The organism is Mycobacteroides abscessus ATCC 19977 (assembly GCF_000069185.1).
GTDB lineage: Bacteria > Actinomycetota > Actinomycetes > Mycobacteriales > Mycobacteriaceae > Mycobacterium > Mycobacterium abscessus.
Window position 1 is genome coordinate 3198495 of record NC_010397.1, and the last position, 55465, is coordinate 3253959.

At 64.2% G+C, this 55465-nt stretch carries 62 protein-coding genes (2 of these 62 only partly in view); 17 read left to right on the plus strand and 45 right to left on the minus strand.

Going from position 1 to position 55465, the window contains the following annotated elements:
- On the plus strand, positions 1-283 hold the 3' portion of the coding sequence (locus tag MAB_RS15970) for an MMPL/RND family transporter (protein ID WP_005081693.1). Its footprint begins 2543 nt before the window's first position; 283 of the gene's 2826 nt are visible here — the last part of the coding sequence; its start codon lies beyond the left edge, outside the window; it ends in the stop codon at positions 281-283.
- Positions 283-906 (plus strand): TetR/AcrR family transcriptional regulator, encoded by a 624-nt coding sequence (locus MAB_RS15975; protein WP_005081691.1) that lies wholly within the window; start codon positions 283-285, stop codon positions 904-906. Before MAB_RS15970 ends, MAB_RS15975 begins: the two co-directional genes overlap by 1 nt.
- Before the next feature lie 12 nt (positions 907-918).
- Here the strand turns inward: MAB_RS15975 and MAB_RS15980 are convergent, their stop codons facing one another.
- From MAB_RS15980 to mqo, 9 genes are all read right to left on the minus strand, one after another.
- On the minus strand, positions 919-1182 hold the full coding sequence (locus MAB_RS15980) for a hypothetical protein (protein ID WP_005081688.1): 264 nt from the start codon (positions 1180-1182) through the stop codon (positions 919-921).
- Positions 1179-1484, minus strand: a complete 306-nt coding sequence (locus tag MAB_RS15985; RefSeq protein WP_005081686.1) for a hypothetical protein — start codon at positions 1482-1484, stop codon at positions 1179-1181. Before MAB_RS15985 ends, MAB_RS15980 begins: the two co-directional genes overlap by 4 nt.
- Before the next feature lie 2 nt (positions 1485-1486).
- Positions 1487-2125 (minus strand): MspA family porin, encoded by a 639-nt coding sequence (locus tag MAB_RS15990; protein ID WP_005057066.1) that lies wholly within the window; start codon positions 2123-2125, stop codon positions 1487-1489.
- 188 nt (positions 2126-2313) lie between these two features.
- The gene (locus MAB_RS15995) at positions 2314-2601 is read right to left on the minus strand and encodes a hypothetical protein (RefSeq protein ID WP_005111625.1); all 288 of its coding nucleotides are present in this window, start codon (positions 2599-2601) and stop codon (positions 2314-2316) included.
- 185 nt (positions 2602-2786) lie between these two features.
- Positions 2787-4148, minus strand: coding sequence for a cobyrinic acid a,c-diamide synthase CobB (locus MAB_RS16000; protein ID WP_005111626.1), 1362 nt, complete (start codon positions 4146-4148; stop codon positions 2787-2789).
- Positions 4149-4193: 45 nt separating this feature from the next.
- Positions 4194-4808 carry a cob(I)yrinic acid a,c-diamide adenosyltransferase gene (gene cobO, locus MAB_RS16005; RefSeq protein ID WP_005076763.1) on the minus strand — a complete coding sequence of 205 codons (615 nt, stop codon included), beginning with the start codon at positions 4806-4808 and terminating at the stop codon, positions 4194-4196.
- A gap of 19 nt (positions 4809-4827) precedes the next feature.
- Positions 4828-6696: a magnesium chelatase subunit D family protein gene (locus MAB_RS16010; protein WP_005081679.1), complete on the minus strand. Its 1869-nt coding sequence runs from the start codon at positions 6694-6696 to the stop codon at positions 4828-4830.
- On the minus strand, positions 6689-7135 hold the full coding sequence (locus MAB_RS16015) for a GNAT family N-acetyltransferase (RefSeq protein WP_005081676.1): 447 nt from the start codon (positions 7133-7135) through the stop codon (positions 6689-6691). The genes MAB_RS16010 and MAB_RS16015 overlap by 8 nt, the downstream gene beginning before the upstream one ends.
- Positions 7132-8616 (minus strand): malate dehydrogenase (quinone), encoded by a 1485-nt coding sequence (gene mqo, locus MAB_RS16020; RefSeq protein WP_005093849.1) that lies wholly within the window; start codon positions 8614-8616, stop codon positions 7132-7134. Before mqo ends, MAB_RS16015 begins: the two co-directional genes overlap by 4 nt.
- 107 nt (positions 8617-8723) lie before the next feature.
- On the opposite strand from mqo, the gene MAB_RS16025 reads away from it, so the two are divergent.
- Positions 8724-9713, plus strand: a complete 990-nt coding sequence (locus tag MAB_RS16025) for an alpha/beta hydrolase (protein WP_005081672.1) — start codon at positions 8724-8726, stop codon at positions 9711-9713.
- Between the two features lie 10 nt (positions 9714-9723).
- Here the strand turns inward: MAB_RS16025 and MAB_RS16030 are convergent, their stop codons facing one another.
- From MAB_RS16030 to MAB_RS16050, 5 genes are all read right to left on the minus strand, one after another.
- Positions 9724-10350, minus strand: coding sequence for an alpha/beta fold hydrolase (locus MAB_RS16030; protein WP_005081670.1), 627 nt, complete (start codon positions 10348-10350; stop codon positions 9724-9726).
- A gap of 123 nt (positions 10351-10473) precedes the next feature.
- Positions 10474-11103, minus strand: coding sequence for a hypothetical protein (locus tag MAB_RS16035; RefSeq protein ID WP_005081667.1), 630 nt, complete (start codon positions 11101-11103; stop codon positions 10474-10476).
- Positions 11104-11157: 54 nt separating this feature from the next.
- A complete protein-coding gene (locus MAB_RS16040; RefSeq protein WP_005093851.1) occupies positions 11158-12681 on the minus strand; it encodes a cobyric acid synthase in 1524 nt (507 codons plus the stop codon).
- Positions 12678-13571, minus strand: coding sequence for a type I methionyl aminopeptidase (gene map, locus MAB_RS16045; RefSeq protein ID WP_049233497.1), 894 nt, complete (start codon positions 13569-13571; stop codon positions 12678-12680). The genes MAB_RS16040 and map overlap by 4 nt, the downstream gene beginning before the upstream one ends.
- A 43-nt stretch (positions 13572-13614) precedes the next feature.
- Complete coding sequence (locus tag MAB_RS16050) at positions 13615-14355, minus strand: L,D-transpeptidase (RefSeq protein ID WP_005093853.1); 741 nt, start codon at positions 14353-14355, stop codon at positions 13615-13617.
- Positions 14356-14470: 115 nt separating this feature from the next.
- Between MAB_RS16050 and MAB_RS16055 the strand changes: the two genes are divergently transcribed.
- The gene (locus tag MAB_RS16055; protein WP_005081659.1) at positions 14471-14845 is read left to right on the plus strand and encodes a VOC family protein; all 375 of its coding nucleotides are present in this window, start codon (positions 14471-14473) and stop codon (positions 14843-14845) included.
- Here the strand turns inward: MAB_RS16055 and MAB_RS16060 are convergent.
- The 7 genes from MAB_RS16060 to MAB_RS16090 all read right to left on the minus strand — a co-directional run bounded on the left by MAB_RS16060 (position 14833) and on the right by MAB_RS16090 (position 22573).
- Positions 14833-16650, minus strand: coding sequence for a penicillin-binding transpeptidase domain-containing protein (locus tag MAB_RS16060; protein WP_005081656.1), 1818 nt, complete (start codon positions 16648-16650; stop codon positions 14833-14835). The two genes, MAB_RS16055 and MAB_RS16060, sit on opposite strands and share 13 nt — an antisense overlap.
- A gap of 73 nt (positions 16651-16723) precedes the next feature.
- On the minus strand, positions 16724-17536 hold the full coding sequence (locus MAB_RS16065; RefSeq protein ID WP_005081654.1) for a GNAT family N-acetyltransferase: 813 nt from the start codon (positions 17534-17536) through the stop codon (positions 16724-16726).
- Between the two features lie 132 nt (positions 17537-17668).
- Entirely contained in the window at positions 17669-18856 is a 1188-nt protein-coding gene (gene ispG, locus MAB_RS16070) for a flavodoxin-dependent (E)-4-hydroxy-3-methylbut-2-enyl-diphosphate synthase (RefSeq protein WP_005081652.1), read from the minus strand.
- Positions 18857-18862: 6 nt separating this feature from the next.
- Entirely contained in the window at positions 18863-20110 is a 1248-nt protein-coding gene (locus tag MAB_RS16075) for a M50 family metallopeptidase (RefSeq protein ID WP_005088304.1), read from the minus strand.
- Positions 20110-21279 (minus strand): 1-deoxy-D-xylulose-5-phosphate reductoisomerase, encoded by a 1170-nt coding sequence (gene dxr, locus MAB_RS16080; protein WP_005111635.1) that lies wholly within the window; start codon positions 21277-21279, stop codon positions 20110-20112. The genes MAB_RS16075 and dxr overlap by 1 nt, the downstream gene beginning before the upstream one ends.
- A gap of 38 nt (positions 21280-21317) precedes the next feature.
- Positions 21318-22070, minus strand: a complete 753-nt coding sequence (locus tag MAB_RS16085; protein WP_005088307.1) for a DUF4097 family beta strand repeat-containing protein — start codon at positions 22068-22070, stop codon at positions 21318-21320.
- Positions 22071-22102: 32 nt separating this feature from the next.
- Positions 22103-22573, minus strand: coding sequence for a toxin-antitoxin system HicB family antitoxin (locus MAB_RS16090; protein ID WP_005111636.1), 471 nt, complete (start codon positions 22571-22573; stop codon positions 22103-22105).
- 156 nt (positions 22574-22729) lie between these two features.
- Between MAB_RS16090 and MAB_RS16095 the strand changes: the two genes are divergently transcribed.
- A complete protein-coding gene (locus MAB_RS16095) occupies positions 22730-22990 on the plus strand; it encodes a DUF2631 domain-containing protein (protein ID WP_005057042.1) in 261 nt (86 codons plus the stop codon).
- A 2-nt stretch (positions 22991-22992) separates the two neighbouring features.
- Here the strand turns inward: MAB_RS16095 and rlmN are convergent, their stop codons facing one another.
- Positions 22993-24114, minus strand: a complete 1122-nt coding sequence (gene rlmN, locus MAB_RS16100; RefSeq protein ID WP_005076798.1) for a dual-specificity RNA methyltransferase RlmN — start codon at positions 24112-24114, stop codon at positions 22993-22995.
- Between the two features lie 26 nt (positions 24115-24140).
- Positions 24141-24716 carry a helix-turn-helix domain-containing protein gene (locus MAB_RS16105; protein ID WP_005093863.1) on the minus strand — a complete coding sequence of 192 codons (576 nt, stop codon included), beginning with the start codon at positions 24714-24716 and terminating at the stop codon, positions 24141-24143.
- A gap of 99 nt (positions 24717-24815) precedes the next feature.
- Between MAB_RS16105 and MAB_RS16110 the strand changes: the two genes are divergently transcribed.
- Together MAB_RS16110 and MAB_RS16115 are read left to right on the plus strand one after the other, a co-directional pair.
- Positions 24816-25754 carry an NAD(P)/FAD-dependent oxidoreductase gene (locus tag MAB_RS16110; RefSeq protein ID WP_005111640.1) on the plus strand — a complete coding sequence of 313 codons (939 nt, stop codon included), beginning with the start codon at positions 24816-24818 and terminating at the stop codon, positions 25752-25754.
- Positions 25747-26400 carry a class I SAM-dependent methyltransferase gene (locus MAB_RS16115; protein WP_005081641.1) on the plus strand — a complete coding sequence of 218 codons (654 nt, stop codon included), beginning with the start codon at positions 25747-25749 and terminating at the stop codon, positions 26398-26400. Before MAB_RS16110 ends, MAB_RS16115 begins: the two co-directional genes overlap by 8 nt.
- On the opposite strand, the gene MAB_RS16120 is transcribed toward MAB_RS16115, so the two are convergent.
- Positions 26397-27263, minus strand: a complete 867-nt coding sequence (locus MAB_RS16120) for a LysR family transcriptional regulator (RefSeq protein ID WP_005088317.1) — start codon at positions 27261-27263, stop codon at positions 26397-26399. The two genes, MAB_RS16115 and MAB_RS16120, sit on opposite strands and share 4 nt — an antisense overlap.
- Positions 27264-27429: 166 nt before the next feature.
- On the opposite strand from MAB_RS16120, the gene MAB_RS16125 reads away from it, so the two are divergent.
- Both MAB_RS16125 and MAB_RS16130 read left to right on the plus strand, forming a co-directional pair.
- On the plus strand, positions 27430-28386 hold the full coding sequence (locus MAB_RS16125; RefSeq protein ID WP_005114500.1) for a DMT family transporter: 957 nt from the start codon (positions 27430-27432) through the stop codon (positions 28384-28386).
- 9 nt (positions 28387-28395) lie between these two features.
- Positions 28396-29103 carry a hypothetical protein gene (locus MAB_RS16130; RefSeq protein ID WP_012296642.1) on the plus strand — a complete coding sequence of 236 codons (708 nt, stop codon included), beginning with the start codon at positions 28396-28398 and terminating at the stop codon, positions 29101-29103.
- Here MAB_RS16130 and MAB_RS16135 read toward each other — a convergent pair.
- Positions 29100-29717, minus strand: a complete 618-nt coding sequence (locus MAB_RS16135) for an ASCH domain-containing protein (RefSeq protein ID WP_005081632.1) — start codon at positions 29715-29717, stop codon at positions 29100-29102. The genes MAB_RS16130 and MAB_RS16135 overlap by 4 nt on opposite strands.
- Entirely contained in the window at positions 29717-30454 is a 738-nt protein-coding gene (locus MAB_RS16140; RefSeq protein WP_005088322.1) for a dienelactone hydrolase family protein, read from the minus strand. The genes MAB_RS16135 and MAB_RS16140 overlap by 1 nt, the downstream gene beginning before the upstream one ends.
- A 69-nt stretch (positions 30455-30523) precedes the next feature.
- On the opposite strand from MAB_RS16140, the gene MAB_RS16145 reads away from it, so the two are divergent.
- Together MAB_RS16145 and MAB_RS16150 are read left to right on the plus strand one after the other, a co-directional pair.
- Positions 30524-31360 (plus strand): DUF6159 family protein, encoded by an 837-nt coding sequence (locus MAB_RS16145; protein ID WP_005057029.1) that lies wholly within the window; start codon positions 30524-30526, stop codon positions 31358-31360.
- Positions 31361-31473: 113 nt separating this feature from the next.
- A complete protein-coding gene (locus MAB_RS16150) occupies positions 31474-32283 on the plus strand; it encodes a DUF6159 family protein (RefSeq protein WP_005111648.1) in 810 nt (269 codons plus the stop codon).
- An 11-nt stretch (positions 32284-32294) separates the two neighbouring features.
- On the opposite strand, the gene MAB_RS16155 is transcribed toward MAB_RS16150, so the two are convergent.
- The 5 genes from MAB_RS16155 to pnuC all read right to left on the minus strand — a co-directional run bounded on the left by MAB_RS16155 (position 32295) and on the right by pnuC (position 37606).
- Positions 32295-33173: a phosphatidate cytidylyltransferase gene (locus MAB_RS16155; RefSeq protein WP_005088336.1), complete on the minus strand. Its 879-nt coding sequence runs from the start codon at positions 33171-33173 to the stop codon at positions 32295-32297.
- Positions 33174-33193: 20 nt separating this feature from the next.
- Positions 33194-33751 carry a ribosome recycling factor gene (frr, locus tag MAB_RS16160; protein WP_005081622.1) on the minus strand — a complete coding sequence of 186 codons (558 nt, stop codon included), beginning with the start codon at positions 33749-33751 and terminating at the stop codon, positions 33194-33196.
- A gap of 69 nt (positions 33752-33820) precedes the next feature.
- Complete coding sequence (gene pyrH / locus MAB_RS16165) at positions 33821-34546, minus strand: UMP kinase (RefSeq protein WP_005057025.1); 726 nt, start codon at positions 34544-34546, stop codon at positions 33821-33823.
- 109 nt (positions 34547-34655) lie between these two features.
- The gene (gene helR, locus MAB_RS16170) at positions 34656-36917 is read right to left on the minus strand and encodes an RNA polymerase recycling motor ATPase HelR (RefSeq protein WP_005081619.1); all 2262 of its coding nucleotides are present in this window, start codon (positions 36915-36917) and stop codon (positions 34656-34658) included.
- Positions 36918-37027: 110 nt separating this feature from the next.
- Positions 37028-37606, minus strand: a complete 579-nt coding sequence (gene pnuC / locus MAB_RS16175; protein WP_005088340.1) for a nicotinamide riboside transporter PnuC — start codon at positions 37604-37606, stop codon at positions 37028-37030.
- A gap of 36 nt (positions 37607-37642) precedes the next feature.
- Between pnuC and MAB_RS16180 the strand changes: the two genes are divergently transcribed.
- Complete coding sequence (locus MAB_RS16180) at positions 37643-38362, plus strand: uridine kinase family protein (protein ID WP_012296643.1); 720 nt, start codon at positions 37643-37645, stop codon at positions 38360-38362.
- Here MAB_RS16180 and MAB_RS16185 read toward each other — a convergent pair.
- The 5 genes from MAB_RS16185 to rpsB form a co-directional block, all read right to left on the minus strand.
- Positions 38274-39659 (minus strand): family 1 glycosylhydrolase, encoded by a 1386-nt coding sequence (locus MAB_RS16185; RefSeq protein WP_005115973.1) that lies wholly within the window; start codon positions 39657-39659, stop codon positions 38274-38276. The genes MAB_RS16180 and MAB_RS16185 overlap by 89 nt on opposite strands.
- Positions 39660-39685: 26 nt before the next feature.
- Positions 39686-40279 (minus strand): TetR/AcrR family transcriptional regulator, encoded by a 594-nt coding sequence (locus MAB_RS16190; RefSeq protein ID WP_005098313.1) that lies wholly within the window; start codon positions 40277-40279, stop codon positions 39686-39688.
- Between the two features lie 33 nt (positions 40280-40312).
- Entirely contained in the window at positions 40313-40642 is a 330-nt protein-coding gene (locus MAB_RS16195) for a hypothetical protein (protein ID WP_005088346.1), read from the minus strand.
- 153 nt (positions 40643-40795) lie between these two features.
- The gene (gene tsf / locus MAB_RS16200; RefSeq protein WP_005081606.1) at positions 40796-41629 is read right to left on the minus strand and encodes a translation elongation factor Ts; all 834 of its coding nucleotides are present in this window, start codon (positions 41627-41629) and stop codon (positions 40796-40798) included.
- The gene (rpsB, locus tag MAB_RS16205) at positions 41630-42463 is read right to left on the minus strand and encodes a 30S ribosomal protein S2 (RefSeq protein ID WP_005076880.1); all 834 of its coding nucleotides are present in this window, start codon (positions 42461-42463) and stop codon (positions 41630-41632) included.
- A gap of 351 nt (positions 42464-42814) precedes the next feature.
- Between rpsB and MAB_RS16210 the strand changes: the two genes are divergently transcribed.
- Entirely contained in the window at positions 42815-43264 is a 450-nt protein-coding gene (locus MAB_RS16210; RefSeq protein ID WP_005115974.1) for a M23 family metallopeptidase, read from the plus strand.
- On the opposite strand, the gene MAB_RS16215 is transcribed toward MAB_RS16210, so the two are convergent.
- Both MAB_RS16215 and MAB_RS16220 read right to left on the minus strand, forming a co-directional pair.
- Positions 43261-43494 carry a hypothetical protein gene (locus MAB_RS16215; RefSeq protein ID WP_005081602.1) on the minus strand — a complete coding sequence of 78 codons (234 nt, stop codon included), beginning with the start codon at positions 43492-43494 and terminating at the stop codon, positions 43261-43263. The two genes, MAB_RS16210 and MAB_RS16215, sit on opposite strands and share 4 nt — an antisense overlap.
- 35 nt (positions 43495-43529) lie before the next feature.
- Positions 43530-44486 (minus strand): TetR family transcriptional regulator, encoded by a 957-nt coding sequence (locus MAB_RS16220; protein ID WP_005111656.1) that lies wholly within the window; start codon positions 44484-44486, stop codon positions 43530-43532.
- A gap of 158 nt (positions 44487-44644) precedes the next feature.
- Here MAB_RS16220 and MAB_RS16225 point away from each other — a divergent pair, with 158 nt between their 5' ends.
- The 3 genes from MAB_RS16225 to MAB_RS16235 all read left to right on the plus strand — a co-directional run bounded on the left by MAB_RS16225 (position 44645) and on the right by MAB_RS16235 (position 48367).
- Positions 44645-45052 carry an MmpS family transport accessory protein gene (locus tag MAB_RS16225; RefSeq protein ID WP_005111658.1) on the plus strand — a complete coding sequence of 136 codons (408 nt, stop codon included), beginning with the start codon at positions 44645-44647 and terminating at the stop codon, positions 45050-45052.
- Positions 45049-47988 carry an MMPL/RND family transporter gene (locus MAB_RS16230; RefSeq protein ID WP_005111661.1) on the plus strand — a complete coding sequence of 980 codons (2940 nt, stop codon included), beginning with the start codon at positions 45049-45051 and terminating at the stop codon, positions 47986-47988. The genes MAB_RS16225 and MAB_RS16230 overlap by 4 nt, the downstream gene beginning before the upstream one ends.
- Positions 47989-48130: 142 nt before the next feature.
- Positions 48131-48367: a hypothetical protein gene (locus MAB_RS16235; protein WP_005104242.1), complete on the plus strand. Its 237-nt coding sequence runs from the start codon at positions 48131-48133 to the stop codon at positions 48365-48367.
- Between the two features lie 3 nt (positions 48368-48370).
- Here MAB_RS16235 and MAB_RS16240 read toward each other — a convergent pair whose 3' ends face one another.
- From MAB_RS16240 to MAB_RS16250, 3 genes are all read right to left on the minus strand, one after another.
- Positions 48371-49285 carry a tyrosine recombinase XerC gene (locus tag MAB_RS16240; protein WP_005088347.1) on the minus strand — a complete coding sequence of 305 codons (915 nt, stop codon included), beginning with the start codon at positions 49283-49285 and terminating at the stop codon, positions 48371-48373.
- Positions 49282-50112 (minus strand): siderophore-interacting protein, encoded by an 831-nt coding sequence (locus MAB_RS16245; RefSeq protein WP_005081595.1) that lies wholly within the window; start codon positions 50110-50112, stop codon positions 49282-49284. Before MAB_RS16245 ends, MAB_RS16240 begins: the two co-directional genes overlap by 4 nt.
- 75 nt (positions 50113-50187) lie before the next feature.
- Positions 50188-50946: a TetR/AcrR family transcriptional regulator gene (locus MAB_RS16250; RefSeq protein ID WP_005081593.1), complete on the minus strand. Its 759-nt coding sequence runs from the start codon at positions 50944-50946 to the stop codon at positions 50188-50190.
- Positions 50947-50971: 25 nt separating this feature from the next.
- Between MAB_RS16250 and MAB_RS16255 the strand changes: the two genes are divergently transcribed.
- On the plus strand, positions 50972-51346 hold the full coding sequence (locus MAB_RS16255; protein ID WP_005111664.1) for a DoxX family protein: 375 nt from the start codon (positions 50972-50974) through the stop codon (positions 51344-51346).
- 30 nt (positions 51347-51376) lie between these two features.
- Here the strand turns inward: MAB_RS16255 and MAB_RS16260 are convergent, their stop codons facing one another.
- The 4 genes from MAB_RS16260 to dprA form a co-directional block, all read right to left on the minus strand.
- A complete protein-coding gene (locus MAB_RS16260) occupies positions 51377-52270 on the minus strand; it encodes a LysR family transcriptional regulator (RefSeq protein WP_005111666.1) in 894 nt (297 codons plus the stop codon).
- 254 nt (positions 52271-52524) lie between these two features.
- Positions 52525-53343 carry a YoaK family protein gene (locus MAB_RS16265; RefSeq protein WP_005057003.1) on the minus strand — a complete coding sequence of 273 codons (819 nt, stop codon included), beginning with the start codon at positions 53341-53343 and terminating at the stop codon, positions 52525-52527.
- Positions 53344-53353: 10 nt separating this feature from the next.
- A complete protein-coding gene (locus MAB_RS16270) occupies positions 53354-53971 on the minus strand; it encodes a carbonic anhydrase (protein ID WP_005057001.1) in 618 nt (205 codons plus the stop codon).
- Between the two features lie 522 nt (positions 53972-54493).
- A protein-coding gene (gene dprA, locus MAB_RS16275; RefSeq protein WP_005081583.1) for a DNA-processing protein DprA crosses the window boundary here: on the minus strand, positions 54494-55465 show its 3' portion. 165 nt of this gene lie beyond the right edge of the window; the window shows 972 of its 1137 coding nt (coding positions 166-1137); the start codon falls outside the window, past its right edge — the gene reads right to left on this strand; it ends in the stop codon at positions 54494-54496.

A 55465-nucleotide genomic window follows, 5' to 3' on the forward strand; every position in this document is an offset into this window, starting at 1 on the left:
CAAGGAAGAGCTCCACGGCGGCCTGAAGACCGGTTTCATCCGGGCCATGGGAGGCAGTGGCAAGGTGGTGACCAACGCGGGGCTGGTGTTCGCATTCACCATGTGCGCCATGGTCGTCAGCGATCTGCGCATTGTCGGGCAACTCGGCACCACAATCGGCTTGGGTCTGCTCTTTGACACCCTGATTGTGCGCTCGTTCATGATGCCGTCTATTGCCGCCCTGCTCGGCCGCTGGTTCTGGTGGCCGCTGCGGGTCCGTACCCACGGCACTGCGGGGGTGTGATGACAAAAAACGCTGCGACGCAACGACAACGGACATCGGGGCGCCTCAACCGCTCATTAGATATCGCGATCCTCGAGGCGGCCTTCGTCACACTCGCCGAGCAGGGCTACGACGCCATGAGCATGGATAACATCGCCGCGCGCGCCGGGGTGGGCAAAGCTGCCATCTATCGACGCTGGTCCTCCAAGGCAGCGCTCACCGCGGATGCGATCTTGCATGGCCGGCCCTCACTGGGAAAACTGGATGAGGTACCGGACACCGGCAGCCTCCGAGGTGACTTGCATTCTCTCTACGAGGCAAGGGATTTCGGTGATGATCAGGTACTGACGGGCAATCTGCTTGCCGGGATCATCGCCGAGGCCGTCAACGACCCGACTCTCGCAGCTGCCCTCGATGACCTACTGGTGTCACAAACCCACAAACGGATGGAACTCGTATTCGCCCGCGCCGTCGAGCGCGGCGAGATAACACAGGGTCGCGACCTGTCACTCGTCTATGACATTCCCTTGGGCCTGAGCCTGACCGCTGCCCTCAAAAGGACGGTGATCGACGAAACCTACATGCACCGAATGGTCGAGGAGGTGATCCTGCCCTTGGTGCAGGCTCCCACCACTCACACGTAGCGCAATGTCACGTCACGGACCGAATCCCCCGCTCACCTTCACGCCCCCGGCGGCTCCCGCACCTTCTACCCCGCCGGACATCCGCGGCCCACGCGCACCGGACATTGAGGACGGAAGCCGGGTTCCTCGTGACACATTCAGCGCAGGCAGCTGGCCGGGTGCCACGGCCGGACCGTACGGCGCCGGACTCGGTGGCGGCAATTCCGCCGACGCGGTCACGCCGACTCCGGCGGCGAGCGCCGACATGATCATCGCCACACACACCACCCGAATCATGGCGCATCTCCTGCCCGTATTCCTCGCGGATCCTCCAACTGTCCACCGGTCATGCCGCCCGTGATACGAGTCGTGTGCCCCGCCTCCAGCCCGGCCGAAACCTGGGTGCCGTGTCCCGGCCGGGGCAGCAGCCCGAATGCCGGCTGAGACGGGGTGGACGCATGATTGTTCGGCGCACTGCCTGGCACCGTTACCGGCACCGCTGGCATCGGGTTTATCGGCAGCGGATCGGCCGCTGCCACAGCGGCCGGCGAGTACACCACCGCGAGCGCCAAAAATATTGTCAGACAAAATGATCGCATTACTAGATCCTGATTGGGTCGCCATAGATCGCAAACTCGGTATGACCGGTCTCGGTGGACACCCGCAAGGAGGCGAAGGACCGGATGGTCACATCCCCTCCGCAGGCGTCCGCCTTCAGATGGACGTTGTCCAAATCCAGGGCCCCGGTATTCCCCCGCGACAACACCATGTTGCCCAGTGGCAGATTGACGATGACGCCGGGCTGCAGCACGGTCTGGACAAATCCGCTGACTCCGGCGCTACCGCCGACGCCTACAGTTTGTAACGGAAGTACGCCGACATTCACCGACGGTGCGACCCCGGCAGATCCGCCGATCTGCAAGCCCGATGACACGTCGGACTGGCAACCAAGCTGATAACCGATGAGAAAGAGACTATCGGTGATCGGATTGGTACCACCGGTCGCCGTCGCCGTTCCCGAGAGCGTGACGAAGGCCTCCCGCGAGTTCGTCGCGGCCGCCAGGTTGGGCACCGAATTCACACGTTCGTTGTCCAACCTGATTTCCAGACGCCATCCGTCCCGCGTGGTCCTGGAATACAACTGGGGCGCCATGTCTATTGGCTCGGCGATGGCGGCGGCCGCTTCCGTCAGCCCTAACGCGGCCATCAACAGACCTGTTGTGATCAGGCGGGCAATCATGAGACCCACCATGAGGCCCGCGGACGGAGATTGGCAGACAACAGAGTTCTCAATGCACAGACAGAAATCACCACAAGAAACGGTCCAATCGACGGATATGGAGTCGCGCAGGCGCACGAAAATGCGACATGCACGGCTAGTGAAGGTTTGATTCACACAAGACGGCAGCGATCACCGTCCGGCAACCCTCAGCGCCGATTTATCCGTAAATGTAAAAGCCGTTGCCGCCCAATGTTGCCCGGTGCGGAGGAAAGCACCGGCCCCCGCCGCCACAGCATTGCGATCAACACCGCGGCGGCGCCCAATGAGAAAACCGTTACGGAAAGCGGCAACCAGACAGGCTCTCCGACAAGCCCGTGGCGAAGGCGAGTAACGGCCACGCCGTGCTGAACCAGCTCCCAATGATGAGCCTCGGCGGTGTCATACAAAGACACCGGGGCCGTGGCGTCCGCCAAATGCGAACTCTCATCCGGCATTAGACACGCGCCGCCGACCATCAAGCACAAAATGACCAGCAGGATCGCGGAGCACAGCTGGTACCCAGGTACCCCGCGACCAGACATACCGACGATGGTACCAGGCAAATTTTCCGAACTTGGGGCTCGAGACTTGTTGCTCCCCTTACCCGCAGGGGGCGACCGTCTTGCCGCGGGCAAATCGATCAGCCAGAACGGGCATCATTGGACAATCCCGTCGCGGCCGCGCGTGCCACGAAACGTGCCGTCGCACTGGGATGCGCCGCGGGATGGGTATGCAGGTATGAGGCATGTATCCGCCCCTCTCCCACGACCGTGCCCTCGCGACGGACACCGTCCGCGGTGCGCCAGGCCCAGGCACGGGGCGCCCCGTCCTCCGGATAGTCGACAGTGGTGCGGTGGAATTCGTGCCCGCTCAGTCTTTCTCCCTCCTCAAACAGCACAGAACCGGTGAGTGCTACCGCCTCCCGGTACCCGAGCGTCAGCGAGTCGGTGAAACGTGCACGCGCATCCAGCACTCCGCACATCGGTACACCGTCGAGGTCTCTGCACAGGTAGGTCAGCCCCGCGCACTCGGCATGAATGGGGCCCACCATCTCGCCAACTTGTTGCCGCAGAGTCGCATTGGCGGATAGATCGGTGGCGAATTGCTCCGGAAATCCGCCGGGTATCACCAGGGCCGCCGTTTCCGCGGGCAGTGAATCTGAGCGCGGGTCGAATTCGGCGACCAACGCGCCCGCCGCGGCCAAGAGCTCTCGATGCTCGGCGTATCCGAAGGTGAATGCCTGGCCGGCGGCCAGCGCCACCACCGGCTCCCGGTCTGTCGGGGCACCAACCGCCTCGGCAGGCTCCCATATCGGCGACGTCACATCGCTGTGGGCGGCGGCGGCGATCGCTCCCACATTGACATGCGTGGCGACCAGCTGTGCCATCGCCGAGATCGCACCAAGCGCCGCCTGGCCGTGTTCGACAGCCGTGACCAGTCCTAAATGCCGTGAAGGGACCGATAATTCGTCGGTGCGCGGCAGAGCGCCGAACACGCGGAGTCCCGCGCGATCCGCCGCAGCGGTGAGAATGTCCCGGTGCCGCGCCGACCCCACCCGATTGAGAATGACCCCGGCGATCCTGATCCCCGCCTCAGCGGCATGCGCCACAAAACCGTGCAACAGGGCCGACAAGCTCTGGCTATACCCTTTCGCGTCCACCACCAACACCACCGGCGCCCCGAGCAGAGCCGCGATCTCCGCCGTGGATCCCTTCGCATCGCCGACGCGCCCGTCGAAAAGTCCCATGACCCCTTCGACCACGGCAATGTCGGCATTCCGGCTGCCGTGCCGAAACAACGGACCGATCAGGTCGTCCCCCACCAGCACGCTGTCGAGATTGCGCCCCGGTCTCCCGGTAGCCAGCGCGTGGTACCCGGGATCGATATAGTCCGGTCCCACCTTGAACGGCGCCACCCGGTGACCCGCGTGCCGCAGCGCGCCCATCAAACCCGTTGCCACCGTGGTCTTTCCGCTGCCGGAAGCCGGCGCGGCAATCACCACGGCGGGGACGCTAGCGAATACCGTGCTCAATGGGCCACCACGCCATCACCATTCAATGCCGCGCTGGCCCTTGCGACCCTGGTCCATCGGATGCTTGACCTTGGTCATCTCGGTCACCAGATCGGCCGCGTCCAGCAGCTGCTGCGGTGCGTCACGCCCGGTGATGACCACGTGTTGCATGCCAGGCCGGGAGCGCAGCACCTCGACAACTTCGTCCGGGTCGACCCATCCCCACTTGAGCGGATAGGTGAACTCATCCAGCACGTAGAAGCCGTGCTCCTGCGCTGCCAGCCGCCGTGCGATTTCGGCCCACCCAGCTGCCGCGTCCGCGGCGTGGTCCGTCTCGGTTCCCGCCTTGCGTGACCAGGACCACCCCGACCCCATCTTGTGCCACTGCACCGAGCCGCCGATTCCGTGCTCATCGTGCAGCTTGGCGAGTTCACCGAAGACCGACTCCTCGCCCACACGCCATTTGGCACTCTTGACGAATTGGAACACCGCGACATCGGCTCCGTGGTGCCAGGCACGCAGAGCCATGCCAAAGGCGGCCGTCGACTTGCCTTTTCCGGCGCCGGTATGCACTGCCAGAATCGGCGCGTTGCGACGTGCCTTGGTGGTCAGGCCGTCCTGCGGCACCACCAATGGCTGCCCCTGTGGCATCCGAACCTCCTCTGCTAGCTCACGCAGCGGCAGTCGCGCCGCGCACCACTCCGGCGAGCCGGTCAGCGTTCAGATGGTCAAGCTGGATCACCGGCGCGTCGAGCTGCTGCGCCAGAGTGACAGCCAAATCCATCCGCACGAAAGATGTCTCACAGTCGATCACCACGCAGGCGACCTGTTCGGCACGCAGCAGGGCCGAAGCGCGACGTGTGCGCCCCAAGGGGTCCCGACCACCGGTAGCACGCCCGTCGGTGAGCACCACCACCAAAGCGCGCCGGTGCGGGTCACGTCCACGCTCGCGTGCCACCAAGTCACGCGCGGCCAGCAGACCCTGCGCCAAGGGAGTCTTGCCGCCGGTATCGAACCGCTGCAGCCTGCGGCCCGCGATATGAGTCGAGCCGGTGGGCGCCAGCAGCATGGCGGCATCCTGCCCGCGGAACGTGATGACCGCGACCTTGTCACGGCGCTGATAGGCATCACGCAGCAGGGACAAGGTCGCGCCGCTGACTGCCGACATCTTCTGGCGCGCGGCCATGGACCCCGAGGCATCGACCACAAAGATCACCAGGTTGCCTTCGCGGCCTTCCCTTATCGCCCACTGCAGATCGGTAAGCACCGGTCTGGGTAGCCGCCCAGGTTCGGTCACCCGACTCGCGGCGGACATCAAGGTGCCGATCACATGCACCCCGAATCCCTCGTCCGAACTCGGCGCAATCACCTTGCCGGCGCGGTTGCGGGCCACGGAGCGCTTCCCCGGGGCTCCCATGCCAACTCCCGGAACCCGCAAAGTCTTGGTGCGAAAGGTCGCCGAAGGCGCCGGGCTGGGCCGCGACGACCCAGCCGCGTACGCCGAATCTTGCTGCGAATCACTTGCTTTCGCAGGATCCGGGGCAGAATCGGACGCACCACCGCCCGGGCCGTCCGGCTCGGGGTCAGGATCTTCCCCATCCTGATCCTGCGGCGGGGCGCTGTCACGCATCGCCTGGTCGAGCTGATCCGGATCCAGACCCGGTTCATCGAACGGATCCCGGCGGCGCCGATGTGGCAGTGCCAGCTCCGCTGCCACTCGGATATCGGGCTCACCGACGGTGTCGGCGCCACGCCACGCCGCGTGGGCGATCGCAGCGCGCGCCACCACCAGATCGGCACGCATTCCGTCCACGTCAAAGGCAGCACACAGGGTCGCTATGCGCCGTAATTCGGCGTCGGGCAGGACAACTCGAGCAAGTAGCTGCCGAGCATCGGCAATACGGGCCGCCAGCTCGGCCTCCTCCGATGCGTACCTCGAGACGAAACCCGCGGGATCTGCCTCATAGGCAAGCCGCCGCCGGATGACTTCGGCCCGCACCTCGACATCACGGGAGGCATGAATGTCCACCGCGAATCCGAAACGGTCGAGCAGCTGGGGACGCAGCTCCCCCTCCTCGGGATTCATGGTGCCGATCAACACGAATCTCGCATCGTACGAATGAGATACGCCGTCGCGCTCCACATGTACCCGGCCCATCGCCGCCGCGTCCAGGACCACATCGACAAGGTGATCATGCAGTAAGTTGACCTCGTCCACGTACAGAACGCCACCGTCGGCACGCGCCAGAAGCCCCGGGGAGAAAGCGTGTTCGCCGTCGCGCAATACCTTCTGCAGGTCCAGGGAGCCCACGACCCGATCCTCGGTGGCACCGATGGGCAGCTCCACCAGCCGTGCCCCGTCGACTGAACCCAGTACCGACGCCAGGGCGCGCACCGCAGTCGATTTGGCCGTGCCCTTTTCGCCACGGATGAGCACACCGCCGATGTCGGGCCGCACCGCCGAAAGCACCAGGGCCAATCGCAGCCGATCGTGGCCGACGATCGCACTCAGCGGGTATCCGGCTGTGGCGCTAGCCATTTCCGGCCACCCACGTCATAGGTACGTGCGGTATCTCGTCCTCGAGGAATTCGTCACCGGAAACCACGAATCCCAGCTTGCCATACATGTCTTTCAGGTGGGCCTGCGCATTCAACCGGCAGCCCGCGCCACCGATCTCTGCCAGTACGGCACGCACCAGGCGTGCGGCATGACCCCTGCCCCGTTCGGCCTCGGCGGTGCATACCCGCCCGATCCAGAAACCGTCGCCCGCCGGATCCACCAGCAGACGCAGTCCGCTCACGACGGCATTGTCCTGGTCTTTGATCCAGAAGTGCCTGGTGCCGGGGTCGAGATCACGACCGTCGAGGTCCTGGTAGGCACAGTTCTGCCCGACGATGAACGCTTCTGCCCGCAATCTCAACAGGCCGTAGAGCGTGGTGGTGTCCAGATCCGCGGACCAGGACCACCCGATGCTCACTGCTCCAGGCCGAGAACCCGTGTGCCCCAGTCCCATACCTCGCCAAACAGCGACGGTTCGTCGGAAAGGCTGATGCCGAGCGACGGGATCATCTCCTTGAGCTTGGGCATCCAGTTCGAGTACCGGTCGGGGAAACAACGCTGCATCACATCGAGCATCGCGGGCACCGCAGTAGAGGCTCCCGGCGACGCACCGAGCAGGCCGGCGATGCTGCCATCGGCCGAGTTGAGCACCATGGTGCCGAACTCGAGCGCCCCGCCCTTGCCCTTAGCCGGCCTGATGACCTGTACACGCTGGCCCGCGGTGATCAACTCCCAGTCGGCGCGCTGTGCCTTGGGGGCGAATTCGCGCAGCATGTCAATGCGGTCATCCGGAGTGAGCGCAAGCTGGCTCAGCAGGAAGGTGGCCAGCTTGAACTCGGTCAGTCCGACGCCCACCATCGACAACAGGTTGTTGGGCTTGATCGATGCGGGTAGGTCGGTTACCTTGCCCATCTTCAGGAACTTGGGCGACCATCCGGCGAACGGCCCGAACAGCAGCCATTCCTTGCCGTTGATCACGCGAGTGTCCAAGTGCGGCGCCGACATTGGGGGCGCACCGAGTGGCGGGAAGCCATACACCTTGGCCTTGTGTCCGTCGGTCAGGTCGGTGCTGTTGGTACGCAGGAAAGCACCACTGACCGGGAATCCGCCGAAGCCCTTGGCTTCCGGGATTCCGGCCTTCTGCAGTAGTCCGAGAGCTCCGCCGCCGGCACCGACGAAGACGAACTTCGCCTTCAGCTTGCGCTTCTCGCCGGTGCGTCCGTTGACCAGCTTGAGAAGCCATCCGCCGTCGCTTTCACGGCTGATGTTACGAACCTCGGTGCCAAAGACTGCGCTGGTGCCGCTGCGAACACCGAAGCCCACCAACTGCTTTGACAGCTCACCGAAATCTACGTCGGTGCCGTCCTGGCTCCAGTTCAAACCCACAGGATCGGTGAAATCGCGTCCGGCGGCCATCAATGGCAGACGACGCGCAAACTCGTCGTCGTCGTCGATGAATTCCATCTTCGCAAAAAGCGGGTTGCCCACCAGGGCCTCGTGGCGCTTACGCAGGAACTCGACCTTGTCGGCACCGTGCACATAGCTCACGTGCGGGATGGGATTGAGGAAACCACGAACGTCGGGCAGCACACCGTTCTCGACGGCGTAGGCCCAGAACTGGCGCGATACCTGGAACTGCTCATTGACCGTGATGGCCTTGGTGATGTCAATCGACCCGTCGGCCTTCTGCGGGGTGTAGTTCAGCTCGCACAGTGCCGAGTGGCCGGTTCCTGCGTTGTTCCAGGGGTCGCTGCTTTCACTGGCGGCCGCGTCCAGGCGCTCGATCAAGGTGATCGACAGGTCCGGTTCGACCAACCGCAGCAGAGCGCCAAGCGTCGCACTCATGATCCCCGACCCAATCAGGGCAACGTCTGTCTGCTCCACCTGCGCTTTTGACACCGGTTCACTGTCCTTTTCGAATCTGATGGAGTGACGACCCTTCGCCACTACCCGCGAGTACTCACAGGTTATCGCGCGGGTATACCCGCGATTCCTTCAACTAGGCTATGCCCGTGACATGGGAACCCGATGTCCTCGATGGCTACCTTCGACAGACCATTGACCTGGGCATTGACCCTGATGGCGAAGGTGTAATTACCGCCACACTGGTGCGTCCTGAAATACAGCCGGAAAACGGACGCGCGGTGCTCATGGTCCATGGATATACCGACTACTTCTTCCACACCGAACTTGCCGAGCATTTTCTGGCTCGGGGTTATCGCTTCTTTGCGCTGGACTTGCGCAAATGCGGGCGTTCGCGCCATGAACACCAAACCCCGCACTACATCAGCGATCTATCGCTTTACGATGCCGAACTCAATGCCGCAATAGCCATCATCAACGGCGAAGCGGGTGGGGGCACCAGTGAGGCCCCGATTCTCGTGTATGGGCATTCCGCCGGTGGTCTCATCGTCTCGCTATGGCTCAACCGTCTGCGGGTGAGCGACCGGCTGGGCCGTATCGCGGGTCTTATCCTCAACAGTCCGTGGCTTGATCTGCAGGGTCGCCCCTTCCTCCGCAGCGGAGGCACCACCGCGGCGGTGAAAGCGATTTCGCGATTTCGCGCCAAACAAGCGATCCCGTTGCCGCACGAGGGCGCATATGGCGCGAGCCTGCATAAGGACTTTCACGGCGAGTTCGACTACAACCTGGAATGGAAGCCGGTCGGCGGTTTCCCGGTGCGGTTCGGTTGGATCAGCGCTATCCGGCGCGGGCACGCCGAGCTGCACCGCGGCTTGGATGTCGGCGTGCCCAACCTGATACTGCGCTCGGACCGCAGTCTGCCCGGAGACATCGATCCCGCGGTGGCATTGCAGGGTGACCTGGTCCTGGACGTACAACAGATTGCCCGCTGGGCGGGCTGTATCGGCAACGATCAGCGCGTGGTTCCGATTCCGGGCGCCAAACACGACGTGTTCCTGTCCGTGGCGCAATCCCGCGCGCGGGCATACCGGGAGCTGAACTCGTGGCTTCAGTGGTACGAGACCGCTGAGTAGGTCCCGGTTTCTACCACGAGCTGCTGCGCAGTACCACCTCTGCGGCCAGCTCGGGGGTGAGGTCCCGCGTGGCGGAACGACGCCCCATCAGCTCGACGATGCGGTAATCGCCGTAGACAAAACGCTGGCTGGCGCGCGCGATCGCCCGCGTCGCGTCGGAAGTGACCAATACCGTGGTGTTGATCTCGACCGGTGGGCAGTGTTTGTCCCGGATCAGCCCGGCACGGTCGGCAACCCGCGGATGTCCACGGTCGATTGCGACGAGTCCGATGAATCTGTCTAGCTTGCTGGCGGCCAAGTCCCACGCCAATTCGCCGCCCGCTCGGTCCCCGACCAACAACGCCACCTTGACCCCGATGTCGTCAAGTACTCCGGTGATGGCCTTGGCATGCAGGTGCGGATCGTGACCGATCACCGCGGTACGCAAGCCCGCGGTGTGCAGCCGCTCGCACACCGCGCGATAACTGAGCGCGAAATGCCCAGCGGCCGCCAGCATCACGACAGTGGTTCCCTTATCCGGGCCTGACACGTTGACCTGCACCGTTCGGCCGTCAATCGTGACGACCTGGTGCAGTTCACCGTCGCGCGCGGGCGGCACCGCGGGGCGCGGCCGATGAAGCTCGGGCGTCGGACTCATGGATGAGTCCCCCACGAGTGGGAGGGACGCGCGAAGACCTTGGGCATGGGCGCACGGTACCTGAGTACAACCCATCCGGTTGGGCTTTTAACCAGCCCTATCAGGAAACTTTCATCCGGACCGTCAAGTTCTTTCGATCTTGTCGACCTGTTTCCCGACAATGTCCAGGAAAGTCTGGGGCATCGTGGCGGTGGCCTTGACCGACGGGTCACGCAGATCGAAGGAGGTTGCCACCATGGCCACCCCGCGGACATTCGCAAAGGCCATGTACCGAGAGGTGGTGCCCTTGGGCATGATCATCGTCTGCTTATAGGTCAGCACGCCGACGGGCCCGCCCTGCACAGGTTCGGTCGTCATCGGTGTTCCCGGCGAATTCGTGTCGAAGAACACCTCGTACTGGGCGCAACGGGTCGCCACGTCCTTCACGTTGGTGAGGTCGATCGTGTCGCGCAACAAACTGACGATGATGTTGGCGCCATTGAACCGCGCGATGTATCGCGCGGTGTTCTCTGGGCCGGCTTTGCCCGCATTGGCCAGTCTGGGAGACAAACCGTCCGCGCAGCCTTGCGGATTCGACGGCATCCCGCCCACGACGACCTGCTGGCTCTGGCTGTTGACCGTCATCGGGCCCAGGTCGGCGACCACCCTGTCGTACTTGGTGCCCTCGGGCAGCTCATCGGCGGTCAGTAGCGACTGGGCGATGCGGGCACCCGGCCAGGTGGCGGTACCCGCCACCGTCTGGGTGCAGCCCACAAGCGCCAATCCCGATACTGCGACAGCTACTAGACCCCGATGCACCCGCACAGGCTATTCGACCCGTGCCGCAATTACCGGATATGACGGGGCTGATGCGGGCAATCCAGATTCTTCCCACACCGACTCAAGGGCATCGACATCGACGTGGGTGCCGACGAGATCGGCCAATCGGTCCAGCTGGGCAGCGCGACGATCGCCGACATTGGTGTCCGCCGCGACGGCGAAACCGGAGCGCCCGGCCGCGGCCGCCGCCTGGGTGAGCCACGCGCGACGGAAATCGTCGTTGTCCAAGACTCCGTGCCAATGGGTGCCCCAGACCGCCCCATCGACGGCACCCTCGTCATGGTCGGTCAACCAGGGTGGCACCGCCGAGCGGGTAACCGTGCCGTGGTGGATTTCGTAGCCGGTGAGCCCCGGAGGTCCCCAGCGTCGCAACGTCTTAACCGGCTCGAAGGCGATGTCGATATCGAGCAGGCCCAGCCCCTCGACCGCGCCCGCGCCGGACTCGACGCGATCATCGATCGTGGTCGCGAGCATCTGAAATCCGCCACAGATGCCCAGTACCGGCCCGCCCGAACGGGCGTGGGCGACAACGGCATCGGCGACACCGTGACGACGCATCCAGGCCAGGTCGGCGACGGTTGCCTTGGTACCGGGAATGACCACCACATCGGCGTCGGCGATATCCGCAGGGTGCGCCGCCCACCGCACGGTAACCCCCGGCTCGCAGGCGAGCGCCTCGATATCGGTGGAATTGGAGATACGCGGCAGCCGCACCGCCGCCACCCTCAACCATTCCTGGCCGATCGGGTCGCTGGTCTGCCCCACCTGTCCCGAGGCCACCACGGAAACCGAATCCTCGGCATCGAGCCACAATTGGTCGTCGTACGGCAGCACCCCGTACGTGGGGCGGCCGGTCAGCGTCGCAAGCTGTTCGAGCCCGGGCTCCAACAAAGTGGGGTCGCCGCGGAACTTGTTGACGATAAAACCTGCGACCAGCCTTTGGTCCGCGGGCTCGAGCACCGCCACGGAACCGAACAGATGCGCCAGCACTCCGCCGCGGTCAATGTCACCAACCAACACCACGGGTAGGCCCGCCGCCCGCGCCAGCCCCATATTGGCGATATCGGTTGTCCGTAAGTTGATCTCGGCGACAGAGCCGGCACCCTCGCAGATCACCACATCGTATTCTTCGCGCAGCGTCCGCAGGTCCTCCGCGACCACCTGCCGCAATTCCTCACGATGCTCGACATACGAGCGGGCGCTGACGTTTCCCGTCGCGCGGCCTCGCACCACCAGCTGCGAGGTGCGATCGCTCCCCGGCTTGAGAAGCACCGGATTGAACCGAACGGAGGGTTCCAGACCGCAGGCGCGAGCCTGTAGGGCCTGCGCCCTGCCGATCTCTCCCCCATCGACGGTCACCACGGAGTTGTTCGACATGTTCTGAGCCTTGAAGGGAGCGACACGAATACCCTTGCGGGCCAACAATCGACACAGGCCCGTCACCACCAGACTCTTACCGGCATCGGAGCTTACGCCCCCGACCAGCAGCGCGCCGGATACGGCGCCCGTCATGGCACTGTCAGGATCTCTACTCCGTCCTCGGTGACCACCATGGTGTGCTCGAACTGCGCGGTCCACAACTTGTCGGCGGTCGCCACGGTCCAGGTGTCATCCCAGATCTCGTACTCCAGGGATCCCAGGTTGATCATCGGTTCAATGGTGAACGTCATGCCCGGTTCGATGACGATGTCCAGATTGGGGTCGTCGTAATGCGGCACAATGAGGCCGTTGTGGAACGTCGGGCCCACGCCATGACCAGTGAATGCTCGAACCACGTTGTACCCAAACCGTTTTGCATAGGCCTCGATCACCCTGCCGACCACGCTCAGCGCCCGTCCCGGCTTGACGGCGTTGATCGCCCGCATGGTGGCCTCCCGGGTGCGCTCGACGAGCAGGCGATGCTCCTCGGAGACATCTCCGGCCAGGAAGGTGGCGTTGGTATCGCCGTGTACACCGTCGATGTAGGCGGTGACGTCGATGTTGACGATGTCACCGTCCTCGATCACGGTCGAGTCCGGGATTCCGTGGCAGATGATCTCGTTCAGCGATGTGCAGCACGACTTCGGAAATCCCTTGTACCCCAGCGTTGACGGGTATGCCCCCTGGGACACCATGTAGTCGTGTGCGATGCGGTCCAGCTCATCGGTGGTGACACCGGGAGCCACCGCCTCACCGGCAAGCGCCAGCGCCCTCGCCGCGATCCGGCCCGCGACCCGCATCTTCTCGATGACTTCGGGGGTCTGCACGTACGGCTCTCCGATGGCCTCGGCGACCTTGGACTTGCCCACATACTCGGGACGATCGATCGACACGGGAACCTGACGCTCCGGAGACAACTCCCCCGGGCGCAGTGCGGCACGTGGCGATGAGCCGCTTGCGCGAAGAGAATCAGAAACAGTCATGAAGGCAGCGTAGCGGGGTCCGCGGAGCGGCCCACCGCGGTCGTTACGCGTTGATGATGATCGGGTCGCCAATGCTGACGGTGTTGTAGTACCAGGACGCGTTATCCGGGCTCAGATTGATGCAGCCATGGCTGACGTTGGAGTTGCCCTGAGCTCCCGTCGACCACGGGGCGCTGTGCACATACACGCCGCCCCAGGTGACCCGAACCGCGTAGTAGACGGTCAGCTTGTAACCCTCGGGGTCATTCAGCGGAATTCCGATGGTCCGGGAGTCCATGACCACAGGGCTCTGCTTCTCCAAGGCAGTGAAGGACCCGACCGGTGTGGGGTGCTTGGGCTTTCCCATCGACGCGGGCATCGTTCGCATCACCGTGCCATCGATCTTCACCGTGAAGGTGTGGCCGCTGATGCTGCCGATACCCAGCACCTCCGAGCCGGTCTGGAACTTGTACTTCATTCCGCTCACACCGTTCACCGACACGGTGATCGACGAATGTGCAGGCCAATATTCACGAGGAGTGAAACGGACCGTCGCATTGTCGACCCAGCTGAACGCCCCGGCCGGGACCTTCGGCGCCGAGAACTCGATGGACCGCTCGGCGGCGATCCTGTCGGCGACAGGGGCTGCGAAACGGATCGTCACCGGCATGGCCACCCCGACCGTCTGCCCGGGCGTGGGCGACACCGAGGCCACCCCGCTGGGACTTGCGGCCAATGCGTGGCCGAGGGTCGCGGGTGCGGTGACCGCGGCATTCATCAGGAGGCTGACGAGCCCGGTCACCACAAGCACACTCCGAAATGCTCTGCGCAAGCTCTCGATCCTCCCTGGATGCTGTTTTCTACATGGTAGTTCGTAAACGCCTGGCGGAACGTTAGCGACAGCGCGCACAATCGAATTCATGGGCCTGCCCGCCGGACTCACATTAGAGGCAATTGTGATCGACTGCCGCGATGCCATCGCACTCGGCCGTTGGTGGTCTGAGGTGCTGGAATGGCCCCACACGATCGATGGCGACGGATACGTGAGCGTCTTCCAACCGGACCGACACCCGCCCCTGTTGTTCTTCATGAACGTGCCCGACCCGAAGACCGCGAAGAACCGTCTGCACCTCGATTTTCGCGATGACGATCAGAGCGCCCTGGTGGACAGATTTCTGGCACACGGCGCCACCAGGATCGATATTGGCCAGGGCGATTCGCCCTGGGTGGTGCTGGCCGACCCCGAGGACAATGAATTCTGCGTGCTGGCCTCGCGCGCGGATCAGGCCAAGTAGTCGGGCGGCAGCGACTGGAACATCACCTTGGTGGCGCGCACCGCGGCCTCCGAACCGCCGCCCCCGACGATCAAGGTGGCGAAGGCCATGTCGCCGCGGTATCCGGCGAACCAGGCATGTGATCCGCCCGGAAACTCCGCTTCGCCCGTTTTTCCGAAGACCGCACCCTCACCCTTGAGATCCATGGCGGTGCCGCTGAGCACCGTCTCGCGCATCATTCCGCGCAGGCCATCGACCATGGTCGGGGTCACCGCGGGCCGCTCACCGGTTATTCCGGTGATCTGACCCGAAATCAGCTGCGGTACAGGTGTTTTACCATTTGCCACGGTGGCCGCTGCCAGCGCCATGCCGAACGGCGTGACCAGCACCTTGCCCTGACCGAATCCGTCCTCGGTGCGCTCGGTGAGATTGACGGTCGGTGGTACGTTGCCCGAAATGGTCGGGATACCCGCGACGTCGTAGTCGGGTCCGATACCGAATTGTGAAGCGGCGACGGTCAAACCGTCCAGAGGCATCTCGCTGGCCAGCTTCGCGAAGGTGGTGTTGCACGAGTTCGCGAATGCCCGCCACATGGGCACCGTGCCGAGATCGAACTCGTTGTAGTTGGGCACGCTGCGATCACCGATGGTGATCCGCTTCGGGCAGCCCACCATGGTGTCCGGAGTGGCCATGCCGCGCTCCAGCGCGGCACCGGCGGTGATGATCTTGAATGTCGACCCAGGCGGATACAACCCGGTGGTGGCCAGCGGTCCATCAGCGTTGGCGGCGGCGTTCTGGGCGACCGCGAGGATCTCACCCGTCGACGGTTTGATGACTACCATCATGGCCTTCTGGCCACGGGTATTGACGGCATTCTGCGCGGCGTTCTGCACGGCGCGATCAAGGCTGATCGTCTTCGACGGCGCCGGAGTGGGTTTCACCTCGTTGAGCACCGCAGTGTCGACACCGTTCTGGTTGACGCTCACCACGCGCCAGCCGGCCTCGCCATCCAGCTCGTCGAGCACCGCCTTTTTGACCTGGGCGACAATATCCGGCGCGAAAGCGTCGTCCGTGGGCAACAGATCGGCGATGGGCGTCATCACCACGCCGGGCCGCAGCGCCCCCGGCCGCGTCTCCAGCGCGATGGATACTTTGTCCCAGTCATCCTTACGCAGCGTGATCAGGTCCATCGGCGAGGTTTGCGCACTCGCCTGCTCTGCCAGGGATGCGGCGTTCATGGTGTCGTCGTAGGGCCGAATGGCGTCGGCAAGTGCGGTGGCGGTGCTCATCAACGATTTGCCGGCCTTCGAGGCATCGAAGGCGATTCTGTACAGATTGGCCGGGGCCAGCACCGTCGTACCGCCCGCTTCGTTGACCGTCGCCCGCTTAGCGGGGTCTGTGCGCAGTGAGAGCATTTGGCGCTCACCAAGTTTGGGATGCAGGTCACTCGGAGCCCAACGTACCTGCCAGCTACCTGCCGTACGCAACATCTCCAGACGCCCGTTATACGTCCAGACACGCTTTCTGGGCAGCTGCCAGGTATAGGTCGCATCCGCACTACCGGTGTCCTGGGTGTATTGCGAGCCATTCACCGCGGCCTTGAACGACGTCGCCTGTAGTCCCGAGAACGCTTGGTCCAGGCCCACTTTCGCGCCATCGGGGTCGTCGGTTAGCTTAGCGGCCGCGGCAGTATCGCCCTTGGCCAGTGCCTCGAAAAACTTCTCCGCCACCGGACCCGGCCCATCGGGGCGCGGGGTACACGCGACAGCACCGGCCACCAGCAGCACGGTGCCGACCATCGCCAGGACCCATCCACGTCTGAACATCGGGTCGATGCTAAGACCGCGAACGCCCAAAACCACGCAGGCGCACGGGGCTAGCGAGCACTAGCTCGCAAAATTAGCTGACGAGGACCGTCGCGAAGGTGCCGATCCGGGTGAATCCCGCCTTCGCGTAGGACGCGCGAGCCACCTCATTGAAACTGTTCACATACAAGCTGGGGATTCTCCCGCTGCGATGAACCGCCGCCGCGATCGCCGCCACGCCTGCGGTGCCCAGCCCGCGCCCGCGAAATTCAGGATCGACCCATACACCCTGGATCTGGCTGACACTGCGCGACTGGGACCCGATCTCGGCCTTGAAGATGACCCGGCCATCCTCGAATCGAGCCCAAGCCCTGCCCGCCTCGATGAGACCAGCCACCCGCCGCCGGTAGCCCCGTCCGCCGTCGCCGTTGCGCGGGTCGACGCCCATCTCACCGATGAACATCTGGACCGAAGCGTTCAGATACTCATCCAGCTCCTCGGCCCGCACCTGTCGGACCGCGGGGTCGACCACACACGTCGGCGCGTCAAGCATCGCCAACAGGGGCTGACAGGCGCGCACCTCTCGCGCCGGTCCCCAGACCGGATCGAGGTGGCACCACATGTCGAGTACCACGTCCGCCGGACCGACCAGCGAGGGGCAAATCCGATGCTGCTCGATGGCACGCTCGGCGAACAAACGGGTCGCTTCGGGCCCGCCTGCCAGCGGAATGATGGTCGTCCCGACGAAACACAGTGAGTCGGCCAGCACTCCCGTCGACCAGATCTCACCGCCGATCGCAGTGGGGTCGGCGCCCCGAGCCTCCACTCGGGCGGCCAGCATGCAGGACGCCACCGGATCGATATCCAGGACCGCGCGTACCGCCTCGGTGTCCGATAACCCGAGCACACGAACAGCATCGGAGGATGACGCCCCAGGTGCTCCAGGCGCCGGCAGTGTTGTCGTCATCGGCAATCGCTCCCGTGCTCAAGCCTCTTCGCGCGAGCGCTCATCGGTTCATCCACTCGCGCCGAGCTACATTCAGCTTACGGTGACGACCGGCTGGCCTGTAGGGGTTCCGTCGCTTCCGATCCCTGCGCCGTTTTCCAGACCCATCTGCTCGGCCAATCGCATGGCCTCATCAATGAGCGTCTCGACGATCAGCGCCTCGGGCACGGTCTTGATGACCTCACCCTTCACGAAGATCTGTCCCTTGCCATTACCGGACGCCACGCCCAGGTCGGCCTCACGCGCCTCTCCTGGCCCATTGACGACGCAACCCATGACCGCGACACGCAGCGGCACATCCAGGCCCTCTAGCCCCGCGCTGACGGCGTTGGCCAGCGTGTAGACGTCCACCTGTGCGCGCCCGCACGACGGGCAGGACACGATTTCCAGTGAGCGGGGACGCAGATTGAGCGATTCGAGGATCTGATTGCCGACCTTGACCTCTTCGGCGGGCGGCGCCGACAAGGAAACCCGGATGGTGTCACCGATGCCCTTGGACAACAGCGCTCCAAAGGCGACCGCCGACTTGATGGTGCCCTGAAATGCCGGACCGGCCTCCGTCACACCCAGGTGCAGCGGGTAATCGCACTGTGCGGCCAGCAGTTCGTAGGCGGCGACCATGATCACCGGGTCGTTGTGCTTGACGCTGATCTTGATGTCTCCGAAGCCGTGCTCCTCGAACAGCCCGGCCTCCCACAGCGCCGACTCGACGAGCGCCTCCGGGGTTGCCTTTCCGTACTTGCCGAGGATCCGCGGATCAAGGGACCCGGCGTTGACGCCGATCCGGATGGGGATCCCGGCGTCACCGGCCGCCTTGGCAACCTCCTTGACGCGTCCGTCGAACTCCTTGATGTTTCCCGGGTTCACGCGCACCGCGGCACAGCCGGCATCGATCGCCGCGAAGATGTACTTGGGCTGAAAATGGATATCGGCGATCACCGGAATCTTGCTCTTGCGGGCAATCTCGGCAAGCGCATCGGCGTCCTCCTGCCGCGGGCAGGCGACACGCACGATGTCGCAGCCAGAGGCTGTGAGCTCCGCGATCTGCTGCAGGGTGGAATTCACGTCATGGGTCTTGGTGGTGCACATCGATTGCACCGAGACCGGTGAGTCGCTGCCCACCCCGACGCTTCCCACCATGAGCTGACGCGTCTGACGCCGCGGCGCCAATGTCGGCGGCGGTGCGCCAGGAAGACTGGGCATGCCAAGACCGGTCATCATTATCTCCTATTGGAAAAGTCTAATCGGGTTGACGATGTCGGCGGTGATGGTGAGCAGCATGTACCCGACCACCACCACAAGAACGAGGTAGGTCGCCGGCATCAACTTCATGTAGTTGACCGGCGCACCCACTGCCAAGCCGCGCGCCGATCGGATCATGTTGCGAACCTTCTCGTAGGTGGCCACCGCGATATGTCCGCCGTCAAACGGCAGCAGCGGCAAGAGATTGATCGCGCCAAGTGCGAAGTTGAGCTGCGCCAACAGGATCCAGAACATGATCCACATGTCGTGCTCAACGGTCTCACCGCCCATGCGGCTCGCCCCGACGATGCTCATCGGGGTGTCCATGGCGCGTTCGCTCCCGGTGATGGAATCCCACAGAGCGCCGACCTTCATCGGAATCTTGCCGATGGCCTTGACGGTTTCGACGGCGACGGTCCCGATGAGGTTCCCGGTCGCCGGGATGGCCGTCACCGGGTTGTAGTGCTTCTGCGGCACATAGGTGCTCAGCGAGGCACCCACGGCGCCCACCGGAACGAGCTTGCCTGCCTTCTCATCCCAGCGTTGTGTCTCGGTGACGTTCACCATGAGCGATTGGGGCTTACCGTCGCGCACGATCTCGAAGACCTGCGGCCCGCGCAGGCCGCGAATCGCCGTGACCAGGTCGGTGGATGTGCTGACCGACGTGCCGCCCGCGGTGAGCACCTGGTCACCGGCGCGCAGGCCAGCCAGCGCGGCCGGTCCTTCACCGGTGCACGCCACGACGTCCCTGGGATCGGCGCTCTTTTGCGGCGCCACACAGCTGGTCTGGGTGATCTCGGGGTGGGTCGGCGCGTTGTTGTCGGGTAGCCCCCAGAACAGCACCACGCCGTAGAACACCACGATGCCGATGAGGAAGTTCATGGCCGGCCCGGCGAACAGCACCGCGACCCGCTTCCACACCTTCTGCTTGTACATGGCGCGATCTGATTCCTCGGGAGTGAGCTCCTCCACCGAGGTCATACCCGCGATATCGCAAAAGCCGCCCAGCGGGACGGCCTTCACCCCGTACTCGACGATGTCGTTGGCACCCTGCTTGTTGGGCCGGTTGCTCTTACGTTTGGTGGACCACAGTGTCGGCCCGAAGCCGACAAAGTAGCGGCGCACCTTCATGCCGGTGGCCTGCGCCACCCACATGTGCCCGCACTCGTGCAACGCCACCGATACCAAGATCGCCAGCGCGAACAACGCAATTCCGATCGCGTACGCAGCCATCAGGTCCGATTTTCCTCCGCGAAGATGAATTGCGCAGCCTGCTGGCCAGCCCAGCGCTGCGCGTCGAGTACATCGTCAACGGTAGCGGGTTCTGCGGAAGTTCCCTCCCATTGGCTTGCCACATCGAGCACATCGGCAATTGTTCGCACGATGGACCTGAATCCGATACGCCCGTCCAGGAAGGCGGCGGCCGCGGTTTCATTGGCGGCGTTGTAGACAGCGGTCATGCATCCCCCCGCTTCTCCGGCACTGCGGGCCAGGTCGACGGCGGGAAACACCTGGGCATCCAGCGGCTCGAACTCCCAGGTGGAGGCGGTGCTGAAGTCGCAGGCCGACGCTGCTGCCGGTACTCGGTCCGGCCAGCCCAGGGCGAGCGCGATGGGCAGTTTCATGTCGGGCGGGCTGGCCTGCGCCAGCGTCGACCCATCGGTGAACGTCACCATCGAGTGCACGATCGACTGCGGGTGCACCACCACACCGATCTGCCGGTAGGGAACGCCGAAGAGCAGATGCGTCTCGATGAGTTCGAGCCCCTTATTGACCAGCGATGCCGAGTTGAGCGTGTTCATCGGGCCCATGGACCAGGTGGGGTGGGCGCCCGCCTGCTCGGGGGTCACGGCGGTGAGCTGCTGCGCGGTCCAACCCCGAAACGGCCCGCCCGACGCGGTCAAGATCAGCTGCGCGACCTCGCCACGGGTCCCTCCCCGCAGACATTGCGCCAGCGCGGAGTGTTCGGAATCGACAGGCACGATTTGCCCGGGCGCGGCGGCCTTGGTGACAAGCGGCCCACCGGCCACCAGGGATTCCTTATTGGCCAAGGCCAACCGGGCTCCCGACTTCAGCGCGGCCAGGGTCGGCCGCAGGCCGAGGGCGCCGACCAGCGCGTTGAGGACCACATCGGCCTCGGTGTTCTCCACCAACTCGGTGACGGCATCCGGTCCGCTCAGCACGGGGATGTCGAGCCGCACGGCAGCGCGCTCGTCTGCCACCGCGACATTGGTGACCCCGGTTTCGGAGATCTGCTGGCGCAGCAGCTCTACGTTCCCGCCGCCGGCAGCCAAACCGACCACTTCAAAGCGCTCCGGGTTGGCGGCGATGACCTCAAGCGCCTGGGTACCGATGGACCCGGTACTGCCGAGAAGAAGGACGCGGCAGACCTCTGAACTCACTGTCACCCGCTCATTCTGCCCCGGCCATGCGGCTGTCCCTACCCCGCAAGCGCCACCGGGCGGTGCAGGTCGACATCCCCCTTGGCCGTGCGGATGTTCACATCGAAGATCTCGTCCGCGGCGTCGGGTCCCTCTGCCGGTTCCAGCGAGTTGGTGAACGCCCCCGAATGCGTGTCAATCGCCAGCCGGGCCGCCGTGCCTCGGGCGATTCCGATCGAGGTATTGCCGCTGGCCGTCTCGAAGACCAAACCACCCGCGACCGCCGTCCCGATATCGACCGACCCCGATGCCGAAGCGACCCTGGCGTGACCACGCAACACCTTGACGGCAAGGTCACCACTGGCGGAGTTCCGTTTGATATCGCCGGTCAGTTCACGGATCGACACGCCTCCAGAAGCGGTGTCGGCCTCAGCCGCGCCATTGATCGCGTCGATGACCAGCTCACCGCTGGAGGACTGAAAGCGGACGTCGGCATAGTCACCGTCCGCGCGCACTGCTGCCGAGGCCACCGCGATGTCCAAAATAGACTGGCGCGGCAGTTCGATCAGGATGTCGATGGTTCCGGTGCGAAACGTAATGCCCTGCGACGACAGCACCGACAGCACGCCCTTGGAGTACGAGACCCGGGTGCGTTCGGCTGTCCGCACATCGAGGGCCTTTGCCTCATCGCGGGGCAGCACCGCCACCACGGTGTCGGAGCGGTCGCTTGCGACGACCTGCAGAGTGCCCCGCGCCAGCTCCACCTTGGCTGTGATGGGGTGCGGGGTATCGAATGTAGCTGGTGCCGTCATAGTTTTTTTTCCTATCTCTCTAGCGGATCCCTCTAGCGGACCCAGCCCCTGATGGTGTTACCAGTGCGGGATGTTCTTGTCCCCGTGCGCTTTTCAGCGGCGGCAACTGCGGCGCGTACCAGCCAGGCGTTCAGCGATATCCCCTCGCCCGCAGCGGCCGCCTCCACGGTGGTCCGCAGGTTCTCCGGCAGCCGCAGGGTGACGCGCCAGGTGCCGCCGCCGTCGTCTGTCGGGAGCGTCGCCTCCGGTGGCGTGGCCAGAATCGGCTGGGTCACCACAAATTCCGGTTCCCGGCCGCGCAGGCGCACGTCGACGACGGTGGGCGCCAACTCACGGGTGATTTCCTCGGCGGCCGCCGACAGCGCATCGAGCAGCGCGAGCCGAATCGCCGACTCCAACGGGGCGGTCAACCGGTCGGCCAGTTCCTCGGCATCCACACCACCGGCTTTCGCGGCGATGGCGAGCTCCTCGCGCACCGAGTCGACATACGACTGCAAATCCATAGTGTCATTGTGACATCATTTTGGTGTCATTACAAGTGTCACAAGGATGCGCGTTGACGTGATTTCCTCCGGCGCGGGGTGCCACCCTCGCCCACAGCGGAGCGGGCGTGGCACACTATGGCCTGTAGTAGACGTCTGAGATTTGGAGGGCTGGCGGTGGCCACGACCGAGGTTGTCAAGTACGACGGAGTCGATGTCGAGGACGTGCCGTCCGTCGCGTTCGGGCGTGGGCTGTCCGGCCAGAATCCCCGCGTCTTCCATGTCCTCGGCGTCGTGATGGCGGCCATCCTGCTGCTCATGTTGATCGGCAATCACGTCGGCAAGGTCGAGGACATCTTCCTGGTCGGTTTTGCCGCCATCGTGCTGGCGTTCACCGCCAACGACTACTTCGGCCGTCGTTCCGGCCGCATTCGCTAGCTCTAGCGCTCGGAGGCAGCCAACTGGCCGCACGCGGCCGCGATCTCGCGGCCGCGGGTATCGCGCACCGTGCACGAGACACCCTGCTCGCGGACGCGGCGCACAAATTCACGTTCCACCGGCTTGGGGCTGGCATCCCACTGACTGCCCGGCGTCGGGTTCAGCGGAATCAGGTTGACATGGACCATCTGCCCCAGGGCTTTTCGCAGCTTCTTGCCCAGCATGTCGGCACGCCACGGCTGATCATTCACATCACGAATCAGGGCGTACTCGATCGATACCCGCCGGCCCGTGACATCGGCGTAGTAGCGCGCGGCATCAAGGACCTCGCTGATCGCCCACCGGGTATTGACCGGCACCAGGGTGTCGCGTAGCTCGTCGTCCGGACAGTGCAGCGACACCGCGAGGGTGACCCCCAGCCCCTCGTCGGCAAGTCGCCGGATGGCCGGCGCAAGTCCCACCGTCGAGACGGTGACACCGCGCTGGGATATGCCGAACCCCTCCGGCGGCGGCGCGGTGATCTTGCGCAGCACCGTCAGCACGCGGTTGTAGTTGGCCAGGGGCTCCCCCATGCCCATGAAGACGATGTTGGACAAGCGGCCCGGCCCACCCGGCAGCTGGCCGTCACGCAAGGACGCCGCGGCATCGCGGACCTGTTCCAAAATCTCGGCGGCCGACAGATTGCGTGTCAGTCCGCCCTGGCCGGTGGCGCAGAACGGACAGGCCATACCGCATCCCGCCTGAGAGGAGATGCACAACGTGTTGCGGTCCGGATAACGCATGAGCACCGATTCGACGGTGCTACCGTCATGCAAGCGCCACAAGGTTTTTCGGGTATCGCCCGCATCACAGGCAATCTGGCGCAGTGGCTCGAGCAACCGGGGAAACAGCGCCTCGGCCACCCCTCCGCGGGCACCGGCCGGCAGGTCCGTCATCGTGGCCGGGTCACCCACCAGCCTTCCGTAATACTGGTTGGCGATCTGCTTGGCACGAAATGCGGGAAGCCCCAATTCGGTGACCACGTCACGGCTCTGCTCAAGGCTCATATCGGCCAGATGACGGGGCGGCATGGCACGACGCGGTGCGTCGAAGACCAGCGGCAAGGGCTTGTTATCGGCAGGCATAACCGATTCAGTATCCCAGGCTTTCGCTAGTTCCCCGAACCCGAACGTGCCCGCACGTGCATCCGTTCACCCTGTGGGCCGAAAATATGCAACACCTCGACGGGTTTGTCGGTCGGATTGCCGAACCAGTGCGGGATATGGGTGTCGAACTCCGCGGCCTCACCTGCGGGAAGAATGAGATCGAGCTCGCCCAACAACAACCGGAGATTCCCGGCGAGCACGTACATCCACTCGTATCCGTCGTGGACCTTCAAATTCGGTTCGCCCTTCGGCGAATGGGGCGGGATGATCTGCTTAAAGCACTGAATTCCGCCGGGTCGCCGCGACAGCGGCAGGTAGATCGACCCGTTGCGCTTAAACGGTTTGGGGTGAACGCGCGGATCTCCCGTGGCGGGTGCGTTGACCAGCTCGTCGAGCGGCACCTGATGGGCCTCGGCAAGTAACAGCAGGAGCTCTAGCGTGGGGCGTCGCTGACCGGATTCCAGGCGTGACAAGGTGCTCTCCGAAATGCCCGTGGTCTCCGACAACTGCGCCAGCGTGATCTGACGATGCAGGCGCAGGGCCCGCAGCCGCGGTCCCAGCGCGTCAAGCACTGCCTCCATGCGCCGATTTTGATCGTCCATACGGTCCATGCTGACGCTAGGTTGCCACTTTGGCAAGAAAGGTTGCGCACTTAGCAGCTACGCACCAATAGTGGTGCCATGAACAAACTCTGGGATGTAGCCATCATCGGCGGCGGAGCCGCGGGCCTGTCTGCAGCCATCACACTCGCCCGATCGCGACGGTCGACCGTCGTCATCGACGACCATCACCCCCGCAACGCACCCGCCGATCGGGTCCACAACTATCTGGGACGCGAATCGACCCCACCCGCCGAGCTGTTCGGCATCGGCCGTGACGAGGCAGCGCAGTACGGCGCAACCTTTCTAGACGGACGCGCCACCGCGGTATCCCACGCCGAGAACCATTTCGACGTCTCTCTCGATGGCGGGCCGGCGTTGCGCGCGCGGCGGGTACTGGTTGCCACCGGCGTGGAGGACGAGCTGCCCGATATCGAGGGGCTGGCCGAACGCTGGGGCCGCGACGTGCTCCACTGCGTGTACTGCCACGGCTGGGAAGTACGCGACCGCACCATCGCCGTACTGGGCACCGGACCCCTGGCAGTCCACCACGCGCTCATCTTCCGCCAGCTCAGTGACAACGTCACACTGTTGCGACACAACGATTTTCCGATGTCGATCGACGAGGCGGCGCAGTTGGCACGCAGAAACATCCGCATCATCGATGGGCCGGTGTCGCGGCTGCATGTCACCCAGGACTCGCTGCGCGGTGTGCAGTTGGAGACGGGCGCCACGATTGCGTGCGAGGCGCTGGTTGTTGCGACAGTGGTCTCGGCCCGGGTGGATATGCTCGCGCCCGTACAACTGGCCCCGCAGGAGATGCGACTCGGCGAGCACCTGCTGGGGACCTATCTGCCGGTCACCCGGGGCGCAACCGCGGTGCCCGGCATCTATGCCGCCGGAAACGTCACCGATATCAAGGCACAAGTCATCACCTCCGCGGCGGCCGGAACAGAGGTCGCTGTCGCCATCAACGCCGACCTTGCGGTCGCAGACGCCCAGGAGTTGCAATATGCATGATCACAACAACCCGCCTTCCGACGAGAAGTCTTGGGACGAGTTCTATCAATCACACGACGCGCTGTGGAGCGGGAACGCCAATCCGCAGTTGGTAGCCGAGATATCGTCGCTACCGCCGCGGACGGCGCTGGACGCGGGCTGCGGCGAAGGCGGCGACGCGATCTGGCTCGCGCAGCATGGCTGGCAAGTCACCGGCATGGATTTTGCCCACACCGCGCTGCGGCGCGCCGCCGACAACGCCGTCAAGGTGGATCCCGAACTCGCGAACCGGATCTCATGGACCCAGGCGGACCTGACCGCCTGGCAGCCGAATCGGCAATTCGATTTGGTGACATCACATTTCATGCATCTACCCACGAATCTTCGCGAGCCGGTGTTCGCGGCGCTGGCCGCTGCCGTGGCCCCCGGAGGGACGCTGCTCATCGTCGGGCACCATCCGTCGGACATGCAGGCGGCGATCGGACGACCGGACCTGCCTGACTGGTACTTCACCGCCGAGGACATCGCCGACACCCTCAACCCAAAGGAATGGACGATCATCGTCGCCGAATCACGGAGCCGAAAGTTCACGCGTGACGACGAGGAGTTTGATATCGCAGACACCGTGCTGCGGGCCGAGCGCAAGCCCACGACGGAATCGGCTTAGGCGATAGCCGCCGATTCACCCGAGAGGGCCTCGCGGGCAGCATCCTTCACAGCATTGAACGCGACGGGGTCCAGCCCGCGGCGACCGACGACCGATAGCGTCGCCAGGTTCGCCGCGGGCATGGCGTCAACCGGTGCGATACCGTCGGGCAACCACCCGATGATGGGCAGCAGCGCCATGCCCAGGCCCGACCGCAGTCCCGCGTACAGACCGGACAAATCCGGTGATTCTCCGACGATCTGGTACTGATTTCCCAGCGTATGCAAGGCACTGAACATGGGCGCACGCAGCGTGCACGGCTCGGTGAACGTCATCACCCGCAGGGGCTCAATGGGATTCGGCTTGTAGCCGCGTGCGGCAACCCACTGCAGCGGAACGGTGCCCACCGCATTGGCGCGATCCAGGCCCGATCCGTCCAGGATGACCGCAAGGTCCATGATTCCCCGGTCCACGGATTCGGCGAGATAAAGATTGCGATCGAAGCGCACACGCACCGACCAATCCGGAAGATGGCTTCGCAGGGCCGAGGTGATGCTCGGCAAGATCAAGTCCGCGCCATGTTCGGTGACGCCCAAAACCAGGGCGCGTTCCTGGCCGGCCACCAAATCATCGACCGCGGCATCGTGTGCGGCCAAGATGCGCCGGGCATGCACCAGCAGCCGGGCGCCCCTGTCGGTGAACACCACGCCGCGTCCATAGCGCCGAACCACCGGCTCCCCGATCGCCGTCTCGAGCTTGCGTACATGCTGACTGACCGCGGATTGGGTCAGGTGCAGCACAGCGGCGGCGCGGTGGAATCCCCCGCAATCGGCGACCGCCGCCAGCGACCGCAGCGGCGCGATATCGAACGTCGAACTCGCCATATCGACACGCTAACTCGATCACAAAATTTGATCAATGCCTGAGACAATGAAGGGAAATATTCCCATTTCAAACGCAGATTTCGTCTTGAGTGATAAGTATTAGCAATCAATTCTGATCAGCAATTATCGTTGGACACCACCTCCCGCACCGGCCACGATGGCAACCATGCAGAAGACGCCCGTGCCCATGACCAAGTCCTCGGCGGTGGCACTTACGTTTCTGTACGCGCTCGGCTATCCGATTGGCGCACTCTCGGTGTCTGCCATGACACCCATGTTGGTGTTGGTCGCGCGTTTCGCGCTCGCCGGAGCCATCTTGGCCACCTGGGCACTGATCGCGAGGGCGCTCTGGCCAACCGGTCGCACGTTGTGCCATGTCATCGTCGCCGGCCTACTCATGCAGGCGGTGCAGTTCTGCGCGTTGTACGAGGCCCTCGAACACGGAGCTCCCGCGGTATTGGGGGCCGTGGTCATCTCGATGAACCCCGTCGTCACCGCGGTACTCGCTGCCCTGTTCCTCGATGAGCGCCTCAATCGCTGGCGCCTCGTGGCTCTCGCGCTGGGCGTGGTGGCGGTACTTGCCGCATGCGCCAACCGGCTGCTCGCCACCGGTGGGATCGATACCGTATTGGTGCTTCTCCTCGTGGCGTTGTTGGGCCTGGCGGCAGGCGGGGTGTACCAACAGCGCTTCTGCGCCGATGTCGATTTTCGCGTCAACAGCACCATCCAGAACCTGTCCGGACTGCTGCCGGCAGGCGCATTGGCGCTTCTGACCCCCAGCGCCGTCCACGATCCTTGGAAGGGTGCCGCTGCCGTGGCCGCGGTAGTGCTGCTCAACGCCACGCTGTGCACCTCGCTGTACGTGCGTTCGGTCAGCACATTCGGCGCGGCCGCAGTTGCGATGCTGTTCTGCGTCATTCCGGCCGTCGCCGGCCTGTTGTCCTGGCTCCTGCTCGGCCAGCGTGTCGACATCGGCATGGGGATCGGACTGGTCATAGGCGCTCTCGCCTGCTGGCTCAATGCCCGGGCAAGCCGATCCACCAAATTGGCTGTGAAACCCCAGAGCCCCTCAATCGGGGCGGCGACCGCCGCGCCTACCCGTGAGCCGGCGGTGGCCAGCTAGCCTGGCTGCATGCGTGCCCTGTTACTTGGTGGTCTGACCCTGCTGGGAGCAATGCTCCTGGTCGCCGGATGCTCGAAGGGAGCCACGGTATCCCCGACCGTCCCCTCATCGAGTCAACCACCATCGAGCAGCAGCACCAGCAAGCCGATCACCACAACCACCACCACGACGGCTCCGGTCGACTTGCCCGAGCCTGTTGCGGGAGCGCCGTATGATGCTGTCGCCCAGTGGATTTCCAAGGGCGCGCCGGTTGATGTGACGAATTTTCACGCAGCGACCAGCCAGGATGGGCAAAAGACCGATCTGGGCGACAATGTCGCGTTCAAGACCCCGTCCGGGAAAACGCGCTGCATGACCGACAACATCCAGCCAGGCACGCTGTCCTGCCTGGTCAACTTGACCAATCCGCCGAAAAGACCTGCCGGCACAGAGGGCAACTGGGTAGGCGGCTGGACTGATTTCAGCGGCCGGCAGGTCACGGTGGGCGGGCTACATGGCGATCCGGGCCCCTTCCAGAGCGGTGACGGAAATCCGCTCGACTACGGCGGCCGCCTCTCGTTCGGAGATTTCAGTTGCCGCAGCGAGACTTCCGGACTGTTCTGCGCGAACACCAAGGCCAAGTCCGCAATTCGGATCAGCGATGCTGGGATCGAGCCCTTTGGCTGCTTACAGGAAGCCACCCCTTCCGAGGGCAATGGGCGAGAATTCAGCTGCTAGCGTGAGGTTCGGGCCAGATACTCCGCACCGCGCGGCGAGAGCCGGTAGCCCACCGGCAGGCTCAGTGTGAGCCCCAGGTTCTTGAGCTTGCGCACCTGAACCTTGAAGGTCGCTAAATCCGGCCAGCGGGAGCATGATTCGAGGTCCTTTGCCCGAACTGCTGGGCGATGGGCGATCTCCCGGAGTACCTCACGGGTCCAGGGACCCGGCTTGGCGTTGCGATCCATGCGGTCCAGCCGCGCGTCTATGTCGGCGATTTCCCCGACCGAAAGCGCCACCGACGAGGCCAACTCCGCACGCGGATCAGGCATATCGATCTTGCGGAACGCCAAGCGGTACAACACATCAGCAGCGTCCTGGGCGCCCACATCGCTGCGGGCCGCAGCAGCCGACGGGTATCCGGCCAGCTGTGCATCGGCGTCATCGATGTCACGCGCGAGAATCTCGTCAACGGCATCGACTTCAATGAAGTCGAACTCGGTCATGGAGCGGATCCGGTCCGATCCGACGCGATAACGGCCACCAACCCGCACCTGCGGGCGCTTCCAGCGCCGGTAGGCCACCGAGATGCTGCCATCGTGTATTCCGGCGCGCAGCCTCGGCTCGAACAGCACTAGTGCCCCAAGGTGGCGCCGTAGAGGTCTTCGAGCGCCTTCCAGTGCCGTTGCGCGGCCCCCTCGTCATAGGTGGGGTTGTCCGTGACGGCGAACCCATGCTTGGCCGGATAGGTCTCGATGGTGTGCCGCACGCCGGCGTCCGTGAGCACCTGCCCCAGTAACTGTTCCTGCTCAGCAGGAAAGGACGCGTCCTCCTCGGCCGCCGCGATCAGCACCACGCCGGTGATACGCCCGGCAAGGTGGTGCGGACTGTTGAGGTCGTCGGCCTTGGCGAGGTTGCCGCCATGAAATGACGCCACGGCGCCCACCCGGCTCGCATGAGTTGCCGCCACCCGCAAAGAGATTCGGCCACCCATGCAGTAGCCGGTCAGGCCCACGAGCTCGCCGGTCACCTCCGGCTGGTCGGCAAGAAAGTCCAGAAAGCTCCCCGCGTCGGCATCGATCCGATCGGGGGTGAGCGTTCCCATCGTCGCGAACAGGCGTCCGCGCTCCTGCGTGTCGCCGAATGCGGTGGCCATATTGAATGGCTGCCAATTGCCTTCGCGGTAGTACACATCCGGCACCAGCACGACATACCCCCAGCTCGCGAGCCGGTCCCCCATCGCCCGCATCACATCGCGGGCGCCGCCGGCATCGGGGTAGAGAACCACCGCCGGGCCCGGCTGGTCCGGTAGGTGCAACGTTGCGGAGCATAGGCCGTCGGGGGTCAGGATCTGAGCATCGCGGCGCTGCATGTTTCCATCAAACCAGCCACCCGGCCCGGTAGCTACCACGCTGGTATCTTGGGCGGCAACGATCCGTCAATGACCAGGGGGAATCTGATGGCCTTTGCCAACACACTGTCCACATCGTGGCAAATCTTCAAAACGTCGGCAAAGGTATTGAGCTCACGCAAGGAGCTCGCGGTTTTCCCCCTCCTATCCGGCATTACGTCATTGCTCGTGCTGGTGGGAATGGTGGCGCTGGGCGTGCTCCTACTACCCGCCACGACGGGCGATTCGGTTCCACCGCTCTTTTACCCCGTTTTCGCCGTCGGTTACTTCATCCTGATGTATGTCGCGACCTTCTGGCAGGCGGCGCTCATATCGCAGGCGAACATCGCGCTGGAGGGCGGAGATCCCAGCGTGGCCGCCGGCATCTCGGCAGCGGCGCAGCGCGGCGGTCGCCTCCTCCCCTGGGTCCTCATCACCGGCGTTGTCTCCTGGATCATCAGCGCCGTGGAGGAGCGGGTGCCCTTCATCGGACGGTTCCTGGACGTCGCGTGGCGCGTGGTCTCCTTCCAGGTGCTGCCCACGCTCGTGCTGGAAAACCTCGGGGCGATTGATGCCGTCAAGAAGACCAAGGAAACGCTCAAGAACGCCTGGGGCCGCAACGTCGTCGGCATCGTGGGACTGAACTTTTTCACCGCGCTGCTGTCACTCCCGGGAATCGGTCTGATCTACCTGGGCGTGGCCGCGAACATGGCCGCGGTGACGGGTGTCTTCGCGTTGTTCGGAGTGCTCTGGATCCTGGTGGCCTCCATCGTCGGCGCCGCGCTCACCGGCATCTTTCAGACAGCGCTGTACAGATTCACCGTTGACGGCCACGTGCCGGGCCCCTTTGCCGGACTGGACCTGCGCCAAGCACTCAAAACGCGGTAAACGGGCCCGTACATAGGGGAACCGCAGGGCACGCGGGTGCGGTTCCGTAAACCACAGCCGTCACACTGGTAACTTAATGTACCAAGAGTAACTTAAGTGTCAGGGGTTTCGGTGTGGCTTCCTTCAACGCGCTATCGACCGCGCTGTCGACATCGTGGGACATTTTCAAGACGTCGACACGCCTCCTGAGCCACCGTAAGGCGCTGCTGTTCTTCCCCATCGCCGCGGCGGCAACGCTGGCCGTCTTCATCGTGGCCCTGATCGTCCTGGGGCTGCTGCTGCCACCGAACATCGACAAAACCTCGCCGCAGTTCGTCCGGGCTGCCCTGGCTATCGACTACGTGATCCTGTTGTATGTCGCACTGTTCTGGCAGACGGCCCTCATCACTCAGACCACTGCGGCACTGCAGGGCGAGAAACCGAGTTTTACCCGCGGCTTCGCCGCAGCCCGTCGTTACCGCACGCGGTTGCTGCCCTGGGTGCTCATCGACACGGCGGTCACCTGGGGCTTCGGCATCATCGACGAGAACCTCCTCTACGTGGGCAGCCTTGTCCATGTCTTATTCATCGGGCGGTTTCTCGATCTGATGTGGCGTGCCGTCTCGTTTCAGGTGCTGCCGACAATCGTCCTGCGAAATGTCGGCACTGTGGAAGCCATCAAGACCTGCAAAAAGACCCTGCGGAGCATGCTGTCCAGAAACGTCCTCGCCCAGCTCGGTCTGCGAATCTTCATCCTGGTACTGGTACTGCCCGGTGTCGGCATGCTCTTCGCTGCCGCCGCGGCGGGCCACGGGGTGTTATCGGGCGTGCTCGGGCTGGCCGGCGGGCTATGGATCGCGGCCGCGATCCTCTATGGCGCAACCGTCAGCGGGATTTATCAAACAGTGCTGTACCGAAGCGCGGAGGCGTCAAACCACGCCTAGTTACGCGCTCTTTAGATGAAGAGCGTCAGCACAATCCAGGTAGCGACCGCCGACGGCAGCAGCGAGTCCAGGCGGTCCATGATGCCGCCGTGACCGGGCAGCAGCGTGCCCATATCCTTGATCCCCAAGTCGCGCTTGACCTGTGACTCCACGAGGTCGCCCAGTGTGCCGGTGATGACAAGCATCACGCCGAGCGCGATACCCACGAACGGGTGATGTCCGAGCAGGAACGTCACCGCCAGAGTAGACGCCGTGGTTCCCACCACGAGCGAGCCCGCCAGGCCCTCCCAGGATTTCTTCGGGCTGATCGCGGGTGCCATCGGATGCTTACCGAACAAGACCCCCGCCGCGTATCCGCCGATATCGGAGAAGGTGACACCGAGCATCAGGCAGAAAACCTGCTCTGCGCCGTTGTCCGGATAGACCAGCAGCGCGCCGAAGGATGCGAACAGCGGAATCCATGCGGCCACGAAAACCGTGATCGCCACATCGCGCAGATAATTCACCGGCTGACTGCCCAGCCCCTGGCTCAAGAGCCGCCAAATCATGCACACCACAACGGTCGCGGCGAAGGCACCAACCGATCCCGCGGTCCCCCACGGCCACGTCAACCAGATCATGGCCTGCCCGCCGAAGAACAAGGGGATGAAAGGAACCGAGATATCGGCCTGGCGCAGCCGCTTGGTCACCTCCCACATCGCGATCCCGAGGAAGACCGAGATGATGCCGACCCAGATCTCCTTCTGGTACAACAACGAGAAAATGATCAGGGCGGCGAGCGCAACCCCGACGCCAATTGCGGCCGGCAGGTTGCGCCCGGCCCGGGACTTCGCCCCCGCAGGGGGCGCAGGGCTGCTGCCGGGGGCCGGAGCCGCGTCGGTGTCTCCCATGGTCGTCACTACCGGCGGCCCTAGACCTCCAGTAGCTCGCCTTCTTTGTGTTTCACCAGCTCATCGATCTGGCTCACGTACTGCGCGGTGGTCTTGTCCAGATCCTTTTCCGCTCGGCCCACCTCGTCCTCGCCGGCCTCGCCATCTTTCTTGATCCGGTTAAGCTCGTCGTTGGCCTTACGCCGGATATTGCGCAGGGTCACCTTGGCGTCCTCGCCCTTGCCCTTGGCCTGCTTGACCAGCTCGCGGCGGCGCTCCTCGGTGAGCTGAGGAATGGCGACACGAATGATGCTGCCATCATTGCTCGGGTTCAAGCCCAGATCCGAGTTGCGGATCGCGTCTTCGATGGCCTTGAGCTGGTTGGACTCATAGGGCTTGATGACCACCATGCGCGCCTCGGGCACGTTGATACCGGCCACCTGCGTGATCGGGGTCGGAGTGCCGTAGTAGTCGATGACGACCCGCTGGAACATGCCGGGGTTTGCCCGCCCGGTCCGAATGGTCGCGAAGTCGTCGCGGGCGACCGTCACGGCCTTTTCCATCTTCTCCTCGGCATCGAGAAGAACCTCGTCAATCACGATTGATCTCCCATCGGGTTCGATGATCTTCGCGCAAGCTGGGGCCACCGCCCGCCTGCGGGGGCCTCATCACGGTGTTACCAGCGTTCCGATCTTCTCACCTGCGACCGCCCTTGCGATATTCCCTTCGGTAAGCAGGTTGAACACCAGGATCGGCATCCGGTTGTCCATACACAGGCTGAACGCGGTGGCATCGGCGACCTGTAGGCCGCGATCGATGACCTCGCGGTGCGTGATCTCGGGCAGGAATTCGGCGTCGGGATTGGCGCGCGGGTCGTCGGTGAAGATGCCGTCAACCGCCTTGGCCATCAGCACCACCTCGGCGCCAATCTCCAGTGCACGCTGCGCGGCCGTAGTGTCGGTGGAGAAGTACGGCAGGCCCATGCCGGCACCGAAGATGACGACACGCCCCTTCTCCAAGTGCCTTCTGGCACGCAGCGGAATGTACGGCTCGGCGACCTGCCCCATGGTGATGGCGGTCTGCACGCGCGTCACGATGCCTTCCTTTTCCAGGAAGTCTTGCAGCGCAAGGCTGTTCATCACGGTTCCGAGCATGCCCATGTAGTCCGACCGAGTGCGCTCCATACCGCGCTGCTGCAACTGGGCGCCCCGGAAGAAGTTGCCGCCGCCGATCACCACCGCAACCTCGGCACCGGTACGTACCACCTCGGCAATCTGCCTGGCCACCCGGTGAACCACATCAGGGTCCAAGCCGACGGCACCCCCACCGAACATTTCGCCGCCGAGCTTGAGCAGCACCCGCTTATATCCGGTGCGGCTCACATCGCGCGTCATCACGCCTCCTCGGTACGGGCTCAACAAAGCCGGTGCACAAGCACAGCCATCGGGCCCCGGATACCCCGGGCGCCTCGACGGCTGCATCTATCTCGCGGACCATCCTGCCCTATTGGGCGACGCCTGTTGGCATGACCCGGTGATCCGGGCCTGGGCCGGTTGTGCTTTCGGTCAGACCGATCAGGGGCTGAGGCAGCGGCGCCACATGCAGCACCCCCAACCGCTGCGTGGCACGGGTGAGCGCCACATAGAGTTCAGCGGCGCCACGCGGACCGTCGGCCAGGATACGTTCCGGTTCCACCACCAGCACCGCGTCGAACTCGAGCCCCTTGGTCTCCGAGGCCGGCACTGTGCCCGGCACACCCGGTGGGCCGATCACCACACTGGTACCCTCGCGACCTTTCTCGTTCAGCACGAATTCTTCTATGGCTTTTGGCAATTCGCCTTCGGAGAGGCGCCTGGACCACGGCAGGACGCCGCTTGAACGGACGGATTCGGGCGGTTGGGTACCCGGCGCGAACTCGGCCAGCACCGCCGAAGCAACGGCCATGATTTCTGCGGGCGTGCGGTAGTTGACCGACAGCGGCCGGTACAGCCAGCGCCCGGGCACGTACGGCTGCAGCATCGCCTCCCAGGATGTGGCACCGGCGGCTGATCGGCGCTGAGCCAGATCGCCCACGACCGTGAACGAACGACTTGGGCAGCGGCGCATCAACACTCGCCAGTCCATCTCGGACAGCTCCTGCGCCTCATCGATCACAATGTGTCCATAGGTCCAGTCTCTGTCGGCCGACGCACGTTCGACCAGGTCGCGAGTGTCACGTTCGGTGAATCGTTCCGCGAGATCCTCCGCCCCCAACAGATCGGTGGCGAAGAGGTGGTCCTCGTCGTCCATCATGTCCTCGCGACCGGTCATCAGATCGAGGACACCGGCGGCATACTCGGCCTCGGCCCTGCGTTCACGTTCGGCGGCTTCTTCTGCCGCCTTGTCACGGCCCAGCAGATCGACCAGCTCGTCCAGCAAGGGAACATCGGAGACTGTCCACGCATCACCTATGCGCCGGGCCAGCGCTGGATCCGCGCCGGCCGCCCGCAATCGCTCGGGCGAGGTGTACAACTCCGACAACAGTGTCTCCGGTGTGAGCATCGGCCACAGCGCGTCCAGGGCAGCGGCGAATCCCTCGTGATCCCCCAGTTCGTCGAGAAGCTCGGCGCGCAGGTGTTCCCAGGCCTTGCGGTCCTCGCGAGTCAGCCATCCCTTGCCGATGCGCGGGATGGCCCGCTCGGTCAGCGCCCAGGTGAGCACGTCGGTAAATACCGTCCTGGCCTCGTTGTGCGGAAGCTTGCTCGCGCGGGCCTCCTCAATGGCCCACTGCGCAATGTCGGCATCGATGCGCACGCTGACGTCGGCAAGCTGAATCGGCATCGGATTCTCGGGCGCCCGCTGCCGATCCGCGACGGCGGCGGCCAGCACATCCAGAATCTGCAGCGAGCCCTTGACCCGGGCGGCCTCCTCGTCGTCCTCCGCGGTGACCTTGAGGCCCGGTACCAGATCACCCGCCGTGGTAAACACCACGTTCGTCTCCCCCAGCGAGGGCAGCACGCGAGAGATATGGCCCAGGAAGGCCGCATTCGGGCCAACGACCAGCACCCCGTGGCGTTCCATCCGTTTGCGCTGGGTGTACAGCAGATACGCCACCCGGTGCAGCGCCACCACCGTTTTGCCCGTGCCGGGACCGCCCTCGATCACCAGTACGCCCGGATGGTCGAGTCGGATGATCCGGTCCTGTTCGGCCTGGATGGTTGCCACGATGTCGCGCATCCCGTGACCACGCGGCGCGTTCACCGCGGCCAGCAGCGCGGCATCACTCAGAGTTCCGCGTTCCCCGTCGTGGTCCTCGCCATCCGGGCGGCCGAGGATCTCATCGGTGAAGTCGTCGACGTGACGTCCCCGTGTGCGGAACTGGCGCCGGCGCCGGGTGTTCTCGGGATGCGCGCTGGTCGCGATATAAAACGCTTGCGCCGCGGGCGCCCGCCAATCGATCAGCAGCGGTTCGTAGTCGTTGCTCTCATCGAGGAGGCCGATGCGCCCGACGTAGGAGCGCTCGCCGGTGATGGCGTCCAGCCGGCCGAAGCACAGCCCGTCATCGGCGACATCCAGGCGCTGCGCCTGCCTGGCCAGTGCGCGCACCTCGTCGTCGCGCTCCGCCATCGCCCCACCGTTCTGCTGGTCGACAGGCCCGCGCAGGGCGCTGCGGTATCGCCCCTTCACACGCGCGCGTTCGGCATCGAGCCGCTCATACAGTCCAGCGATGTATTCGCGCTCGGCCTGCAGTTCTTCTTCGTGCGTCGTCAACCGAAATTTCCCCATTTTCCTTGTAGTCCATGGCATCTGACATTTGAGCTCAGTGATTGTGCGGTATCACCCGGGTCTTGCCGCAAGCCCCCCTGTGCGTTATAAGTTGAAAGGGGAAAGGTTATTCAGGCCGATTCGGTGGTCGCCACCGCGTGCAATTCTTTCCGCCAACTCCACAGCCCCACCGCGGCCATGACGCTGAGGAACGCGTAGAAACCCGCCGTGAGGTTCAGCCCCTTGTACAGATAGACGCCGACGGAGAACGTATCGGTGACGATCCACAGGATCCAGTTTTCGATCCACTTACGGTTCATCATGAGCTGGGAAACCACGCTGAACCCCGTGATGGCCGAATCAAGCTGCGGGGCATTTGAATCGGTGAAGGTAACCAGAAACGCGTAGAGGCCCGCGACCAGGGCGACGAGGCACGAGACCAGTGGGAGCCACGCCCGTTGCGGTGTACGCGTGACTGTCACCCCGTGCCGGTCCTGACTTCCCCGCAGCCATAGATGCCAACCCTGCGCGGCCAGAGCGATAAACATGATCTGCAGGGCCGCGTCGGCGTACAGGGTCTGCCGACTGAAGACCACCATGTAGAACAGCGAGCTGACGATCGCCACCGGGAAGGTCCAAATATTTTGCCGTACCGCCAGAATGACGAACAGCACACCGGACAGGCTGCCAATTAGCTCGGTCCAGTCCACGGCACCAGATTAGCCGAGCAGCAGTAAGCTCGCGCCATGACGACGGCGGACCAGCAGCGGAGCTTCTCGTGGCTGGCCGGGCTGATCAACGACAGCGAACCACGATGCGGCAATGTGCGCGTTGTCGCCATCGACGGCAGAGGCGCCGCAGGTAAGAGCACCTTTGCTGCGCGACTGCATTCCGCGCTGACGGAGACTTCTTCGCCGACCGCGGTCCTCCACACCGATGATTTCGCGTCCTGGGACACGTTCTTCGGCTGGTGGCCCCGGCTCGAGGAGCAGGTGCTGGCGCCGTGGGCACGCGGCGAAGAGGCCCGCTATCGGCGCTACGACTGGCAGACCCGCGAATTCGGCCCGTGGGAGCCCTTGTCGCCGCCATCGGTCCTCATCCTGGAAGGAGTCGGGTCGGGCCGCACGGCCGGCGCCGATCAGCTGAGCATGCTGATCTGGGTGCAGACCGATCAGCCCACCCGGCGCCTGCGGGCCCGGATTCGCGATGGCGCACAACTGAGCGAGTTCTGGCAGCTATGGATCGACGCCGAAGAAGCACACTTCCGCCTGGATCCCACCGCCGGTCGCGCCGATATCGTCGTCGACGGCGACCCCGCGGTGGCCCCGCAGCACCCGGAACGCGACTTCATGGTACGGGCGGCTACACCCAGGGCGTCTAACGCAGCGCGACCGTGGGCCCGTTCGGATCCAGCGGGGCGCAGCTGTCCTGTCCCACCGTCGTGGAGCACTTCGCCGCCGGAATGACCGGCCGGTATCCGGGCACAGTCCCCGCGTCCCGGGTGATCTGGGTGTACGTTGCGACGGCATCGGTGGGCACCCGCTTGAGCGCCGGATCACCCAATGCATCAACGGTATACAGACCGAAACGTGGCCGGTAGCTTCCCCACTCGTAGTTATCGACCAAAGACCAGTAGTTGTAGCCGACGATCGGGATTCCGTCCGCCTTGGCCCGCTGCAGCCAAAAGACGGTGTCGCTCAAGTACTGCGATCGCGTCACCCCGTCGGCCCGCGGCTTGCCATTGTCGGTCACCATCCCGTTCTCGACGATGTAGATCGGCAGTCCCGGGTAGCGCTGTGCGTAATGCCGTGACACGTAGTAGATGTCTTCGGGCTGAAGTTTGATGTTCCAGCGGGCCGCCATGCTCTGCGCCGATGCCGGATTGTCTGCCGCGGTCCCGGTGTAGTAGTCGAACCCCAGATAGTCGAGGCTGCCGGCAACCCGGTCGAAGAACGAACCCTCGATACCCTTCACGCCGAAACCTGCGAACTGCGCCAACACATCCGGTGGGATGTAGGCCTCATTGGTCGTCACCTTCGCCTCGGGGTCGGCCTCGTGGGCGGCGCGGTATACCGCACGGTGCGCATCGGCGACCCGGTCCAGAAACCCGTTGAACTGGTCAGGCTTGATCGCGCCCGTGCGCACCTCCATCGCCCCGAAGGCCAGCGGTTCGTTGATGCTGACCCACAGCACCCCTTGCCCGGCATAACGTTTGGTGATCGCCTTGGCGAATTCCTCAAAAGCGGGGAGATTGTTCATGAACCCGCCGCTGTCGGCAACCCACCCCGGATACACCCAGTGCATGAGCGTGATCATCGGTGTCATGCCGTTTTCACGCAGTGTGGCGACAACGGAGTCGTAGTACGCCAGCTCCTTCTCATCCCATTTACCCGGTTCAGGCATCACCCTGGACCACTCCAGGCCGAATCGAAATGTGTTGACGCCCATGGCATGCGCATTGGCGATGTCTTCGGCGTACCGGTGCCGGAAATCATCGGCCTGCTTATAGGGATCCACGGGGCCATCCGCGAGGAGATTCGATTCGTCGGGGTGTACGGGTTTACCCGCGCTGCGCTCGACGTAACGGCGCCAATTGCTGTCGGGCGCACTGCCCTCTACCTGGTAACCCGCGGTGGCGGTGCCCCAGTAGAACCCGCGATCCCAGCCGGCATCCTCCTTGGGGGCCTCCTGCCGAGGGCTGCAGGCCGTCAACCCCAGTGCGACCACAGCTGCCGATGCCATGACGGCGTTCATCCACTTCATGACAAAACCATACACCGTACGGTTTCTTACCTGAGCAGCAACTCCCACACCCGGCGCATGTGCTCGCCCATATCGATGGACGGGTCCGACATCCACTGGATCTGAATTCCATCGGCGGCGGCGATCAGGGCCGTGGCGGCAAAGTCGGCGTCGACGTGCGCCGGAACGGTGCCGTCGACCTGGCGCCCACGCACGTACGCGGCAATGCGTGCACGCATCCTTTCGTACCGGTCGCGCAGGTACGCACCCGCGGGATGTTCGGGGTCCACCGCCGCCGCGGCCGCCAGCGACAAATACACCGTCCCCGAGCCAGGCTTGTTCGCCTTGTCCAGCATGGCCTGCGCCAGCACCTCGCCGGGATCGAGCTCAATCTCCGAATTACGGTATCGCTCTTCAAAAGTAGCGTCCGCGCCGCGCTGAATCTCGGTGAGAATGACGTCCCGCGTCGGAAAGTAGTGCATCAATCCGGCCAGACTGATGTTCGCCTCCTTGGCGATCACGCGCATCGAAGCACCGGCCTCCCCGTCACGCTCCAACACCGTCAAGGCCGCGGACAGAATTTCCTGGCGTTTGGCTTCCCCTTTTGGGTACCGCTTGGTGCCCGTCCCGGCAGCTGACATTGCCCGAGGCTAGCGCACCCCGGGCCACCTACCTCACTGCCGATACGGCGGCCGGTATGCCGGGTAGGCCATGCGCGGGCGGACGGGTCCGCGCGTGATCAGCCGGGCCGTGGGCACCTCGGCCAGGGAAACACGATCGGTCAAGGGAGTGCCCTGTACCGCCGGCTCATCCACGTCGCCGCCGCGGGCGCTGATCCCGTCCCTGACCAGATAACTCGTCAGCGAGGTGATGATGACGGTGATCGCCGAGCCGACCTCTCCCGGCACCACCACGTTGAAAAGACCAAGAACGAACAGCAGGACGACGGTAATCGCGCCGGCCACGCCGCCCGCGGCCACCTTGGCACTGGGTGTCACTCCCATCGCAGTCCCCTTTCCTCTGGTTCATCCAGAAGATAGGAGCGAGGGACACCGGAAAACATGAGTAACGGACTACCCGAGTTCGCACACCGGGACGGAGAAACAATTCGACCCCGCCCGGAAACTCCCGGCGGGGCCGAACTGACGTAAAGCGAACTAGGCCTGGCCGACCTCGAACCGCGCGAAGCGGGTCACGGTGACACCGGCCTCGTCAAGCAGAGCCTTGACAGACTTCTTGTTGTCGGACACCGACGGCTGATCCAACAGCACGACATCCTTGTAGTAACCGGTGACGCGGCCCTCGACGATCTTGGGCAGTGCCGCCTCGGGCTTGCCCTCTGCCTTCGCGGTCTCCTCGGCGATCCGACGCTCGTTCTCGACCACATCGGCCGGAACGTCCTCGCGCGTCAGGTACTTGGCCTTGAGCGCTGCGATCTGCAGGGCCACAGCGTGCGCAGCGTCTGCGCCGGTGGCATCGCCCGATGCCGACTCGTACTCGACCAGCACACCCACGGCCGGCGGCAGATCCGCGGCACGCTTGTGCAGGTAGGCCTCGACGGTTCCGCCGAAGTACGCCACCCGGCGCAGCTCCAACTTCTCGCCGATCTTGGCGGCCAGGTCGGCGATCGCCTGCTCGACGGTCCGGCCGTCCTCGACCTTGGCGGCCAGCAGAGCGTCGACCTCGCCGATCTTCCCGGCCGCGGCCGCACCGACGATGGCGTCGGCGAGAGCCTGGAACTCGGCGTTCTTGGCGACGAAGTCGGTCTCCGAGTTCAACTCGACAAGCGCACCGTCACGCGCGACGACGAGGCCTTCGGCGGTGGCACGCTCGGCGCGCTTGCCAACGTCCTTGGCGCCCTTGATGCGCAGCACCTCGACGGCCTTGTCGAAGTCACCGTCAGACTCGGCCAGGGCGTTCTTGCAGTCGAGCATTCCGGCACCGGTCAGTTCCCGGAGCCGCTTCACATCGGCGGCAGTGAAATTCGCCATTTAGCCTTCCTCGGTTGTGGTTTCGGTGGCCGCAGCGGACGGCGCTGAAGCCTCGTCGGTGGTCGCGACAGCGGAGGCGAGCAGTTCCTGCTCCCACTCGGCCAACGGCTCGCCAGCCTCGGGCTTCTCGTCGCCGCCAGCCAGGCCGGAGCGTGCCTGCAGACCCTCGGCGATCGCGGAAGCGACGACCTTGGTGAGCAGCGCGGCGCTGCGGATGGCGTCGTCGTTGCCCGGGATCGGGTAGTCCACGACATCGGGATCGCAGTTGGTGTCCAGGATCGCGATGATCGGGATGTTCAGTTTGCGGGCCTCGGCGACAGCCAGGTGCTCCTTGTTGGTGTCAACCACGAAGATTGCCGAAGGCACCTTCTGCATGTCGCGAATACCGCCGAGGCTGCGCTCGAGCTTGTTCTTCTCACGCGTGAGCATGAGGATTTCCTTCTTGGTGCGTCCCTCGAAGCCACCGGTCTGCTCCATCGACTCCAGCTCCTTGAGGCGCTGCAGACGCTTGTGCACGGTGGAGAAGTTGGTGAGCATGCCGCCCAGCCAGCGCTGGTTCACGTAGGGCATGCCGACGCGGGTCGCCTCTTCGGCGATGGGCTCCTGAGCCTGCTTCTTGGTGCCGACGAACATGACCGAACCACCGTGGGCGACGGTCTCCTTGACGAACTCGTACGCCTTGTCGATGTAGGTCAGCGTCTGCTGCAAGTCGATGATGTAGATGCCATTGCGGTCGGTGAAGATGAACCGCTTCATCTTGGGGTTCCAACGTCGGGTCTGGTGCCCGAAGTGCGCGCCGCTGTCAAGCAGCTGCTTCATGGTTACCACGGCCATGCCGTGCCTCCTGTGTATGTCGGTTATTCGCCCCGGATCGGGTGATCCTGGGCCCTGGCGCCTGCTGCGTGCCGGAACCCACCTGAGTGGGACCGCCCGGCATGCTGCTCACAAGCTCGTGTGCAGACGCGCGAAGTCAACCCGCCAAGCGAGTTGCGGTGCTGAGTTTACATGCTTGCGACCCGTGGTTTTGCCACGTGGCCAAGCCCCCGTATCCAGCGGGCAGGGTTATCCACAGCGGCAGGAATGACTCTTTCCCGTACTGCACTTCCCGGTCACTATGACGTCGTGCGGTTCAGAAGGCTCGGCTGCGTCCCTCTGATCCTCGCGCTGGCAGTGGCCGGCTCTCCCATGGCGGCCACTGCCCCTGCCGATACCGGGGACCGTTTCGGGTGGCCACTAAGTCCCCGGCCTGCGGTGATACGGCAATTCGACAATCCTCAGCAGCGCTGGAACCGGGGACACCGCGGCGTCGATCTGGCCGGTGGCCCCGATCAGGCAGTGGTCGCCGCGGGGCCCGGTGTGGTGGTCTTCGCGGGAGTGCTCGCCGGCCGACCACTCGTGTCGATCGAGCATCACGGCGGCTTGCGCACCACCTATGAGCCGGTTACCCCAGTGGTCCGGCCCGGCCAGCGGGTCGATGAGGGGGCGGTCATCGGCCTGCTGCAGCGTGGCCACCCCGGCTGTGCCATGACAGCGTGCCTGCACTGGGGCGCCCTGCGTGGGCCCGCATCAAGCGCTCACTACCTGAACCCGCTGGGTCTGTTGGCGGCGATCCCGCTGCGACTCAAACCGCTCTAGGCGGGCTGACAGACGTCGACGTGCGCCGGTTTACCGGTGGACTGCGACAGCCGCGCCACCGCGTCGTGGAATCGGTCGAGAGCGTCTTGTTCGCTCACCACTTGATAGAACGCACGCATCTCACCACCATTAGCCATGCATACCCACCACGGCGGGTACACGTCCGCGACCGCCGCCGCGGGGGCGACCAGTCCGAGACTCAGAGCCAGCGCGGTGGCGGCGACGGTCATGGCAGGGATTCCGGCGCGCATGGTAGGCACTTTAGTCACCGGACCGACGCCGACCAGGCTTTTGCCCAGAGGTGCAGTGGCGCCAACGCCACCAGCAGGCCCTTGCCCACAGTCGTCAGCGAGTATTGCCCGTCCTGGTTGCGTACGATGTGCGCCGCGGTCAGCTCCTTGAGACGAGTAGCGAGCACACTACTGGAGGCGTCACCCATCTCCGCCTTCAGCTCAGGCAAAGTCTTTGTGCCCGAACGCAGTTCCCACACCACGAGGATGGCCCAGCGCCGGCCGAAGAGATCGAACGCCGCATTGAGGGGCTGCCCGGAACCAGATCCGCGCACCGGCGTGCCGGGACGTGGCACGGCGCCGCCCTCTGGCGCCTCCGCCTCCGATATCCCGGCACTGGCGATGATTCCGATCAGGCGGCTGGCGCGCTCGGCCATCTGCTCCGCACTCTGTTCCGGATGCCTGATCCACCAGGTGATCATGGCGCCGACCATCCCCATCCAACCTTGCGTGAGCACACCGATGTCCTGCGCGTCACGCAGCTGCGTGGCCGCACTTCCCACCGCGGCCACGCCCTGACCGGCCAGCGCGGCGAGCCGGGTTCTGGCGACACGCGCCGCGGCCAGGGCCTCGCTCCCCTCGGGCAGGGTCTGATCCCAGATCACCAGCCAATCAGACGGACGAGGCGCCAATGCCTGGAAGATGGCCTGCAGCACGGCACGCGGCAATGCCAATGTGGGCGGCGCGGCCGTCATCGCCGCCTCGATGTGATCGCCGACGGTGGCCCCGGCACGCTCCACACATGCGATATAGAGCTGCTCTTTGGATCCGAAGTACGCCAACACCATGGGTTTGGAGACGCCGACCGCAGCGGCGACCGCAGCCAGTGACATGCCCACATATCCGCTGCGGCCGAATTCCTGGCATGCGGCATCGAGGATCTGCCGTTCCCGCTCTGCGCGGGGCATCCCCTTGGTGCCTGCCCGTGTCATGAATCCCTTCTACCAGTTCGCAGTCGGCAGACATGACACATTGGTGTGGCGCGCGCCACAGTAGACCGATCGGTGTGACGTTGATATGACCGACTGTTAAATTAACGATCGGCCAGTTAACGTCAACGCTCACCAACGGGATCAATGAGGAGCTCCGAATGCGTGGCGCGTGGGTGTATCTGGTGTCGATAGCGACGCTGTGTATCGCGGGGGCATACATCGCCCATCTGCGCTTGAGCGACATCCCCGATCCGGCGATCGGCCATTCGCCCAAGCCGCCGGTGATCGGCAAGCCGCGCGACAAGATCGTCGAGTATCGGCTCGACGGACCGGCGGGCAGCACGGTCAAGGCGTCATATTTGGACGTCGACGGCGCGGTACGCGAGGTGTCGGGCACACTGCCCTGGCAGGCCACCCTGCACGCGAAGCAACTTGTCGTCCCTGTCGGCCTTGTCGCCCAGTCCAGTTCAGAACAGATGTCGTGCAGCATCACGATCAACGGACTAACCCGCGATCAGAGCCCGGCCAATGCGTCGGCTGTCTCTTGCCAGGTGACGGTGGCGTGAACCTGATGAACAAATTTCGCACGCAGATACTGGACAATTTGCGGGCACGGCCCGCAGACGTGGTACCCGCGCCCGGGCGCCCGCCGCTGGCCCGATTCCTCTACCGATTCTCGATACCCATTCTCGTACTGTGGCTCGGCGCGGCAGGTCTCCTCAATCTCGCTGTACCCCAGCTAGAAACAGTGATCAAGCAGCACGCCCGCTCATTCCTGCCCGATGACGCCGCGTCCGTACAGGCCATCTCGAAGATGGGCGACTACTTCGGTGGCGCCGGGACCAACAACTTCGTCTATCTGCTGCTCGAAGGTGAGTCGCCTCTCGGCGCCGAAGCGCACCAGTACTATTCGTCGATCCTGGACCGGATCAACCAGGACAAGAAGCACGTCAACTCGTCCATGGACCTGTGGTCAGACCCGCAGTTCGCACCGGCCAACGAGAGCGCCGACGGCAAGGCCGCCTACGTCCTGATCAACCTCAAGGGCAATATGGGCACCGCCCTGGCCATGGAGTCCACCGCGCAGATCCGCGAGCTGATCGCCCAGTACCCGCCACCCAAGGGCATCACCGCGCACCTGACGGGCCCGTCCGCCGTCGTGAACGACGAACTGGTCTCGATCAACGACTCGATCCTGATCTTGTTGGTCGCGTGCGCGGGGCTCGTGGGCGTCATCTTGCTGGTGGTGTATCGCTCACCGATCACTATCGCCTTGCCGCTGCTGGTCGCGGGAGCGGGCCTGGGTGTGGGGCGGCCGATCGTGGCATTCCTCGGCCAGCACCAAGTGATCGGTGTGTCGATCTTCGCGTCGGCGCTGCTGGCGGTGATCGTGCTGGGAGCCGGAATCGATTACGGCATATTCCTTTTGGGAAGATATCAAGAGGCACGCCGGGCAGGCGAAGATCCGGTGACCGCGTACTACACGGCACTGGCCGGGGTGCAGCACATCATCATCGCCTCGGGGCTCACCGTCGCCGGGGCCACGGCATGCATGGTGTTCACCCGATTGGCCATCTTCAGCACATCCGGACTGCCCTGCACCGTCGCGGTCGTGGTCACCCTGGGCGCGGCGCTGACCCTGGCGCCCGCCGCGCTGGCCGCCGGCAGCCGATTCGGGTTCTTCGAGCCACGAGAGGAAAAGTCCCAGCGCCGCTGGCGGCGCATCGCCACCTACGTGGTGCGCTGGCCCGGACCGGTGCTGGCGGGCAGCATGGCCGTGCTGGCGATCGCATTTCTGGCGGTACCCGGGTTCCAACCCAGTTACAACGAACGACAGGCCCAGCCCAGCGACTCTCCCGCCAACGTGGGCTTTGCCGCCTCAGACAGGCATCTGCCTCCGAATATCATGTCCCCCAGCGTGTTCATCGTCGAGTCGGACCACGATATGCGCAACTCAGGGGACCTGATCGCCCTCGCGAAAATGAGCAGCGCCATATTGAACATCCCCGGAATCAGCAATGTGCAGGGCATCACCCGACCGCTGGCTGCTCCCCTGGAACTGGGGACACTGCCCGCACAGGCGGGTTATGTCGGTGGACGGCTGACTCAGATGACCAACCTGCTCAAACAGCGCATCGAGGACCTCACTGCCCTCAGTGGCCGTGTGGGCCAGCTGTCACTGACGGTACGGGGCCTTGAGCAGGCCGTGCGGACCGGAACCACAGGGGCCACCCAGATACATTCGGGCGCAGCCGAATTGCGCACGAGTCTGGCCGCCGTGGTCCAGAAGGTCGACTCGTTGCGTGGGACTGCCAAACCCGCCGAGGACTTCATCGGCGGGATCCCGAACTGCCGCGACAACGACTACTGCCAAGCGGCACTCACCGGCTTCTCACTCTTCGACGATCTGCACCGTTTCGATGGGCTCGTCGGCAATCTGGTGAACGGAACCGGAACGCTCGCGCAGACGTTGCCGGCTCTCGGAGCGCAGTTGCCGGGCCTGAAAGATTTCATCAACCAGGTCAACGCGGTCATCGCACCGCTGCAGAGCACCCTCCAGGTGCTGTTGCCTCAGGTCTCCGAGATCACGCAATTCACCGATGATCTGAGTAAGAGCTTCACCGACGGTGACCCGAACAACTCGTTCTTCATACCCACGCAGGCATTTCAGAACCCACTCTTCAAAAGCGCTATGCCGTACTTCTTCTCAGGCGACGGCAAGGTCACGCGGATGGTCGTCACCCCAGAACGAGAGGGGTTCAGCCAGGAAGCCATGGAGCTGAGTTCCAAAATCATCCCGACGGCGCTGCAGGCTATCAAGGGCACGTCCTTGGCGGGCAGCACCGTCAGCATCGGCGGACCGGGTGGCACGCTGTTGAATATCGAGGCCTTCACGCGCGAGGACTTCATTACCAGCGCCGTGGCCGCATTCGCCTTCGTGTTCTGCGTGATACTGATCCTGCTGCGCAGTCTGGTCGCCGCGATTGTGGTGATCGGGACCGTCGCACTGTCCTATGTCTCGGCACTGGGCGTGACGGTGTTCGTCTGGCAAGAACTCATCGGCATACCACTGCATTGGTCCGTAGCACCGCTGTCCTTCGTGTTCTTGGTCGCGGTCGGGGCCGACTACAACATGCTGCTGGTGGCCAGGTTCCGAGAGGAGCTACATGCCGGCATCAAGACCGGCATCATCCGTTCCATGGCCAATACCGGCGGCGTGGTGACGACCGCGGGCCTGGTGTTCGGGTTCACCATGTTCGCGATGATCGTCGCTCCCGCACGCAACATCGCCCAGCTCGGCACCGCCGTCGGCCTAGGCCTGCTCATGGACACCTTGATCGTGCGGTCATTCGTCGTGCCAGCCATCGCCACCCTGTTGGGCCGCTGGTTCTGGTGGCCGGCGGTGGTGCATGACAGGGCCGCGAGCCGGGACACCGTCGCCCGCGCTGTGACGTCCGCGGATGTGACCGGTCCGGTCCGGTTGGTCGGTGCGTCCCGATGACGTGGGCGAGCTGGTGCGGCACAACGGCACTTGAGATGCGCTTCGGCACAGCACATCTCAACGACGCCGTATGCGAGCTGAATCTGGGCTCGCTGCGGATCCACGTCGTCACCTCACGCACACCGCGCCGGGGGCACGCGCCATGCCCACGATAGTGGGTCTCTCCGCGGTCCTGATGCTGCTGATAGCGGTAACGCTGTGGGCAACGGGCGGCAACGACTCGACGAGCTACTACCAGCGCGAGGTCATGCGCGCAATGCGCACGCAATCCCGCCAGGAGAAGAATCACCTGGCGGCTCGCGCCCATCGTCATCGGCTACGCCGCTGGGCCAGTCGCCTCGGTGCGGTATTCACCCGAAGGAACAAGCGACACCATTGAGGGTCACGCCCGCGGATGCGCCTGGTCGTGTACAGCGCGCAACCGCGCCACAGTGACATGGGTGTAAAGCTGGGTGGTCGCCAGGGTGGAATGCCCGAGCAGCTCCTGCACGACGCGAAGATCCGCGCCGCCCTCGAGTAGATGGGTAGCGGCGCTGTGCCGCAACCCATGCGGCCCGATGTCGGGAGCGCCGGGAACGGCAGACATGGTTTGATGCACCACGGTGCGGACCTGCCGCGGATCGACGCGCCGGCCGCGTGCGCCCAGCAGCAGTGCGGCTCCAGATGCAGGGACCGCCAGATGAGGCCGTCCGCGATCCAGCCACGCGCTCAGGGCATCGGCGGCCGGATCACCGAACGGCACGGTGCGCTCCTTGTCGCCCTTGCCCAAGACGCGCAGCACCTTTCGTGGCCGGTCAATATCGTCGATATCCAGTCCACACAACTCGCTGACACGGATCCCGGTGGCGTACAGCATCTCGACGATCAAACGATCCCGCAGTGCCATTGGATCGTCTTGTTCGGCACCGGAATGCGCGGCTTCCATCGCCGCGGCGGCTTGGTCCTGCCGTAACACCGCGGGAAGGGTTCGACGAGACTTGGGCTGCTGCAAGCGAATCGCGGGATCTGTCGGCAGCAAGCCGCGACGCGTCGCCCAGGCGGTAAAGATCTTCACCGCCGACGTACGCCGCGCCACGGTGGAGCGCGCCGCACCTTGCCTGGCCTGTGCACCCAACCAGGACCGCAGTACCGGCAGCGACAGGTCGGCCAGGGTGGCCTCGGGATTGGAGGCCGACAGATGGTCGAACAGCAGCGTCAGGTCGCCGCGATAGGCACGCTGGGTGTGCACCGACCGGCCGCGTTCCAGCGCAAGGTGCTCGGCGAATTCGTCGAGAATGGCGGCCAGTTGCGGTGTCACTCCTTCACGGTAGCTTCGGCGGCCGCCAGCTCCTGCTTCCACACGCGGAATGTCTCCTCGGTGCGGCCACGCCGCCAGTATCCCGAGATCGACGCCGCCCATTTGGGCGCGACCCCGCGTTCCTTGCGAATGTACGGCCGCAGGTTGTGCATGACGGTCTGTGCCTCACCGTGGATGAACACCTGCACCTGTCCGGGCGGCCACTCCGCTGAACGCACCGCGGCCACCAGTGGGGCGTTGTCGCCCGCATGCTCCTCACCGACCTCGTCGGCTCCGGCGCCGCGATGCACCCAGACCACGTCCACGTCGCCCCGGGTATCGAAGTCGATCTCGTCCTGGGGACCGGCCACCTCCACGAACACCTTGGCGCGAGCCTTTTCCGGAAGCGCCTGCAGCGCGACGCTGATCGCTGGAATCGCCGACTCATCACCGGCGAGCAGATGCCAATCGGCGGCGGGGTCGGGTGCGTACGCACCATGCGAGTCGGTGATGTACAGCTTGTCGCCGGGTTTGGCCCGCGACGCCCAGGGCCCTGCCACGCCGGTGTCACCGTGCACCACGAAGTCGATGGCGACCTCGCGACGGTCGGTATCCACGGACCGGATGGTGTAGGTGCGCACGGTGGCCTGCATATCGCGCGCCTCGTCGATATCGCGCGGGCCCGGCCCTTCGTGGCTCTGCGGAAGAAATATCAGCTTGGCGTAGCTGTCGGTGAACGAGCTGACTTCGAATCCCTCGAATCCGTTCCCGCCGAGCACCACCCGGGTGATGTGCGGGCTCACCTGCTCGGTCCGAACTACCTGCAACTCGTGGAGCGGGCGTGTCATATCGCCTCCTGCGTCGAATCCTCTATGTCAATTGCCTTGACTATACGGAGGAAAGCGTGCCGATGGGCACCCACGTCACGGCAACAGTCCCCTGATGATCAGTTCGGCGGCCGCCTCGGCGTGGGCCTTGACCTGGTCGGGGTCGAGCACGTCATCACCGAACACCGTGCGGGCCAGGGCGGCGCTGCTGAACAGCGCGGCGGTACCCGAGGTGATGAGGAAGAAACTGGTCTGCAGCGGCACTTCACGCAGTTCACCGGCGGCCACGGCTTCCTCGTACACCGGTCCCAGCCGCTCCTGCATGGGCAGCACATACGCCTTGCAGATGTGCTGTAACCGCTCGCTGTCCTGACCCGCCTCGATATCCATGATGCGGATCAGATCCGGGTGCTCCGCGGCGAACATGACAAAAGTCTTGATGAACCGCTTGATACGCGCCGACGGACCCAGGCTCTCATCATCGTCCGCCAGAACCTTGTCGATAATTGCTTGAAATCCCCAATCAACGGCGGCGTACCAAAGCTGTTCCTTGGACGAAAAACGTTGATGTAGCAGGTTATGACTGACACCCAACTCTCGGTTGAGCGTGCGCATTGACATGCCCTGATACCCGTGAGTGGCGAAGGCGCGCAACGCGGCGGTAAAAATCGCGTCTGCCGACACCCCTTCCCCACCCTTACGGGGCCTACCCCGAGGGCGCCGCGTCAGCTCACCGGCTTCGGTCACGAAATCCGTCACATCCTTCCTTCGGTCATCATCCCCCCACTTGCTGGCAATCGCCGTGATGACATCCGCACAGCGGTCGTGATCTTTATCGGGTTCACCGAACGCCACCGTTACGGCGGGGCATACTGACGCGATGGATGCCTGGTTATGGGTCTGTGCCGGCGTACTCGCCGTCGTGCACCTGGCTGCGGGGGCATTCAAACTGATCACGCCGCACGAAAAGATCGCCGCCAATGCCAACCTGGCCTGGGCCAACGATTTCTCTCCCCATGTCGTCAAGGCGATCGCCGGATCGGAAGTGCTGGGCGCGATCGGCGTGGTGATTCCGTATGCCACGGGGATTGCGCCCGTCCTCAGTCCACTGGCCGCTGCCGGACTGGCGGTGCTGCAGGCTGGGGCCTTCGGCGTTCACGTCCGCCGTAATGAAGGGAAGCTCGCGGGCGTCAATATCGTGCTGATCGTGCTGATCGTGCTGGCGGTGTTCGTCGCGTTCGAGTGGTACGGCTGACCGATCCGCCAACCTGGACCGTCACAGCCGTCACGACACGAGATTGGCGTCCTTCCGGCACAATTCGTCAATGCACGCCGCAAAGGCCACCGCCTCGAGAGTGGCCCCTTTTCCCCTCCACAACAGAGACAGCCGCCCACTCATCGCCCTATCGGAAAGATCGATCTGCCGGAGCCTGCCCAGCTGTTCGCGTGGCAATCTGGGGGTCACCGCTACACCCAGATCTCTCACCACGAGATGTCTCATCATGTCGGCCGAGCTTGTCTCAAAGACAACGCGCGGCGTAAATCCTGTTGCCAGACAGGCCTGATCGAGCGCTGTCCGTATCTCGCATCCCTGCGGGTGACTTATCAGCGCGCGATCGCGCAACTCTGCCAGCGCGACCGACTCGCGCCCCGCCAAGGGGTCATCGCGATGGACCACCGCCACGATATTTTCCTTGGCCAAGATCCGTTCGCGCAGTTGAGACGGCGGCTGAGCCAGCCATGCCATTACTGCCATATCCAGCCGACGTTCCACGACCGCTGTGGCCAACTGGTCAGACCTGGCCTCGGTCAACGTCACTGTCACCGCCGGGTGCGCCCTGCGGTAGGCCGCCAGTGCCTCAGCCAGCAGGGGTGACGGGTGTGGCACCGTACCGATCGCAAGCTGGCCGCACAGCACTCCCGCCATGGCGTCAGCGGCCGAACGTATTTCACCCACCGTCCGAAGCGCGGCTCCGGCAAGCGGCAGCAGCGCCTTGCCGAACTCGGTCAGCCTGAGCACCCTGCTGGAACGATCGAACAGCTCATTGCCCAGTTCTCGCTCCAGCCGCCGCACTTGCGCACTGACCCAGGGTTGAGCGACGTGCAGAGCTTCGGCAGCGCGTGTGAAGTTAGCGTGTTCGGCCACCGCGAGAAAATACTCAAGCTGCCTCAACTCCATGATGAATCACCAGCGCCCCCATAGAACCCTACCGCCGCGACCAACCCAACGGTCAGTAGTTGACGGTCCAGAAGGGCCCGAATTTGGCCACCCCCAGCGCGATAAACAGGGCCGCGATGAGCAACGCTGTGACGAGATCGTTCATATGCTCGATTGGGCTTGCGGCCTCAGCCTTGTGCGGTCCGTATATCTGGAATCCAGGCTCCATGACGTGCGTCCTCTCCTCAATTTGTGTGAACTACCCGCAGCACCGCTCAACCGAGAATGGTCTTGCGATCCGAGTAGAAAAATGTGACCAGTGTTGTTGCGCCACAAATTATTCCGACGGTGAGTATCACCTTTGACCCGCTGTAGACCGAAGCGATCACACCGCCGGTCGCCGCCCCCAGCACGAATGACAGGTAGAGCATCGCGTACCCCAGCCATTCGAAGACCGAACCTCTACCGAACAGATGCCGCTCGATGCCTTGCCCCAGCTTGACCACGGTTCCCGTGACGTAACTCAGGGGAATGGCCGTCTCCCCCTTCTTCACGAACGATGTGTTGAGGGCTCCAATCGAGAAGGCCAACAACAGTATCGGCGTGAAATGCACGTCGATGTTGGCGGTGAAGCTACGGTCCTGATAGAAGTCGACCGCGGCAGCGGCCAGAAGACCGACGGTGGTCAGAACCGTCGCCCCATGCGGGTGGTTCTTCCAGAATTTTCGCCGGCAGTATGACGCCACGATGACACCGAACAGGAAGGCCCCGATCATCGAGATCGCCGCAATCGGGCCGGCTCCCGCCACTTGTTGCTTGTCGGTGACCTTGAACCACGTCAGCACCGCACGCTCGGTGTTACCCGTCATGAATGTGACGAAGTAACCCGCACTGTGCAAAAAGGCAACCGCGCCAACCATTCCCGCCAGCCCCGAAAGCAACCAAGACAGCCGGGCTTCGGATCCGATCGCGGCCTCACGGGTGATCACCGCATCGTCGCCTTTTAATGGAGCGATAGCGCCCTTGTCACTGCCGATTTCAATCTCGCCCTGCGGTCCGCTCTCCAACGTCGCGGACCTGCCCTTCCGATTCATGTCCGCCTCCTCAGGGATTATCGATATCGCCGACGTGGCCGTGGAGCACGACGCGTCCGTCGGCCAGTTTGTAGGTCAGATACACAATGGCCAGCTTCTTGGCCTTGACCGCATCAGCCACCACCTGCGAACGCTGCAACAACTTGGTGCCGGTCTCCTCGACATGACGGGCCTCGAACTCATCGACCCGCGACAACCCGTCCTTGCGCCCGCCCAGGATCGAGGGCATCACCCGCACCACCAAATCCCGGATATATCCACCCGGAACCTCACCGGTATCCAGCGCATCGAGCGTGGCCCCCACCGCACCACAGGAGTCATGACCCAAGATCGCGATCAGCGGCACCCCCAAGACCGCCACCGCATACTCAATAGAACCGAGCACGGCCGAGTCGATCACCTGACCGGCAGTACGCACGATGAACATATCGCCCAGACCCTGATCGAAAATGATCTCCGCAGCCACCCGGCTATCCGAGCACCCGAACAACATGACCTGCGGGTTCTGACCATTGGCCAACTCCGCCCGCCGCGTAACGCTCTGACTCGGATGCTGCGGAAAACCCCCGACAAAACGCTGGTTACCCTCTTTGAGTGCCGTCCAGGCGGACTTCGGATCAGATGCCATATTTCCTTCATACCCTACCAGGGTATGGCATCAATGTGACCTCCAACACATAGTTGAAGGCTATCAACTCACAGTTGACGCGCCATTCCCTGTGCATCTCAGTCGAGATGATCTCTGCCGGAAGTGAATTCGTGCACTTCAGGCCCTATGACCGACGATGGCAACACTGCCAAAGCTCCCCGATGGGTGTCGCAGTCATTGAAAGCACCCAAATCCAATATGCCTGGGATCTGGCAACAACGCAATGTAATTGGCGAGCACCAGCAATTATTCACTGCCACAAGGCAATAGGAAGTGGGTGTGACCCACAGTGCGTCCTTGCCGAAAGGCCCTCTACGCCTGCCACATTGGATTTTTTGCACCCCACGATCGCACGTCCGAATCAGGCCGCTCCAGATGGAGTTGCTCTGAAAACATGATCAACTAGATGAAGACATGCACGCTCGCAAGCCGGTGCGTTTGAGAGACATGTGGTAGTTCGGACGTGAGTTCTCGTGCACACCAGCAGGACTGGTCACCTATCTACCGAACCATATTGGTGCGACGCAGCTTCCAGTCCCCCGCGACGTCGATCACCAGCTGCTCGAGCTCCAGAATCGCCAACGCACCCTGAACCCGGCCGACGCTCAGTCCCGACTCACGCACCAACTCCCGCACCGTCGTGCTGCCTCGGCCCGGCAAGGCCTCGTAGACGCGCTTCTCATCGTCACCGAGCCCGTCAATGACACTGCCGGGGCGATCGGGCGCCGCCGTAAACTCGCCCAGCCGACCCGCCAGCGCGACCACATCCTGAGCACACACAACAAGCTGAGCTCCGCGTTCAGCGATCTCAACGTGGGTGCCCACCGACGCCGCAGACGTGATCGGGCCCGGCACCGCACCGACGGGACGGCCCAAGATACGTGCCCAGGCGGCGGTGTTGGCGGCTCCGCTACGCGCGCCCGCCTCGACCACCACGGTCGCACCGGAAAGGGCGGCCACCAACCGGTTCCGGGTCAAAAATCGATGTCGAGCGGGCCGCACCCCAGGCGGGTATTCACTGACCACCAACCCATGACGGGCGATTCGATAGAGCAAACCGGAGTGCCCTGCCGGGTACGGCACATCCACACCGCCGGCCAGCACCGCAACCGTGACTCCATCACAGGCCAGCGTGGCACGATGCGCAACACCGTCGATGCCGAACGCAGCCCCCGAAACCACCGCCACCTCCCGGGCCGTCAAGCCGGCGGCGAGTTCGGCCGTAACGTGTTCGCCGTAACCACTGCAGGCTCGCGTCCCGACGAGCGCCGCCGCTCGCGAGGTAACCTCGGCAAGCGAACGCTCGCCCACGACCCACAGCGCCAGCGGCATTCTTCCATTGGGCATCCGCTTGGTATCCACCGACGCAAATGCCTGGAACTGCCAGTGCGGCCATTCCGCATCGTCGGGCGTCACCAGGCGCCCTTGCAAGCGCGAGAGAATTTCCAGATCCTCACGACTGCGGTCGACATC

Bases quoted from the DNA above. Each gene is read 5' to 3' on its own strand.
- MAB_RS15975 (WP_005081691.1), top strand. From the start codon at position 283: ATGACAAAAAACGCTGCGACGCAACGACAACGGACATCGGGGCGCCTC.
- MAB_RS15980 (WP_005081688.1), bottom strand. From the start codon at position 1,182: ATGATTCGGGTGGTGTGTGTGGCGATGATCATGTCGGCGCTCGCCGCC.
- MAB_RS15985 (WP_005081686.1), bottom strand. From the start codon at position 1,484: ATGCGATCATTTTGTCTGACAATATTTTTGGCGCTCGCGGTGGTGTAC.
- MAB_RS15990 (WP_005057066.1), bottom strand. From the start codon at position 2,125: ATGATTGCCCGCCTGATCACAACAGGTCTGTTGATGGCCGCGTTAGGG.
- MAB_RS15995 (WP_005111625.1), bottom strand. From the start codon at position 2,601: ATGCCGGATGAGAGTTCGCATTTGGCGGACGCCACGGCCCCGGTGTCT.
- cobO (WP_005076763.1), bottom strand. From the start codon at position 4,808: ATGCCACAGGGGCAGCCATTGGTGGTGCCGCAGGACGGCCTGACCACC.
- MAB_RS16010 (WP_005081679.1), bottom strand. From the start codon at position 6,696: ATGGCTAGCGCCACAGCCGGATACCCGCTGAGTGCGATCGTCGGCCAC.
- MAB_RS16025 (WP_005081672.1), top strand. From the start codon at position 8,724: ATGCCCGTGACATGGGAACCCGATGTCCTCGATGGCTACCTTCGACAG.
- MAB_RS16030 (WP_005081670.1), bottom strand. From the start codon at position 10,350: ATGAGTCCGACGCCCGAGCTTCATCGGCCGCGCCCCGCGGTGCCGCCC.
- MAB_RS16040 (WP_005093851.1), bottom strand. From the start codon at position 12,681: ATGACGGGCGCCGTATCCGGCGCGCTGCTGGTCGGGGGCGTAAGCTCC.
- map (WP_049233497.1), bottom strand. From the start codon at position 13,571: ATGACTGTTTCTGATTCTCTTCGCGCAAGCGGCTCATCGCCACGTGCC.
- MAB_RS16055 (WP_005081659.1), top strand. From the start codon at position 14,471: ATGGGCCTGCCCGCCGGACTCACATTAGAGGCAATTGTGATCGACTGC.
- MAB_RS16060 (WP_005081656.1), bottom strand. From the start codon at position 16,650: ATGTTCAGACGTGGATGGGTCCTGGCGATGGTCGGCACCGTGCTGCTG.
- ispG (WP_005081652.1), bottom strand. From the start codon at position 18,856: ATGATGACCGGTCTTGGCATGCCCAGTCTTCCTGGCGCACCGCCGCCG.
- MAB_RS16075 (WP_005088304.1), bottom strand. From the start codon at position 20,110: ATGGCTGCGTACGCGATCGGAATTGCGTTGTTCGCGCTGGCGATCTTG.
- MAB_RS16085 (WP_005088307.1), bottom strand. From the start codon at position 22,070: ATGACGGCACCAGCTACATTCGATACCCCGCACCCCATCACAGCCAAG.
- MAB_RS16090 (WP_005111636.1), bottom strand. From the start codon at position 22,573: ATGGATTTGCAGTCGTATGTCGACTCGGTGCGCGAGGAGCTCGCCATC.
- rlmN (WP_005076798.1), bottom strand. From the start codon at position 24,114: ATGCCTGCCGATAACAAGCCCTTGCCGCTGGTCTTCGACGCACCGCGT.
- MAB_RS16105 (WP_005093863.1), bottom strand. From the start codon at position 24,716: ATGGAGGCAGTGCTTGACGCGCTGGGACCGCGGCTGCGGGCCCTGCGC.
- MAB_RS16110 (WP_005111640.1), top strand. From the start codon at position 24,816: ATGAACAAACTCTGGGATGTAGCCATCATCGGCGGCGGAGCCGCGGGC.
- MAB_RS16115 (WP_005081641.1), top strand. From the start codon at position 25,747: ATGCATGATCACAACAACCCGCCTTCCGACGAGAAGTCTTGGGACGAG.
- MAB_RS16120 (WP_005088317.1), bottom strand. From the start codon at position 27,263: ATGGCGAGTTCGACGTTCGATATCGCGCCGCTGCGGTCGCTGGCGGCG.
- MAB_RS16125 (WP_005114500.1), top strand. From the start codon at position 27,430: ATGCAGAAGACGCCCGTGCCCATGACCAAGTCCTCGGCGGTGGCACTT.
- MAB_RS16130 (WP_012296642.1), top strand. From the start codon at position 28,396: ATGCGTGCCCTGTTACTTGGTGGTCTGACCCTGCTGGGAGCAATGCTC.
- MAB_RS16140 (WP_005088322.1), bottom strand. From the start codon at position 30,454: ATGCAGCGCCGCGATGCTCAGATCCTGACCCCCGACGGCCTATGCTCC.
- MAB_RS16145 (WP_005057029.1), top strand. From the start codon at position 30,524: ATGACCAGGGGGAATCTGATGGCCTTTGCCAACACACTGTCCACATCG.
- MAB_RS16155 (WP_005088336.1), bottom strand. From the start codon at position 33,173: ATGGGAGACACCGACGCGGCTCCGGCCCCCGGCAGCAGCCCTGCGCCC.
- pyrH (WP_005057025.1), bottom strand. From the start codon at position 34,546: ATGACGCGCGATGTGAGCCGCACCGGATATAAGCGGGTGCTGCTCAAG.
- helR (WP_005081619.1), bottom strand. From the start codon at position 36,917: ATGGGGAAATTTCGGTTGACGACGCACGAAGAAGAACTGCAGGCCGAG.
- MAB_RS16180 (WP_012296643.1), top strand. From the start codon at position 37,643: ATGACGACGGCGGACCAGCAGCGGAGCTTCTCGTGGCTGGCCGGGCTG.
- MAB_RS16185 (WP_005115973.1), bottom strand. From the start codon at position 39,659: ATGAAGTGGATGAACGCCGTCATGGCATCGGCAGCTGTGGTCGCACTG.
- MAB_RS16190 (WP_005098313.1), bottom strand. From the start codon at position 40,279: ATGTCAGCTGCCGGGACGGGCACCAAGCGGTACCCAAAAGGGGAAGCC.
- MAB_RS16195 (WP_005088346.1), bottom strand. From the start codon at position 40,642: ATGGGAGTGACACCCAGTGCCAAGGTGGCCGCGGGCGGCGTGGCCGGC.
- tsf (WP_005081606.1), bottom strand. From the start codon at position 41,629: ATGGCGAATTTCACTGCCGCCGATGTGAAGCGGCTCCGGGAACTGACC.
- rpsB (WP_005076880.1), bottom strand. From the start codon at position 42,463: ATGGCCGTGGTAACCATGAAGCAGCTGCTTGACAGCGGCGCGCACTTC.
- MAB_RS16210 (WP_005115974.1), top strand. From the start codon at position 42,815: ATGGCGGCCACTGCCCCTGCCGATACCGGGGACCGTTTCGGGTGGCCA.
- MAB_RS16215 (WP_005081602.1), bottom strand. From the start codon at position 43,494: ATGACCGTCGCCGCCACCGCGCTGGCTCTGAGTCTCGGACTGGTCGCC.
- MAB_RS16220 (WP_005111656.1), bottom strand. From the start codon at position 44,486: ATGACACGGGCAGGCACCAAGGGGATGCCCCGCGCAGAGCGGGAACGG.
- MAB_RS16225 (WP_005111658.1), top strand. From the start codon at position 44,645: ATGCGTGGCGCGTGGGTGTATCTGGTGTCGATAGCGACGCTGTGTATC.
- MAB_RS16235 (WP_005104242.1), top strand. From the start codon at position 48,131: ATGCCCACGATAGTGGGTCTCTCCGCGGTCCTGATGCTGCTGATAGCG.
- MAB_RS16245 (WP_005081595.1), bottom strand. From the start codon at position 50,112: ATGACACGCCCGCTCCACGAGTTGCAGGTAGTTCGGACCGAGCAGGTG.
- MAB_RS16255 (WP_005111664.1), top strand. From the start codon at position 50,972: ATGGATGCCTGGTTATGGGTCTGTGCCGGCGTACTCGCCGTCGTGCAC.
- MAB_RS16260 (WP_005111666.1), bottom strand. From the start codon at position 52,270: ATGGAGTTGAGGCAGCTTGAGTATTTTCTCGCGGTGGCCGAACACGCT.
- MAB_RS16265 (WP_005057003.1), bottom strand. From the start codon at position 53,343: ATGAATCGGAAGGGCAGGTCCGCGACGTTGGAGAGCGGACCGCAGGGC.
- MAB_RS16270 (WP_005057001.1), bottom strand. From the start codon at position 53,971: ATGGCATCTGATCCGAAGTCCGCCTGGACGGCACTCAAAGAGGGTAAC.